Genomic DNA, 57,671 nt, shown 5'->3' with positions numbered 1-57,671 from the left:
TCCGGCTTCACCCATTTCTGTGCAAGTGCAGTGTTAATGATATCTGCTGTTACTTTGTAATGCTCCGCAATTCGGGCGATCATCGTGTCCGGATTTTCTCCCAGCTTCTCAGGTATGATCCCCCATTCATACATATTTCCCTTTGTTGCTAGGGGCAGCCCTTCACGATCAACAATGTCTCCACGTTCCGGGAAAAGCGTTCTCACCCGAACTTTGCTCCCTTTGACCATGTCGGTCAGAATCATGGATGGCTTCCAGTTGATTCGCCAGACTTTCGCTCCGTCCTCAAGCTCTTCACGTACCAGTTTCAATGTATGTGTCTCATTCACTTCCCCTAGGAAGGTCGTTAGTTGCAGGCTGTAGTCCACCTCATAGACATCCGGGTTTTGATTTTTATTTTCACTGCTGTCCGATGTCGTCGATTCGGTTACTTTCGGTTTCAATTCTGCCTTAACCGCAGAAACCTCCATACCCGAATAAATCGCGTTGTATTTTTCCACAAATTGCTCCCGGTTCATGCCAGACTCATTCAATGAAGCAGGCGTCATCAAGGGATACAGTTGATCGAATTCTTTCTTTTGTAAATGCGCTATGTATTGATCAACGGTTGCCTGGGGTTTCACTTCCTCTGTTTTGCTATTCTGCATGTATAAGTACATTCCGATTCCACCAGCAAATAAGATGGGAAGCAGTCCATAAATAATTTTACGTTTCGATTTCATGATCATATCACCTCTAATATACACTATAGATTTCCAGCCTCAATTAAACAATGGAACAAATCTGACGAATTTATCATTAAAAATAGCCGAAAGCTCACATAATATGTTTAAATAAGGAGAGTGAAATTACAGTAAAGGAGCCCGATGATGGAAATCAGCTATTTTTTACTCCCCAAAGCCGAAGTGGCCTATATCAAGTCTTCCGCTTCCATGAAAGATGCGATCGAGCAGCTTGAATTGCAGCATTATACCGCCATTCCCGTGATTGACCAGGATGGAAAATATGTTGCCACCCTGTCCGAAGGCGATTTGTTATGGAAAATGCGGAGCACCCCCGGACTGACATTTGAAACGATGGATCAGGTTCAGGTGCACGAGATCGACAACCGTGTATATAATGAATGTGTCTTTATTAAGGCCGAAATGGAGGATATGCTGACGCTGGCAGCAGATCAAAACTTTGTGCCTGTGGTGGATGTGGACCGTGTCTTCCTCGGTATTATCCGTCGCAAGGATATTATTGAGTATTATACGCGTAACATCTCTGACTAAGTTTGAATTGAATATATGCTTTTGCAGATCACAATGGCAAAAGACTAAAACAGAAATGACGAGTCCTTGGGGCAATATCACTAAGTTACTTAACTTAATGACATTGCACATTGGGCTCGTCATTTTTGTGTTTTCAGATCACATTGAAGTTCCGTTTTCATCTTTGCGAAAAAAACAAATAAACATATTGCGTAAATTTCGACAAATAACTACAATAATTATTATGATACGACAAAATTACCCATTGGAAATTAAATCGATGGCTCTATATTTACTGAGGTCCTATCTTTTTTTTCAGAATTTGTTCAGAATCGTTTAGTACAATGATCACATTCTTTTTATTTCGATAGGCGGCACTACTCAGAAAAATCAGGAAGAGGTATTCACTTGAACTACTTAAGTACACGCAACAAGATACTTGTCACGGCTACTGTGATTATGTCTTGTATTTACGTCTTTTGGCGTACATTCTTCACTATTCCTTTCGGACATGGTCCTCTCGCCGTGACCGCAGGTCTTGCCCTCCTCATTGTCGAACTTATAGGTATGTTCGAACTGGCGGTCCATTTTTACAATATGACCCGGCTCGAATATCCTACACTTCCTATTGTTGACGAAGCCCTATATCCGGATGTGGATGTATTTATCGCAACTTATAATGAACCCACATCGCTACTGTTCAAAACGATTAATGGCTGTCTGAACATGGATTATCCTGATCACTCCAAAGTACATATCCATCTGTGTGATGACTCTAACCGTCCCGAGATGCGGGAACTGGCGGCGCACCTAGGCATTAACTACCTTACGCGAACAGAGCATGTACACGCCAAGGCGGGTAACCTGAACAATGCCATGAAGCATACGTCCTCCCCGCTAATCGTCACCTTTGATGCCGACATGATTCCGAAGCATGATTTTCTGACGTCGTGCGTTCCCTACTTTCTGACCGGAGAAAAAATCGGTTTTGTGCAGACACCACAGAGCTTCTATAATCCAGATCAATTCCAGTACAATCTGTACTCCGAGAACCGGATACCGAATGAACAGGATTATTTCTATCGGGACGTACAAGTAGGACGCAACAAATCCAACTCCGTCATCTATGGGGGAACAAATACTGTACTCTCCAGACAGGCCCTGGAAGACGTGGGCGGTTTCTACACTGGCTCCATTACAGAGGATTTTGCTACCGGTATTGAGATGCAGAGCAAAGGGTATCGCTGCTTCGCCACCAACAAAGTATTGGCCTCCGGGCTTGCTCCCGGTGATCTGAAAAGTCTGATCAAACAGCGCCAGCGCTGGGCACGCGGTTGTATCCAGACAGGCAAAAAGATGAACCTTCTTTTCAAGAAAGGACTTAGCTTTGCCCAAAAGCTGAACTATATCTCTTCCATTACCTACTGGTACTCCGGGTTAAAACGGTTGCTGTACATCATGTCACCCATATTGTTTGCCGTGTTTGGCGTTCTGGTTGTGAAATGTACCATTCTGGAAATCCTTGTGTTCTGGTTGCCGATGTATCTGTTGACCAACACCTGTCTGCGAATGCTATCCGGCAATATTCGGACCACCAAATGGACCAATGTATATGAGACCATTTTGTTCCCATCCCTTCTGCCGGCCGTCATTCTGGAGACCATTGGCATCACGATGAACAAATTCGTCGTTACCCGCAAAGACGGAGCGCAAAATAATGATCGGAACTATCAAATTAAACAGATGGTTCCCCATCTGATTCTGGCGGTGCTGTCCATAATCGGAATCGTGAATTGCATTCATTGGACATTCAGTCAGGGCACGATTGGTTTCCTCGTTGTGCTGTACTGGTTATTGATTAATTTCTATAACATCATGATGTCGATCTTCTTCCTGGCTGGACGCAAAGTATTCCGAAACCACGAGCGCACAATGGCTGCAGTGGATTGCACGCTCACAACGGAGGGGGAGACCATCTCCTGCATCACTAACGATCTCTCGGAAGGCGGAATTTCCGTTATACTAGATACACCGAAGTACATTCCAAGTGATATCGAGATTGGCATTAAACTGGTGAATGATCGATATTCAAGCGAGTTTACAGGCAAGGTGGCGCATGTCGCTTCCATCGGAAAGCGCTGGAAATTTGCTTTTACCGTCAAGGAGATCACGGAACAAGAGCAGCGCCAGCTGCTGCATATTATCTATGATCGCGAGCCTACGCTGCCGCAGAAGCTGGACAAGGATATCAGTACATTTGAAGACATTCGTCTGAATTTTGTGCGTCGGGGTCAGAACGAATTCATGTCCAACCGGAAGCTGGCACGGATTGCGCTAAATCGCGAATTGCAAGCACCGGATCATGGAAACGTGACCTTGCTGGATTTCAACTATGAATTCGTTCTGGTGGAGATGGAAAATCATGATTTGGTCAATGAAATCCAACTTCCGCTTGGCGAAGATATCTCACTGGAATGCGTGTGGGTACAATCCCTGCGTGACAAACGAGGGGACCTTTACCGTGTGACCAATATTCGTGATATTGCTCGCAACCATCAGATGCCGACATTGGAAGCACTGCTGAAACAGTGGAATAAGGAACATATCCACCAGGGCAAAAAAGGCCCTACATCTCAAGGCAAAAACAATTTCTCACCAGACGAATTGAACGAGATGGCTTATTTATAGAGCGGAGGCAAGTGAAGCATGATCAAAAAGTGGAAACAACTGACCCTTGTTGCCAGTTTAACTGTGTTATGGAGCGTGTATCCGATTCAGGCTGTTCAGGCTGAGCAGCTCAAGGTAAGCAGGACTACACTCCATGAATGGAACAATGGAGCCAAGGTAGACGCAAGCATTGATAACAAAGGCAGTATTCAGATTAAGAGCTCAACGCTGGGACTCAAAAAAGGATACTATTCGGCCTACGTCTATGAGCTGCAGAATCGAGACTGGTCAGGCTATGGGGCCTTGACCTTCTCCATCCGCAATGAATCGGACCGAAAGCTGCCTCTTAATATCGTACTGACTCGATCGGATAAACTCTCCCTAACTGTATCTGATGATCGAAACGTCATCGTTGTTGAGAAATCAACCGGGCAGGCTGAGCTGGTTCACCCGGTATCAGGTCTGATTGAGTTGGAACCGGGATTTGTCGGACAGATCCGTATCCCCTTTTCCAGCCTTATGTTCCAGAACAAGGCCAGCACGGCAGGTCAGGCGAACCTGGGCAAAGTCATTGGCTGGGGCATTACAACTACAACTCCCGAAAACACCAAGCTGAACTTCCGCATCGGCAATATCAAACCTATATCCAGGAAGCAAGCGGTGGTGGAGAATGATCTGACCACCTTGCAATTGACTGGTGACGAGCGTGTGGTGAAGCCCGTAGCCGGGGAATCCATTGTCCAATACGGTGTTCAATCAACCTCAAAAGAAACGCCTGATATAAAATTCCAGCTCGACAGCCCTGTGCAGGGAGTATCTATCACACCGGATGGACTACTGACGCTCCATACCGATGTCGATGCTGAGCGAGCGACCATACGTGCACTAGTGAATGGCAAATGGAATCTGACAACCACCATCATGCTGGATCGCTCCACGGCCATGAATGTTCAGGAGAAAGACGGGACCCCGCGCTCTATTCCTGACCCATCTGAAGTTACCAAGGTGCTCAGCCCTGCGGACCCACTGATGAAAACATCGGTGGGATGGTTTATTCGACTCTTGTTAACAGCTGCCGGAATCCATGGACTCATTCTCTACTGGCTGTGGAGAAGACAACGGAAAAATTCTGGCTCCCTAAAGCGGCGTTCCCGGGAAGCTCGACAAGCAAGGCGTCCTTTTCGCATGTAAAATGACTTTGGCAGATCACCCGAATCTGAGATGCGGGTGTCTGTTTTACTTGAGCATGTTGTATCAATAGATACAACATGCTCCCTTATATGATCCTCAAGGAGGAAAGGCAGTGCTCTTTTCCAGTGTAATCTTTCTATTTTATTTCCTGCCGCTTGTGCTGGGGCTGTATTACATACTGAAATTCTCGGTAACGGCCAAAAACATGCTGCTGCTTGTTGCCAGTCTCTTCTTCTATGCATGGGGTGAACCGTGGTTTGTCCTCATCATGCTGGCTTCCATCTGTTTCAACTATATCTTCGCCCTGCTCGTGGACAAATTCAGGGAACGACGGAATGCCGCCTACACCATCATTACGTTGATGCTTATCGTCAATCTGGGTATGCTGTTTGTTTTTAAATATATGGCCTTCGCGCTGCGGATAGTGAACGAGAATACCGACATTGGCCTAAGTATCCCGAATATCGCGTTACCTTTAGGTATCTCCTTCTTTACCTTCCACGGAATCTCCTACGTGATCGATGTGTATCGCGGACATGGCGCTGTGCAGAAAAATCTCTTTTATGTCGCGCTGTATATCTCCTTCTTCCCTCAGCTCATTGCCGGACCAATCCTGCGCTATAACACAATTGCAGATCAGATGGTCAACCGTAAGGAAAGTTGGGACAAGTTCGCACTGGGCTGCTGCCGCTTCATTGTTGGTCTGGGTAAAAAGGTGCTGTTATCCAACAGCATGGCGATTGTTGCAGATCACATCTTCAGCATGGGCGGCACCTCGGATATTCCGGCGAGTCTGGCATGGCTTGGGGCCATCGCCTATACATTGCAGATTTATTTTGATTTCTCGGGGTACTCCGATATGGCAATTGGTCTCGCCCTCATGTTCGGTTTCAAATTCGAAGAGAACTTCAGATATCCATATATCTCCCGTTCCATCACCGAATTCTGGCGCCGCTGGCATATCTCGCTGGGCACCTGGTTCAAGGAATATGTCTATTTCCCGCTCGGAGGATCACGTGTCACCAACAAGGATAAAATGATTCGCAATCTGCTCATCGTCTGGGGACTGACGGGCGTATGGCATGGGGCGGAGTGGACATTTGTAGTCTGGGGATTGATAAACTTCGCATTCATTGCGCTGGAGAAAATTTCTAACTTTGATAAAGGAACTCGCTTCAACCCGCTGCGGCATCTCTATGCCATGTTTATTGTGGTCATCGGGTGGGTGATCTTCCGTTCACCGGATCTGCTGCAAGCCGGCAACTATCTGGGCAACATGTTCGGACTGTACGGCAATGGATTCTGGAGCGATACGACCTGGATGTTCTTGAAGGAATACGCGCTCTTCTTCATTCTGGGTATTCTGTTCTGTATGCCAATCGCCACCCGGATGAACAAACTGATGGTTGATGGCGCACGTTTCAGCAAACCACTGGAACTAGCTTATCCGCTCACGATCATCGTTTTATTCCTGATCTGTGTATCGTATCTGGTCAAAGGTACCTACAATCCGTTTATTTATTTTAATTTCTAATTCTGAGAGAAGGCACAAGCATGCACAACTTTTTTGCCAAAAAGAGAATCACGGCTTTCCTCTTCATTCTCGTGCTCGTGACGTTCTCTGTCCTGAATATCATTCAGTCCTTCGGGCCGATCCAAAAGACGCTGGCCTCAGCGGACTTCCATTATTCTGAAGCCAAAGAACTGATTCACGAACTGGATGACGACATTAATGAGCATGTCTTCGATAAATTCGGCTTCGTGGAAGCGTACGGATATATGCAGTCACTCATGTGGAAGAACGAGGAGAACAACTTCGAGGTTGTAAAAGACATGGAGGGCAAGCTGCACTATACCTACTTTGCTACAGGGCCGACGTATACCAAAGATTTATCGGATCGGGTGGCTGCGCTAGGAGCACATTTGGATCCCAAAACGAAGTTGACTTACGTCATGACACCAGACAAATACGTGCGAGGATATACGCAGTTTCCAGAAGGCATTCCGTACAATTATAACAACGAAACAGCCGATGGATTTTTGGCCAATCTCAAGCAGGATGGCATCGATACGGTGGATCTGCGTGAAGGTTTGTTGGAAAGCGGAATTCCGGCGAAGGATCTCTTTTTCACCACTGATCATCACTGGAAAATCAAGACCGCGTTCTGGGCCTTCGGTCAGCTCGTGAATCATATGGACGGCATGTACGAAAAACCGCTGGACCCGGATCATTATTACACGAACTTAAATAACTACAATGTAGTTCCGTATCAGGATATTTTTATTGGATCTCAGGGGCGAAAAGCCGGGAAATATTTCGCTGGTGACGATGACTTTGACCTGATCTATCCGAAGTTCAAAACGGACTATTCCTTCTACTTCAAGACAGACGAGACGGAAGCCACACTGAATGGCCGCTTCGAGGATACGCTGCTCACGACCTATCCACTGAATGTGCAAGGAGCTACCTATGATCTAACCGCTGACAAGTACTTTACGTACCTGTACGGGAATCAGGGAATCGTTCATGTGGTAAACAAAGACAAACCGAACGGACTCAAGGTGCTGTTCATCAAGGACTCTCTCGCAGTGCCGATGATCTCCTTCTTGTCGACCGTCGTGTCCGAAATATACCTGATTGATCCGAGGTATTATACGGGAGACATCATGGATTTCGCCAGCAAAACCGACCTGGATCACGTCTTTGTGTCGATATCACCGCAGGATCTCGTAGATGAGTTTTTCCCTTTCGGATCGAAAGATTAACTCGGTGAAGGATCATACTTTACCACTACAGTCGCAAAACAGCGACTTTATAGGGCATTATCAGAGGGCGTTCCTTTAAGGTACATGCTTGCTCATGGTAATGCCTTCTCTTTTCATTTCCCATCTCTTCCACGTCTCTAAACCCACCGTAAAATCATCATATTTTTGAGTTCAGCCGTACCTCTAACGGTTTATCTTACCTGACAATGATGTGTACATCGTAAGGAATCTGGTAACGTATAGCTCGGGGTTGAGATTATCTCGGACATGCTTCTCGGCTGCGTTTCTAACATAAGTTCTAAAAACCTGATTATTCATTAATGACAATGCCTCCGAAGTAGCTTCCTCGATATTTCCTCTGCTGTATATTTTTCCGGTTTGATTATGAATAACCAGCCTGCGGATTCCGTCTGAATCGGTGGACAACACAGGACAACGACATAACATTGCTTCCGCCACTGCATATCCAAATCCTTCAAGTATAGAGGTGGAACACAACAGTCCTCCGGAATCACCAATGATACTTAAGTAGTCAGCCATATGCTCATGTGGAATATTTGAATACAGAATTAATTTGGAGGCAATTCCTGTTTCAGCGACAAATTGATCAAATCGGGCTTTCTCTTCCGGGTCAGCTAAAGTGTCATCCTGAAAAATCCATAAATACATCTCTGGCTGGCTACTCAGCAACTGTATTCCGATCTGTAGGAATTCCTTCCAGTTTTTATTGACTTGAATTCGCCCAATCCACGCCAGAACAGGGTAATTCTTGGGTGGGTATGCTGTATATTCGAAATAAGGAAGACCAACAGGATTATCAAAGCAGTAATGCGGCATTGCAGGAAGGTACTCCCCTAGTAACTGTTGCAAATGTTCAGTCTCTGGATACAGCAGAGCATCTGTATACAGACTGATCCGGCCTGCATAGTTAGCAATAACTTCTCTAGCTTCCTCCAGTTCACCAAGACCTTGCAGTTCGTACACCATCAAACCCTTATAACCAAGATTTCTGATTTGCTCTGCCAGGTCAATATCCGAGTTTACTACAATCAAATCAAACTGTTGTGAAAATAGTAAATTGGAAATATCCTCGTTGCTGTGGATCAAATGAACGGGGAAATTACGGATATTCCTCCGTCCTTCACCATAGTGAGTGTACAGCATATGACACTCAATTCCCCTTGCGGTCAGAGCTGCGCAGCGGACCCGATTTAAGGTCTCCATTCCCCCGCTTGGATTAAAGAATGTAAATAATACTTTCATATTATCACTCTTTTTCCTCTGTATTTGTAATCATAATCCACTATAGAGCTCCAACAGTTCCACGCTCTTGAATAATTCATTCGTAATCGTTTTTTTTACGTTAGGCACACCCTTATGACGATAACCGATTAGAGTATGATCCTCAGTATAATAATTGCTTATAGCCAGATGATCATTTTTAATCAGGTTCTCCATCAAATACTGGATATCCGTATAGGATGTAAACGGTTCAGGACCATAGATCATAGCGTACGGTGTAGTTACGCTTAAGAGCATTCGGTATATAGCATGCTGAACAGATGCGCCAGGCATCCATATAAACTCGGTTATTGGATGTGAAATCTCTGCAAGTAAGGATGTAGGCTGACCGTCATGCGACAAGTCCATTACCCGAAAAATATAGTTACTAAAAGTCTGTTCATACATATCCTCCACAACTTTAATGTGGGAAAGTTCTGCTGTCTGTACTGGATATAGGATCGTTAAAACAGGGGCAATTTCTCTTCGGCAACGAGCCTGTAAACGGGCTAAGTGATAGGTATATCTCCATCTCCGATGATGCTCTGTTGTGTGCAGTTGTGCCGAAACACTGAAGGAAGAATTCACACGATACTTCATAAGTTCCACCGGAAGAAAGCGAATCTCACAGTGTTCCGCCAGGCGCAGCCAATATTCATAATCTTCAACAGGCTGCATCCGATATTCACCAACAATTTTGGCGAGTTCAGCTTTGTACATAAAAGAAACACCTATAATTGAAGAATCGAGCAGCTTTTCTTTGGACTGGCCTTGATATTGCCGAAGAGCAGCCAGTTGGTGCTCGTCACATAGAAGCTTCCCTTCGTTATCTATGCTTTGAAAAGAACTGTATACAATGCCTAGTGACTGCGGCCCCTTAATTAAGGATGCACGAAGAACATCCAGAAAGTGTGGATCATATATATTGTCGCTTGATACCCAAGTTAAATATTTGATGTCAGGATTACTCAAAAGTACATTAAATCCGGTATTAAGCGCGTGAGCTACACCTTGATTAATTGGATAAGAGATCACAGATACCCGAGAATCATTGGTGGTATTGAGTTTGACAATGGGCTCCATCTGCGGGTCACCGTCTATTACAATGACTAGTTGATAATCGGTGTATATCTGCTGTAAAACAGACTCCAGAGCTTGTCGCAAAAAGTCTGGTTTTTGCGTATACACAGGCATTACAATCCCTACATCTGGCAATTCCCCCACCCTTTCTCGACAAGTATGAAATTAGTTTATTACATTCCCTGCAGAATGCCTGTGTGTATGCCCTTAGCCCAAAGAGTAGAGCAAAAGAAAAACGGAGCTTGCTTTGGATAAAGCAGACTTCGCATAATAATAAAGGATGCCATATGGTAGCTCGGCATCCTTTATTATATGAGGATATACTTAATTTACATGCGGTAATAGCTCATTGATTATCACCAAACCAGATGTTCTCCGTACCGGTCCGTGTGTCCGTCCATACACTCACTAGACGGCCTGTTTGAGGGACAATCGCATTGCCAATGTAGTCCCCAATCAAGACATCGCCGGTGACATCAAAGGAAGTTGTCGTTATACGGGTGTTCGTAAAAGTCAATCCTCCATCTCTCGATGTAGCTAGATAAACATCAATGTTGAGGGGATCAACCTGATTCGTGTAATAGGTAACAAATATTGCACCATCCGTAGGGGACACAGTTATGACTGGAAAAAAGTTTTGAGATCCCACTGGGCTTCCCGTAATGGGTATTGGTGTCCCCCAATCCACACCAAAATTAGTGGAAGTAGCAAGAAAAATATCGGAATAACCTTCCCGAAAATCTTGCCATACAGCATAGACATTACCTTGCGTCGTCGGTGCATTAGAAATATCCGCTGCGAGGGAAGGATATGTCAGACATCTAAATTGGTATCCCGGTAATGGGTCTGGCGGAACCACAACGGAATCAACCATCGTTTCATTGGTAAAAGTGACTCCACCGTCCGGTGAAGTACGAATTTTAAGATCTGTATCACCAGGAGGTTGATTGATCCAACCCACGACGACAATCCCATTTAATGTAATGGCGATACCAGGGAATTCTTCAAATTCTTCTATCGAAGACAGCAGGACGGGACTGAAATAGGTATTACCGCTGTCTAGGGAACGATTGAAAAATATCGTATTTCCTGGTATGAATTGCGTGTTGTAATCATGTGTATACCCGGTATATACATTTCCAAAGAATGGACTTGATCCTGCCTTGTCAGTGACAACAACCACCTGGTCATCATTCACAAACTGCCCAAACCCTTGATTCACGATAACTGGCGCACCGAATGAAGAGGCATTGTCGACTGATGTATAGGAAACAATCGACCCGCTGAGACCGTCTGAATCGAAGGCATGGGCCAACACTACGAACGTGTTCGGAAAAATATAATCAATATGTGGTGCTTCGATGCCTGCAAATCCTGTGGGGAGCGGTAATAACGTTGTTGTCCAAGTAGCACCTGCATCAATAGATTTGTATAAACCTATATTCGGAGGACCTGATCGAAGATCTACGGCTACGACAACCATAACCGAAGGATTAAGCCAATTCACTGCGATGGTGGGCTCGAATTGAGCGCTTGTGCTTGGCGAAATTTGAATATTGACCATCTCAAAACCCTTTCGTAATAGAGACTGCAATACCTATGGGTTCAGCTGAGCTATGAAGGTAAGTTCGGATTGCAGCACTCTTTGATGAGGGATGACATTTCCTGAAGAATCGGTTCCGAATACTGTAATAACTGTGTCTGTCGGTGCATTTCCAGTTACAAGGAATTGGACTTCATAAGCTGAATTGCCTGCGATATTAAAACCAAGAATCTGACTAGTGTTCGCATTAATATTCAATGAGCCGGCATAGATTAAAGCTTTACTAAAAATTGTATTCCATACGTAAATGTGATAGACCACGTTTGAAGAAAAACTGAGGTTGTCATTGTCGATGTTAATGGTCACACTGGATGCTGGGGTAATTCCTGTGTTCGTTATTATACCTGTTGTAGTTGCCATGAGCTTCACTCCCTTTTTTGGTTTGCTATAACTATATGAATTGAGGCTTTATTGCGCTTGGACAAGGTCATCAGGATATTCGTGGAAATCAGGTTAGAGTGATACGAACGACCATAAAGGCCTTTAACCGGTCGTAGCACCCCTTCTTTGTGAGACAACTATGGAAATACTTCGCAAGTTTAATCAGCCCTTCTCAAAAATTCATCGAAAACTGGTTATCAAGTTTCCGTTTTACTCTGGTTGCCAATGCAAAAACACCTCCAAGATGATCTCCCTGTCTTACGACAAGGTTTCTTCTTGAAGGTGTTTTAATTTTTCTCACGTTATGAGGCCAGTTCCAAGCCAATGATTGACCTTATAATATTGCAAAACGTCCCGCGGGCTGCCTTGAAACGCTCTTTCCTTGCCATATAAATACGCCAGGTCCAAATTTGCAAAAGCCTCATCCTGCTGCTGCGTTTCATCCAGAACAATTGCCTGCTTCTACCGTTTTGATAATTTGTCTCTCCAGTTCAGGATGCTCGGTGTCAGATCCTTCACTCCGCAACCTCTTCCTCCAGTTCGAAATACCATTCCAGAAACTTATTAAAGCTCGTCCACTGCGGTGTACTTTCACCGCTCAGGAAACGTTCAATCGACTCACCCAGCTCCACCAGAACCACCTCACCCGTTTGGCGGTTGTAAAAGAAACCACCCTCGCCCTCAAAGCTGTCCAACGGTATGTAGACTTCTGGCAATCCAAGCGTAAGTTGAGCCACCGTCATGTCCTCCAAATATACGGTATTTTCCATAACCCAGCAGATCTGATAGATCTCCTGATGTCTGCTGTAAAAGGTCGGACCATCATCCGCATGCAAATAAAAATGTGCAAAATCAGATTCAAGATCAATACCCAGCTTACGTAAAGCTTCTTCATACTCTGCTGGTACATCTTCATGCCACCAGCCCTGATTGCGACAATAATCAATCACTTTATTGGATAACATATTAAGCCTCCTAATGAATCAAACATGATGAGTGTAAGCCCTCTGGCTGTAAGATGGCTTTTAACTTCATAACCTAACCTGTTATCCCGATAGACAACTTAATTGCAGAACGATATCGAGTGTGGTTGCCCGTCACCCATTCATGAAACAATTGGTGAGCGCTGCTGGCATCTGGAGCCAGGGAACCCGCGCGCGGATTTCGCATCAGTACCTCAAGTGTCTGTACCATATACACTAGATCCCTCTGGGTTTTACTATAAATACTGTATCAAAAGAACATGACGAATTGAAATGGAGACATTTCTATTTACCCATCCAAAAGCCCACGATGAGCAGAGCACTCCGCAGCCAGCCTCAATTTCCTTATTTTGGCACAACTTCCCCCTCATTCTTTCGTCTAATAATTGATTAACAACGAAGGAGATGACTATGCGAATAAGTTGCAGTCCTGGTTTCCCCGGAAGCATGATTGGTTCAATTGAACTCCAGCCGTCCAAGTTTAATACGGGCGTTTCCCATAACAGTGAGATTACTCATCATGTTGATCCTGACCTCATTGCTATTCCTTACATCGAAGACCCCGGATTCGGTTCAACCTTTGATGCGATGAAGATGATGAAGGGAACGTTCAAAGAAGAGTTTCACGTAAGCTATGATGTGGAATTTACGATTGATGTGGATAAAAAGGGGTACATCACCCAGTTTGAGCATACCTTTGCACTGGAGCGTTATCTTGATCTTGTGCGGACGCAGTCCTATAAAGTGATCAAGACGAATTGGAAAGGACGTTCCTTCCATGTCATGACTTACAGTTATATGGAGGAAGTGTGCAACCCGGATAATGTAATCTTCAAATGTAACCATGCAGAGGATGTTTTTGTCGTAGCAGAACTTGTTCCCTATTCTGTCGGTGGTGTTGTGGTGCAGCCCAACAATGTGTACCTTCACCTCCGTGCATTAATCTCGGCAAGAGATGATCTCTACCCGATCGACTATATGTGTGAACCTGATTTTGATCTAAGCATTGAAGCCTAAGTTCCACATCATTTAAATACAGCAAAGAGCACAAGGCGTTCCTGGCTTACTCCGGATCACCTGTGCTCTTTTTGAATATAGGTTCTGCTTACCGAAAAAATCAAATCTTAGGGGTGATTAAATGGATTTTCGAGAAGAAACGCCCGAAGCCAAAAGAGAACGTTTGAGACAAGAAGAATTAAAGGGAAACTCCATGGGTACGTTTGGTGATGGCATCAATCGTGCACAATTTGGAAGCTTATCCGATTTAGTTAGCGGTTTGGGATGGAAAGGCACCGGAATCCTCATTATTTTATTGATAGTAGGCTATGTAATTTATAAATTAGTGTTCTGAGAAGGATAGGAACATTTTCTCATGTATAAAAGTAAACATAGCCCATGAGCCGAAGGGTAAATGACATCTAACCTTCTGCTCATGGGCATCGCTGTTACTAATTTATTTATTTGACCTCGGCATTCAGCCGTTCAATAAGTTCAAGCAACTCCAGCGGTTCACCGACCGTGTGAGTCGGACGTTCTGTTTCATCCACCGGCTCATGGGGATAACGCGGCGTCCAGCTCTGAAAGATGCTGGTGATGCCAAGTGCGTTGGCTCCCTTCATATCACGGCTCAGGTTATTGCCAATCATCACTGTCCTGGAAAAATCCTCTTCGGACAAATCAAGCGCACCAATTGCTGCCTTGAACATCCGCGGGCTTGGCTTGCTGGCTTTAATATTCTCCGAAATAATCATTGCGCTAAAATAATCATGAAGTCCATGCTGCTTAAATACGTTCTTGAAGGATTGTGCATCGCCGTCAGCAACCAGAGCTAGCGTGTACCCTTGTTCATGAAGCTTTTGAATCGTGATATCCGCACCCGGAATCAGATCCGCAGTGAGAACAATTCCTTCTTCGTCCCGAATCTCGGTAGATTCATCAACGATGGTATCGCCGCTGTCAAAAAAGATAATTAGCTTTTTGTCGTCCATGTCCGTTATGACCGTCCTCTTCATTCAATTGGTGTAACGACTTGCCGGTTTCCGTTTGACCATATACAATGATGTTCCAAAATAAGGTATAGCGCTTAATCCAATGTTACAATGGAGACGAATAAAAAATCAATCATTTTTTCGTCGAGCTCGTGCGGATACCTGATTTAAGCTTAATCATCTCGACCGAAAAATTAAACAGGATCAATTGGGCGGCAGTTGTAGGTTCTGCTGCTTAACCGAAATGCTTTGCTTTTGCTGCCATCGCTTTATCCAACCTTACTCTTAATCCACTCATCCATTCCGGCTCATGCGCCCATTGTTCTGCTCCAGATCGAAGCACACGTACGTAACCGTACAGGTTGGCAAAGCGACGGCATGCAGGGAACATCGGCTCCATATCATAGGTGTCTCCAGCTTCTGCCCAATACCCTTGCATAAACGTTTGCATCTTCTGCTCCCATTGCTCCGGCTGGATTTCCTCCTGTAAACTATCGAGGCTCTGCTCCACATCCATTGCATACCAATGGTACATCGCATCATCGAAGTCAATGGCGTAACAGGACTGACTCTCCTCGTCATAGAAGACATTATCCAGTTCAAAGTCATAATGAATTAACCCGAAGGTCTGCTGTGTAACAGGCCAATGTGCAAAAGAATCCCGGAGAACTTCTACCTCATTGAGCGCCGCAGTCTCGCCAGGGAACTCCCCCAGCACGTCCTTCATCCAATCCAGTACATCCGTATAAGTCCAGCGTTTCGCCTGTTTAGGTGTGTATTCGCGGGATAAACGATGCAGCCTCCCCAATGCCTCACCCATGCTGTGCACGATCTGGTCATTTAAATCGATACTGCCCATCTGGTTACCGGGCACTCGTTTGAATACAGAGGCAAAATACATTCCCCAGGGCGTATGGGCCTCTACCAGCTCTTTTCCTTCACGGGATGGCATAGCTTCCATGGCTCCATATTGGTTCAGTTTAAGAAAGGACAGAAACTCCAGTTCCGCTGCAAGATTCGTTTGATTTTTCTCCTCTACCGGGGCAAAACGAAGCAACCGAACCTCTCCCTGATCTCTGAACGGATACACGGCATTGGAGGATATACGATAATACTGAAACATGTCCAGTGACTCCGGATCATAACTCCAGTTTTTCAAAATCATCTCGGCGAGATCGTTATTTCGGAATAAATATTTAAGTTTTAACATGGGCGTATCTCCTTATGGGTCGTTTAATATAGAACGCTTTTAGTGTTCCAATTCCTATTTTTGCGCGCAAAAAGCCGCAGGCTATGCCTGCGGCTTCAAAAAATTCCGGTTGCACGAGGTATACTTTCATAAGCAAATAAACCTCGTGAATACCAGGAAAAATGAGCAGTTATATCCCTATATGTCGGCAGACTTTGGATTTCGTCACATAAGCAAAAATACAAATGCTTCGTCATGCTTCCATTGCTCTGCCGGATCTATTCAGTTCGTATTCACCTTAATTGTTGTAGTCACGCTTTGCATTATCTTAGCCCGTCGTTTCATGACGATCACTCCTTCCGAAAAACAAGTTATTTCCATAATACTCCAATAATTGATTACAGGCAAAGGTTATCAGGATTGTGTAACAACCATGCGTTCTACAGTCTCCGTGTTCTCCTTGTACCACACCATAACGATATCTCCCTCTTTCAGATCAGACACCTGAATGGAAGAATCGGCGCTTTGGTTGTTACCAGGTGCCCCCATGCCCATTCCTTGTGAGATGTTCACATCATCACCAATGTTCAATTTCATTTCGATGCCAGTATCCTTCATGTCTGTACTCCCGCCTCTGGAGGCGTCTGGTTGTCTTCCATTTCCATTCGTGGAGCCTGTGGTTGAGTTGTCCTGCACCTCAAGTAATGCGATCGTGACTGTGCTTCCTTCAACGGAAGTAACTCTGCCCGTAAGGTCGGCATTCATCATTCCCCGCATCTCGTCCGGGCTGCCTGTTCTGCCATTCATTCCTTGGCCCCCGCCCCTCTGGGTTCCTCCGTCCATGCCCGGGCCACCGCCATTCATCATTCCGCCACCATTCATGCCTTGCGCAGAACCAGTATTCGTAATGTTCTGGGAACTGATGGCGTCGCAGGCGGAGAGCAGAACTGTGCAGGTAAACAACAGGAGCATAGCCGATGTGAGATAACCTTTTTTTTGCATACGGATCACCTCTTTCTCAGGGAAGAGCGTTCCCAGCCAAGTTTTCTATAAAATATGAAATTATACGCATCTTTGAATCCCATGTAAGACAACACAACCAGCAACGGATATACGGGGTAGATATACCTCGATTTAATCTCCCACAGAATATAGAATCCGATAAATCCGAGAATAATCAGAATTAAAGAGACCTCATCATACCTTTTTCCACGAATACTACCGATTAAGCGAATGACAATAAAGCAGTACATCAAGAAATTCATCACATAAACGAACCAGAGCACCCCCGTCCGGTAGACGGAATCTCCCTGGAACAAGTCTGTTACCGGATTGGTATAACTATAGGAGCCGGCAATTCCACCACCTCTTCCTCCCCCCATCCCCGAGGAGCTTTCATTACCGATGCCATATCGATCCATTTGGTAGGTTCCTTCGGTCCAGGTCCATATGATCTTTTTGTAATACATCTGGGCCAAATCACTTAAGCTGGCTTCTGACAGTTTCCGTTCAATCTCCTGCTTGTACAGCTCCGCGCTTTCAGCTTTATTATAATTAGCATCTCTCTGATAGATCTGGTAGCTCTCCATATTATCCCAGAAGCCGAATCTTTCGAGATTAATACCCATGTTCAGCCACATATAGACCGGAGCCGAATTTTCCCCAACAGGTCCACTTACAGCACCCGAAGAATTCAAGACCGCATTCTGAGTCCAACCTGGGACGTTAAACAACATAGCCAGCACAAAAATGGAGGCAATTCCTTTCTTGAAACCAATACTTCGCATATTCAGCAGAATGGTTAACATGGCAGCAATCAGCACAATCACGCCGACGCTTCGGAAGTAGTTTCCAACCGCGAGCAGAATGGCAGCGATAATGATTGTTTTCCAGGACTTTTCACGTATGAACCGAATCAAAAAATACAGACAAGACGTGAGAAATGCCGTGGCAATCACATCGTTATAGATCAGGTTGTTCAGGAACAGAGATGGCAGATACGTCGCCGCGAAGATCAGAACCCCGTAATCACGCTCCGTGGACTTGTTATTTAACTGTTTATAAATGAGATAAATCATTAATGTCGTTACGGTTGAAAACAAAATATTGAACAGCTTGATCACCAGATAATTATCCGGGAACAGGTACAGCAATGTTTTTAGATACAAGACGGTAGAAAAGTTGAACGGGAACATGTGCAAGTATCCGCCCGTTTCGAACGAGGAATAGTCCTGATTGTAGAGCATGTTCATGGCGAGCGAAAGCACCGTCTGTGAATCATCGGTAGGCACTCTTGGAAATACGAAGATGATTACGACTTGAATGGCCAAAGAACATAGCAGCACCACCGGAATAACAACCTTTGGGCTGGTTTTGTTCAGCTTCAGGCAAAGCCGGTATAGCAAGACACCGGATACAAGTAGCAATGTAATCACCGGGATAAAAATACTCCACTGCTGTGCGCCCAGAATCGGATTATCCCCGTACGAGGTGTAATTGTACTGCGCCCGTATGAACAGGGACGAAACGATAAACACACCGACAAAAATAAGCAGAATGAGATAAAGCGACTTATGGATCACCTTAGACATGCCAAAACTCCTTTTCCAGTACAGGATTCGGGAATAGTATAATGCCTCTACCTGAAAAAAGGCTGAATTCAGATTCGTGCGAATGAATACTCATTGGGAGATAATTTACAGCACAAAAAAAGACCGTTCCTTGGTTAAGGTGACGGTCCGTATGTCTATTTTTATAAAAGAGTATATGGGCTTTAAGCTAATCGTTGAAGATCACTTTTCGTCCTTAATAAACTCAATAATATCCTGGATCTCACAATCCAAAGCCTCGCATATTCGATTCAGCGTATCGAACTTCACGCCATCTGTTTCCTCATTATATAATTTGGCAATCCCATTTCTATGTAGTCCAGTTAGTCGGGATAAATCGGCAATGTTAATTCTTTTCTCTCCCATAATTCGAGATAAATGAACTTTAATCAAAACGTTTCCCTCCAAATAAACAACACACTATTATTAAATGCAAACTGTATGTTTTTAGAAAAAGTACATGGACCTCTAGCTAATCATTCAAGATTACTTCTCGTCAACAAACTTGATCAAATCCCCTGGCTGACATTCCAGTGCAACACAAATTCTCTCAAGGGTTTCGATCGTGATCGATTTAACTTCGAAACCGCTATCCGTTACCCATTGTCCAATGGTATTGGGACGAACTCCTGTTTTTTTAGCCAAAGCATACATAGACATACCTTTATCCTTCAGAACCTGTTCAAGAGTGAATTTGATCATCTGAAAACATCCCTTAATATAAAATATAGTAACCCTTGACGTTAATAACTTATTGAGTTATCATAACTCCATGAGTTATTAACTTCTCTATAGTTCAATCACAGAAAGTAGGAGAATACATGATAGAATCTCTGGAATCTTTGGCAGAACCGTTAATCCGAACGCGCTTAGAGTTATTATACAACAATTTGTCTCACACGCAGCCTGATTATACCCAACTATCTGAAGAATCTGATCATTATTTTCACACTATTCGCCAAGCTTTACCTGAACATCTGAATCAGACCATTTTTCTATATGAAGATGCTCAACTCTCCATGCAAACACTTCTGGAAAGAGAGATTTATTTACAAGGGTTTCGGGATGCCTTGTGACAGTGTTTGAAGCAATCATGCTGATGCTTACCTTCGGTACGCTCATCGTTGCCATTCTGTCCGATAAACGCAAATAGACCGCCCCCCCAACAAAGGTAGCGGTCTATTTGTCGTAATCCTGTTGTTTGAAGCCCACCGCCCTTAAAAGCGGCTATTGCTCGGAGAGTCGTGTTACCAGCACGGCTCTCTTTGCATTTTACGTCTAATCTGCCCTTATTATACCATACTCAAATCTTTGAAGTCACATATAAACCCTATTAATCATCGTACATTTCCTTATATTCATGCCAATATAAAACCTCAATACAATTAGACCAGTTCAGAATCGAACCCACAAAGTCCTGAATGTCCAATCCTCGCATTTCATACGTCTCTTCTGTGTTTACCGAACCCGTTGCATCCTCGATCAGAGTAACTTTAAATCCCTCATGTTCCGCAGTAATTGCCGTAAACAGGCAACAATATTCTGTGTTAAATCCAACAATAAACACATGTTCCACCTGATGTTCATGAAGCCGTTTCTTCAACTCCGGGTTGCTAAAAGCGTTAGGTTTAGAATCGTATGCCGCCCTGTGTCGACCACAATCTCCAGACTCGCAGCATTCTTGTGAAAGAGTGAAGACCCCTCGTGATCATAGTCTACATGTTTCAAGTAAATAACTGGTTCATTCCGCTGCTCAAAATCAGTGATAACCGCTTCAATTTTGCCTACCTGTTCTGTAAAATCCCTCAATGACGTAATCCCGTATTGCACATCCAATACAATCAGTGCTTTGTTCATATGCTCTCCCCGTGCTTTAGTTGATCGATAGGCGTTTTCCCCAATACACTACTTCTTTTGCTTCTTTTTCCAAGCCTTCTTCACATTTTCCTGCACCCGAAACTGAACGATCTGACGTATCAGTTCTTCTGGCAATGGTTGATCCAAGGGGAATTGCACCGATCCTTTGGCTCCTTTATATCGGGAAAGTTCTTCCTGGAACGCTTCAATCCCACTGGAACCCGGGTAAAATCCGATATGCTTGGAGTACGCTGCAAAATGAACCAAGTTCCCGTGCTCTGCATACGTTGGCATCTTGTAACTGATCTTCTCCACGGCATGGGGAGCGGTCTCGCGAATCAGCTGTCTTAATGCTTGTAATTTGACCTGTACATCCAAAGGAAATTGTGAGATATATTCATCTACCAGCACATCAAAAGAGGTACTCTCTGACATCTTGAACTCCTTCCACCACGTCCATTCGTGGTATGGGCATTTTTCACAGCGTCATGGCTCGACCATTTCGCATCAGATAATCTTCCTTGGCTTTGTAGTCTGGCATAATACTGCCAACACGACGCCAAAAAGAACGATCATGATTCATGTGGTGAATATGGCACAATTCATGGATGATGACATAATCAATGACTTCCAGCGGTGCCATCGCCAAGCGGTAGTTAAACGTAAGTTTTTTGTCCCAGCTGCAGCTTCCCCACTTGGTCGCCGATTCCACGATATCCACAGACTTCGGCTTCACCTTCAACTCCTGCTGGTAACGGCCGATGCGCTCACCGATCATTCTTTTACACTCGGCAAAATAAAACTTCTTCAGATTCGCACGCAAATCCTCTTCCGAATATCCCTCTACTTCAATTAACTCATGCAGCGCATGTTCTTTGCCAAAGAGCAGAAACTTCCCTTTGCCTTCCTCTTCATATTCTTTCGCTTGAGGACCGTCCAGCGCCTGCTGCATCAAGGCTGATTTCGTCAAAATCACTTCCCCATGCTGCTCCACAAGTTGTTGAATCATTTCTTCGCTGGTACCATTGGGAGCCTTGATTGTGACCATATAAGGCAAATCCATTGTGATGGAGACTTTCTTGCGTTTTCCATATTCAATATGACAGGTAATAGGATGATTATTTATTTCAATAGTTAGCATAACGTGCTCCACTTCTTCCGATATTTCAATGTCAAAATTCTGGTTTTATTCATTCAGATTGTAACCCATTCTGTAACTCCATGCATAATGTTCAGCGAATTAATAATTCTCTTATTGAATTTTTATTCATAAATATGTATTATTATCAAATCATAAAATAGGAGGACAGATATGACCCCTACATCGAATCCGGATTATAAAACCATTGAGGAACTATCGCTCAACCATTGGCAGCCCTTATCCACCTTGCTTTTTGACGGATGGGTACTGCGTTTTGCACAGGGATATACGAAGCGTGCCAACTCCATTCAACCTCTTCACTACTCGACCCAGGATGTGCATGAAAAGATCGAGCAATGCGAGCGAATCTACGCTTCCAATCAGTTAAGTACCATATTTAAGATTACACCGTTTATCCAGCCGGATCATCTCGACCAGCTTTTGCATGACAGGGGGTATGATGTTGTGGATCTGAGCCAGGTCCAGACTCGGAGTCTAGAAACCATTAAGGAGCCTGAGTACTCTGAAGTAAAAATAATCGAACAGTTAACCGGAGAGTGGTTGGAGCACTTTTGCAGATTGAATCAGGTGAATGATCTGCATCGGGGAACGATGGAACAAATGTTGACCAACATCCGTACGCGCACAGGTTTCATCTCGCTGTTCCTCGACGGACAAGTCGTTGCTTGTGGATTCAGTGTGGTGGAACGAGGCTATATTGGATTGTATGACATCATTACAGACGCTAACTTTCGGAATCGGGGATTGGCCGAGCAGATGATCCTTCATCTGTTGCATTGGGGAAAAGCAAATGGCGCTACGTCCAGTTATCTGCAAGTAGTTGCTTACAACGCACCCGCATTAAAACTGTATGCCAAGCTTGGATTCTCGGAGATCTATACCTACTGGTATAGAGTCAAGGAAGCCCAAGTCTGATGTATATTGGACTTGGGCTTCGAAAAATTTTAAAAAAGAGCTGGTTCTCTGCTCTGATTACGTTCCAATTGTTTGTCGATCCCCAGCCTGTCGATCTGAATCCAGTATTCTGCAATTCTCTCATTCTCCACTCGATATACCGCACTCGCCATTTCAATCACGGGCAGGTGGGTCGGCGCATATCCATCCACTTCTCCAACATGAGTACCCGCTTGTCTCCAGCGTACATATACCTTATCTCCCTGTGCAAGCAGCTCCTGAATCTGGAGTGAAAAATCCCCGTACGCCTCAATCATTTCCCTCACATGATCCGCATAGTCGGAAGGCGTTCTTATGACTGTCACTTCTTCTTCCGAGATTACCTGGTGAGCCAGTACCTGCTCGGCCATCAGTCTATTGGCGTAATCAAGATTGCGACCCGAGCGCACTTCTTCAAAAAAAGTTCTGACAATCTGTTCTGACGTCATCCGATCCACTCCATTTTTCGTTTTATCATGCATTGTACCAGAAGTCTCGACAATACTCACTCTCTCATAAAAATCAATTAACTAGCTTTTATACAGGATTCTTACTCTATTGTATATAGTCAGAATATACCATTACATATCTTGACAATAAGTCTATATGACCATAGACTAGCAAAAGACATTAGGGAATTAATAGGAGGTTTAGCTGATAAGAGGTTCGAAAATGGGTTTTAACCAGAAATGATAATCTTCGGTGTTTAGATTTTTTAGAAATTAGCCTTCGCAACAACTCAGAAAAACGAGAAAGCGGTGTACAATGAAACGTTTATTTTTGATTATGTTTACGCTCACCCTGTTATTGGCTGGATGCCAGAGCAATGACAAGGAGAGTAGCCCGTCCGAGAATAACCCCACAGAAATAGTAGAAGGCTCTAGCGTATTAAGTTTGAAGCAGAAGTACGGCTCTGAATCGGACAAAGCGATCATGCCGATGTACAACGTAGCTCAAGATGAAGAATTCAAGTTTAAGTTCAAAGCAGATTTAAGAAAAAGTAACTTATCAGCCAGTGACATTATTAGTGTACATACCGATATTAAGGCACTTGAAGCCAGCAAAGTTTATGCCATACCAGAAATCAATGCCAACAGTGTCTCCATTAAGCCTCTTGGATGGGGTGTTTTAAGCTCAGATAAGTTACGGACACAGGAGCAAAACACTTGGGGCGGCGCCCCCATTTATTACATTAGTATTAACTATGATCTGGATGCAGAAAAGCTCACGCTACTGGATCAACCAATGATCATTCCTTTCACAGTGAAATCCGAAATGCCTGTTCCTAATCTCAAATATGAAATCGACAAGGATAAACGCTTTAAACTTACTTGGGACAAGGTCGAAGGAGCAACTGAATACAAAATCTATAATCGTGCGGATCGAACGGTTATTTTTGAAACAAACAACGTTCCATTGCAAGGTGCAGAGAAAGCCTTCAATGGAAGTAACCCTTTGGTTTTGACGACCACAACGGAAACGTCTTTTAATGATTTCATGGAAGATGGAAAAGGCGGTCTTGGCACCATTAATGAGCAGATGACTTCCTATCAGAACCATGGAATGAAGGGTGAATATTACGTCACCGCAGTCAGCGGAGACAAGGAATCCAATTTCAGCAACGGTGTTGCCACTACTCCACTCTCTAACCAGTTGCCTATGGCTATAAAAGAACAACTGTATATGAAGAAATTGAAGAACATGAATGAACTGCCTAAAACAACAAGTATTGAGTACATTGATGGTTCGTTTTCCCAAGAAACGATTGTCTATGATACCACAAACGTAGAAATCTCAGAGTTCAATGAAACTAATATTCCTTTTCACATTAAAGGGACAGCCCTTAAAAGTTACGTACGGGTGGAAAATGTGACTCAGGAGGATCTGGATAAATTAAATAAACAAACGGTCGCAGAATCCAGTAACGGACTCGTAGAACCGAAGAACGACACACCTTACGTCCCTGCACCAGATGTGCCAACGATCATCAACAATCATGATGCACCTGCATCGGAGACTACAACGGAAACAGAAACAGAATCGATGATGGAAGAAACTCCATCTACGGAGTCCGCAACCGATTCTTCAACGTCAGAAGCCGAAACTGATTCTGCATCCACCGAGGCTACCGATGAAACTTCCGATAAAGCTTCTGATGAAATTTCGAGTGAATCTCCTGATCCAGCTTCCGAAATTGAAGAGGATAATCTGGTAGATGAGCAGAAATCCAATACACAGCAGAATGTAGAACAAGGTAATCAGGAAACCGTGCCTGAGCCTGCTACAGGCGATGCAATGATCAATGCAGATTCCGCATTGGAAGAAGTTTTGGCCAAAAACATGATTGCTGCGCAAGACAAGATCTCATTAAAAGCTTTTCCGGAAGCCCAAAATTTCACAACGCTCTCAGATACTGTACTGAAGGTCATGTATCAGAATCCATTGATTCTTGGCGCGGAAAGTTTCGAATACAACTACGGCACGTTGACGCTCCACATTTATTACAATGAATCGGCAGATGTCATCCAGAAGAAACAGAGCGAGATTATTGCCAAAGCAAACGAAGTGGTTGCTTCCATCATCAAGGATGGCATGAAGGATGATGAGAAACGGAAAGCCATCTACGATTATCTGAACGACAACGCGAAGTATGATGATGCAGCACTGGAAAATGCGGAACAGAACAACTTTAAAAATGTCGATGCACAGTTCAATGATTCGTTTACAACGTACGGTATACTTGTCAAAGGCGTTGGCGTATGTGCCAGCTATGCTTCTGTCTACAAACTGCTCTCCGATCTGTCTGGACTGGAAAGCATTGTCGTAACGGGAGCATCCAGCGGTGTTCCTCATGCGTGGAATAAGGTCAAAATCGGGAATGAATGGTTCCATGTGGACGCTACCAACAACCTGACCAATTCCGGTATCCCTTACTTCCTGTACAATTCAAATGATGAGACGGCTGCAAGTCAGAAAACGATAGCGGATAAGGATTACTGGCTTGATTCCGAACTCGCCCTGTTTAATGGCGAAAGTGATGCAAACGATTATTATGTACAGAACGATCTCGAAGTCGCTTCGATTAGTGAATACAAAACGAAGGCTGAGAGTGAACTGAAAAATGGAGAGAAACGGGTTATTCTCCGTTTTGCATCGCCCGTTAATTCAGATGAACTGATGACCGCTGCAGGTGAAGCTCTAGCTGCATTCGATGAAGCCCTTCTGGGTACGGCGCAATTGGCTACACTCGGCAGCTACGCCATTCTGGAACCTAACCCGGAACAGAAGTAATTCAGTAAGAAAAATTTCATAACAACAAAAAACTCCATTCGCCTTCATCGGGAATGGAGTTCTTTGCTTCATTTGCCTATGATCACTAGCCTATGTTTCATAGGTCTTTTTTTATATTATTACGGACTAACTGTACCGCCATTGGCATTCAATGTCTCACCGCTCACATAGCTGGATTCCTGGCTCGCCAGGAACACAAACGCAGGCGCCATCTCGGCAGGCTGTCCTGCACGACCAAGTGGAGTATTGGAGCCAAACTCAGCAAGCTTCTCTACGGGCTGTCCACCAACGACCTGAAGCGGTGTCCATACCGGGCCTGGAGCGACGACGTTCACACGGATGCCTTTGCTGCCGACCTGTTGGGCCAGCGCTTTGCTGAACGTGTTGATTGCTGCCTTTGTTGTCGCATAATCCAGAAGGATTGGAGATGGCTTGTATGCCTGAATAGAAGACGTGTTAATGATGGAGCTGCCTGGTTTCATGTGTTTCACAGCTGCTTTACAGAGCCAGAACATCGAATAGACATTGGTTTTGAATGTCGCATCGAATTGTTCTGTAGTCAGATCGGCGATCTGCTCAACAAACTGCTGTTTACCTGCCACATTGGCAAGAATATCGATCCCGCCAAGCTCTTTTACAGCAGATTCAATGAGTTCTTCACAGTATTTCTCATCCTTGAGGTCGCCTGGAATCGCAACAGCCTTGCGGCCTGCTTCTTCAATCAGCTTGACCACTTCCTTCGCGTCGGCTTCTTCCTCAGGAAGGTAAGCCAGAACGACATCCGCACCTTCACGGGCAAAAGCGATGGCTGCTGCCCGACCAATACCGCTGTCTGCTCCGGTAACAACAGCTTTTCGTCCGGTCAGTCGCCCGCTGCCCCTATAGCTTTTCTCACCCGCATCAGGTACGGGTGTCATTTCCCGCTGAAGCCCCGGTTCCTCCTGCTGCTGTTTCCAATCGGATGTTGCCTTCGGATATTGTGTTGTCGGATCTTGCATGGTGTGCTGGTCGTGATTAGCCATGTTCAATTCCTCCTCGGTCATTTACAGTGATCACTACGATCACAGAACAACCTTACGATCGCTGTTATCCCCAGATTTTTTTCTCTCCCTTATTAAGGGGAAAATCCGGGGATAAAGGCGAACACTCCGTTTCTCCAGGTTATTTCTGTGCTCTTCGTTATCATGTAAATTTAAATTTATTTATTATGTTGTTGTCATAAAAGTTGCACTCTTTCCTTTGTAACCGAGATGGGTGGAATTTAAACTGGCTCTGAACATTTCCATGGGGAACTTTCCGACTTTGAATCTCCAGTGACTGGAGGTTGTATAATAGAACCATGAGGTGATCCCGTGAACCAAAACAAAGATACTTATTCCATCGGTGAAGCTGCCAAAATGATCGGCTCGACTGTTAAAACGATTCGTTATTACGATGAAATCGAGCTGCTCCGGCCCTCTTTTCATACGGAAGGTGGTCACCGTCTCTATACTCCACAAGATGTGTGGCGGCTGGAGCTTATCACTACGCTTCGCTATTTGAATTTTGGCATATCGGATATTCGCAAACTGATGTCCGGTGAACTTGGCGTGTCACAGGCGCTGGATCTACAGATTGAAGCTCTGGAAACCCAGATCGGAACCATGAATTCCATGCTCTCCATTCTGCAACAGGCCAAACAGCATGAAGCGGAGGATACGCTCCATTCCGGACGGTCTCTTACCTATGTATCAAATCTGGTGGATTCGCTGACCGCCAATGCCCAAAAAAGGAAAAGATTCATCTCTGCCAAAATGGAAGAATCTCATCTGCTGGACGGCATTCCGCATGAATGGAGAGTTTCGTTTCTGCATTTTTTCGACAAATACTTGATGAAAGATACAAAGCTGTCTGCCCAACAAACCCTGGCATGGAAGGAAATCCAGGAAATCATCAACGATCCGGCCTACATCGCCGATCTGGCCCGTCTCGAACTTCCCTTCTTCACCATGGCGAATCATCCACAGATTGAGGCAGACGCCTGGGTGAAAAAAATGGAGACCCTCCGCATTCGTGCCACCGAAGCTCTGGAGAAAAATTGGCGGTTAGATAGCCCCGCAGTGCAGAGCATGGTGTGGGATTTTGTGATGATGTACGCCAGTATTGAACATGCTGATGATCCGGAAGCATTTTTTCGCAAACAGGCTCGGTATATGCTCGACTCGGTGACAGAGCGCATCCTTCGTTTTAATAAGCTCTGCAAGATCGTGAATCCTGAATGGAGCCAGATCGTAGATGGCATTCATCTGTTGCAGGAAGGCATGCGACTGCGCTTAAAACAAATGGAAGAAGACTGAAGTTAGTCTTCTTCCATTTGTACGTTCAACCTTTTTTCAATGAATAGGATGTATGTTCTCCCACTTCACTGTCCAACTGGAGCGGTTGTCCTTTCAGATAGTGGTTGAAGAAATCGATTGTTGTATCATTGACCAGCTGATGCGTCCCACGTGCATCTACCCCTTGTGACCATTCGAGAATAGGAGATATCAGATAGAGGTCCGAGAAGCCCAAATGTTTGGTCTGATTCAGCTCCATCCAGTAGTTTCCTCCTGCGGTCACCGGTTCATAACGGGTATATACTTCTTCGTAGTATTTCTCTGCTTCCGGGCGGGTCGTACCCATAGCTGCAATCTCATCGTCACTCATGACACTTGTGCCCGCAACAGTCGTGTCTGCACTCATCATCAGGAACGGTTTGCCAACGCCTGCTGTCGGTATACGTTTCTCACCAAACAATACGCCGTCCATGTTCATGCCTGCTTTGACACGAGGATCATCCATCAGCATCTGTACCGTTGTTGCCCCGCCAAACGAATGTCCAAACATGCCGATGTTATCCAGATCCATATGACCGTTAAAACGCCCGTTTGGATCAGTTGCCGCCAGCTTTTCCACTTCATCCAGCACAAATTGCGCATCCTTCACCCATGTCTCGTTGAGCTTGTCCATATAACTGAATTGCAGCTGATCGAAGCCTTCCTTGCCCTCGGATTCAAACTGCGCCACACGCCCATCCAGGAACACGGAGACCAGACTGCTGTACGTATGATTAATGCCCACAACAATATAACCTTGGCTGACCAGCTGCTCCACCTGGAACGTATTTTGATTTTCATAGCCATGCAGACCATGAGAGAAAAGGATGACCGGATACTTGGCCTCCACATCAGATAATGATGCCTCCTGAATGGCATGGGTTTTAACTTGACTCAGGCTTGAAAATAAAAGCTTTGGCAGCTTCAGCACATCATTAAAGGCTGTTGCATAGACCTTCGGATCATTCACATAAGGAGCCGTTGTTCCCTTGGTGTCTTTATCCGTCGGATACCAAATCTGCACCATCAGCTCTCTTTTGTCCCCGGCTGTACTCGTCAGCAGTTCCTCCCGGCTCTCATCCGTCCAGTCATAGGAAACCGTACCGATCCCGTAAGAACCTGTTGGTGTATCAAACGTAAATACCGGGAACAGAAGTGGAAGCCCGATGCTCACGACAGCATATACCAATACGAACAGGGATGTTCCGATGACTCGCACACGTCCGAATTTCCGCCCAACCATTGACTTCGACCTCTTAGCGATTAACACAATCAGTGGAACCAGTGTGAGCAGATACGCCGGAATCATGGGCCAACGCAGTCCCTCGACCAACCCATGAAACAGTAATAACGCACCCGATATGACCAAGCCTCCCCATACCATGTTCCGGGGTTTATTCCGTCCCCCAATCAACCACACCAGCATTACGACATTAAAAATAAGATAAATCCATTCTAGTGCCCTCATCTGTCCTTGCCCCTTCTCTGCCACAATTGAATTTTGAAGTTATATCGTGCAGCAGCTCTTCACTTTGCAATCATAAAACCTCCAGTAACAGGAGATTCAAGCATCAATTTTGAAAAACAAAAAAAGCACTCCCTGCATCACACTGGATCACCCGAAGGATTCCAATGTGTACAAGGAATGCACGTATGATGTTACGATATAAGCTGACTAGGAAAATTACAAACCTAACCAATACGAGTGCAGCAGCATCTTATCTTTGAGCTGAGGCTAGTGATCTTCGCCCGCATCTACCCGCTGTCTATTACCTATGCCAAATACGAAATATCCGATCACAACGATCGCCATAAACGTAGCCCCGACAATCAGCGGTAATCGCGTATCCGGGTTAAATGCCATACCTATAATAACAAGTGTCAGATATACGATGATGATATAGTTGCTGATCGGGAACCATTTGGACTTAAAGGTGTGGTCTCCCATCTCGTTGCCCCAACGCTTACGAAATCTGAATTGACTAAAAGCAAGTGCGAACCACGGAACCATTCCCGGAAGAACACTTGCACTGTAGATGTACAGGAAGAGCTTCGAATCCGGCATCAGGTAGTTCAGCACCACACCGATCAGCAGCAAAGAAATCGTGATTATAATACTGTTGCGGGGAACCCCGCCTTTGGACAGCTTCTTGAAAAAGGCCGGTGCCTGTCCATTCTCTGCAAGCGTATAGAGCATCCGTCCTGCACTATAAATCCCACTGTTACATCCTGACATCGCGGCAGTGAGTACAACAAAGTTGATAATGCCCGCAGCAGCTACAATGCCGACTTTGGCAAACGTCATTACAAACGGACTTCCCGTCTCTCCGACTTCATTCCAAGGATACAATGTCACAATAACAAAGATGGCCCCGACGTAAAAAATGAGAATACGCCACACGATGTTTTTGATCGCTTTACGCAGCGTGATCTTTGGATTCTCCGCTTCGCCTGCTGTAATTCCGACCATTTCGACGCCCTGGTAGGCCGCCGTTACGATACACAGGGCAAATAAAAATCCTTTTAGACCCCCTGGGAAGAATCCTCCGTGACTCACCAAATTCGACAGTCCAATCGGCTCACCACCATTACCCAGACCGAAGAAGATCAGCCCGGTTCCGATCACGATCATGAAAACTATCGCCGTTACCTTGATCAGTGCAAACCAGAATTCGAATTCGCCATAGTACTTTACCGCTGCCAGATTCGCTGCCGCAATTATAAGCACGCCAGCCAAGGCAGGCAGCCATTGTGGTATATCCGGGAACCAGTAACCCACATAAATTCCAATCGCCGTCACTTCAGCCATACCCACCGTAACCCAGAGGAACCAGTAGCTCCAGGCAGTCAGGAACCCGGCAAGCGGGCCAATATATTTATGAGCAAATGTGGCAAACGAACCCGTCACAGGCTCCTGTATCAGCATTTCCCCCATAATCCGCATGACAAAAAAGATAATGATCCCAGCCAGCAAATAGGCTAACAGCACCGAAGGACCTGCCCACTTGATCGTACTTGCCGATCCCATAAACAATCCAACGCCGATGGTGCCCCCAAGTGCAATCAGTTCAACGTGCCTGGGCTTTAGCCCTCTAGATAGTTGCTTTGATCCCAAACGACATTCCCCTTTTCGTGTGTACATCTTACGGTTGTAAGGTTACAATTCAACATTCGCATTAACGCAATGCAGAATTACTTCACCAAATTGTACGAGATGCGTCGAAAAAATACAACAAGGAATGTAAGGAAGCGGATTCATTATACACTAACTCATCAGTTCGTTGAATATCCTTTCCCAGCGACCACTATGCTCCTCCTCCACAAGTAAAGGAACAAACCCCAACCGGAGATAAATAGAAATGGCCGGGAGCCTGAAGTCATCGGTTTCAAGCAGGGCTGCTTGTTTGCCCTCTTCTCTCATCCGGTGCAAGGCAGCCAGGGCGATGGTATACCCCAGTCCCTTCCCTGAATGTCCCGGCAGAGCGCCGACCATATGCAAATATCCACAGTTGATATCGGCATCCTCTTTCTCCCAGGCTACAGCAGTGGCGACAGCAAGTCCCTCATAACAGAGAAACAGAATCTTCTCCGGCATAAATGGCGGCTGGAAACCAATCTTGTCTCCGAAGGCAATTTCCCTCGCAAAGGAAATGCGGATCACATGCTCCCATTCTGTAACATCTCCGGGGTGAAATGATCTGAGCTTGTAGCCTTCCGGTATGTCCAGCTGCGGCAGATCCGCCAACGTTTCCTTTTTCATGACCAGCTTGGAGCGTTCATCCCTCATCCTTCAGAGCCCGCCTTTCCTCTAAAATCCGGAAATGTCACGGTGTTCCCGCCCAACTTCACGGATTCCATGGAAAGGAAGAAAACCGAGCTCCAGGTCACGGCGTCATATACATCAACCAGCGGACTTCGATCTTCCTGAATGGCGGAGATGAACTCCTCCAGCACCAGAAAATCACCCCCGCCATGCTTCGTGCCGGCGGCCAGATGACCCCACTGCTTCCATTTCGGATGGTCGTATTCCGGCTGATAACGGGACATCTTCTCCCATATTTCCGAGCCATCCTCCCCATTCACCGGAGAGCGGTCCTGCATCCATACGAGGTCTTCCTCATATGGATGGCGCGCTGACAAATAAGCACCTTTGGTGCCCTGCAGCATATAATGCGTTTTATTATGGGGCCGGACGGAAACCCAATCCACACGCAGCGTAATTAGAACGCCCTTTTCGGTCTTCAGGGCGGCAACGGCTGAATCCCCTTGGCTCCAGTAGCCTTGACGGGCAGCCGGGTGATCCTTGCCAAATTGCTCACTGAAATAATTCTGCAGCGCTCTCGGTTCAGAGACTTGTGCCGAAATGCTTTTAAGCCGATCCCCTCCGGGTTTATTCAGTGCAATCCACTGTGCGGCAGGTCCAATCGAGTGCGTCGGATAATTGACTCCGTTGTAATTCTGGTGAAGCTGGCCCCGCCAGGTTAGCGAGCCGTTCGGATGATGAATCAGATGACGCAAATCATGAATATAGCCACCCTCCACATGGGTAATCTCACCGAATAGACCCTGCTGCGCCATATGATTAACCGTCAGGTTGGACCTGGAGAAGCAGTAGTTTTCCGACATCATATATTTCAATCCCGTGCGCTCTACCGTCTCGACCAATTCCCAGGCTTCCTCAAGGGACTGTACCGCGATGACCTCACTTAACACATGCTTGCCTGCGTTCAGCGCATCAATTGAATGCCGAGCATGCATATGCATCGGGCTGATCACGAATACTGCATCAATAGAAGCATCTTGCAGCATTTCCGAATAGTCGCTGTACGTCCTGATTCCTGGAAAAATCCCCTTCCACTGTTCCAGCACCAATTCATTCAAGTCACAAGTAGCCGTCAAATCAATACGGTCAGCCAGAGAATGCAAGGCATTCAAAAAGCTTGCCCCCCGGTTGCCACCGACAATCGCCAGCCTGACCCGCTTGCGGCTCATGGCGTCATCTCTTTCTTGCCAGACGATAACGTAAAGATCAGTTCTGTTGAATCATGGTCGCCTTTGGCATCAGGATGCGGCTCATAATCATACAACCCTTTGACAAACGTCCTCGCCAGTTCCTGATAGTTCGCGCCTTGCAGTTCAACCGTATGTATGCTCATCTGCTGGTCCTGAAGGTTGACGAGCACCACGGCAGGGATATCCGGCACAGCAGCGATTTGTACAAAATGCCACTGGTCTCGCTGGATGACAGACTGAACATGATTGTGTCCGTTAAAGTAAATGCCCTGACCCTGATGCTCCTTCAGGACAGACCATAGGTCGAGTTCCGGATCAAGAGACATCATCGGCTCTGTCGATCTGGCCGTTGTATCGTATACAGGATGATGGGCAAAGACGAGCAGCGTTTTCTGTCCATACTTGTTCATCTGTCCGCGCAGCCAATCCATCTGTTCTTCATCCATCATGCCGCCCCAGTGGTCGGGATTCTCGCGGGCAGTATCCAGCACCAGCAGGACCGCCTCTTCTTCTTCAATGGCCAGATAACGCTTCTGTCCGGTTGTAGCTTCAAGCTCGGCCTTGGAACAGGCATGAGTGTCATGGTTGCCCAGCGCGTACAGAAATCTCCGTTGCGGCAGCGCCTTTTGAACTTTGCTCATAATAAAATTGAATTCCAAAGGTTCACCGGCATGTGTCAGGTCACCAATAGATATATGATAGTCCGCCGAGAAGTCCAGAAATTCTGCCAAATACGCTGTATAAAAAGCATCCCTTGCCTCAATCATCTGGTCACCTGCCTCAACTAACAGAGCAGGATAATGCAAATCCCCCATTACAATCAATCTCATCCTCGATCTCTCCCTTATCCTTTGATGCCCGAATGCATAAAACTGCTGATGAACTGCCGCTGGAACACCAGAAAGCCAATCAGCATCGGCGCCGTCACGATCAGCGTAGCTGCACTGACATCCGTCCACTGCGCACCTGCTTCGGTTGATTTCGCAAACATGGCCAGCCCTACCGTCAGCAGACGATTCTCCGGGGAGTTCGTCACGATGAGCGGCCAGAGAAAGTCATTCCAATGAAAGCTGATGGAAACGATCGCAAACGAAAGGTAGACGGGCTTTGACAGCGGCATGTAAATCCGAAGCAAAATGCCGAGTGAGGAACAGCCCTCCACACGCGCAGCTTCCTCCAGCTCGTTGGGAAGCTGCTTGAAGGCTTGCCTTAGCAGAAAAACGCCGAAGGCAGAGGCGAAATAAGGCAGCATAACCCCGATCTTGGTATCCAGCAGTCCCAACTCGTTAATGATCTGATAATTGGAGAAAATGAGAACATCTGCCGGCACCATAATCTGCACAAGAAAGAGCATGAATAAAATATTTCGTCCCACAAACGCAACTCGTGCGAACGCATACGCTGCCAGTGTCAATGTGAAAATCTGAACCGCGAAGATCCCTGCGGTCACCAGCAACGTATTCCACATGTATTGTCCGAACGGTGCCCCTTTCCATACCCGACTAAAATTATCCAGCGTAAATTGCCAGGACCAGCCGGCACCAATGGAAGCCTCTCTGGGAAGAAAGGCATTGCGCACCATCCACATCAGCGGAATCAGCCACACGGCAGCAAACAACAGCATGATTGTATGCCAAACGACTTGTCCGGCGATCCGGCGGCGCCGTGCGGATTGGAACTTCCTGTCCAGCGACAGGTTGTCCTTCTTCTTCATCGTTTTGACGGACAAGGACAGGTCGGCTGTATTCTTCATGATTGTCCATCCCCTCCACATTTTACTGATAATGAATCTTGCGTTCCCATCCGGCAAACTGAAGACAGGATATAATCAGGAGCAGAACGATCATTACCACGGTCATGGCCGCTGCCATCCCCTGGTCATTGTAACTAAAGGTCGTCTCATAGATGTAATACAACAGCAGACTGCTGGCATGATCCGGCCCTCCCTTGGTCATCATCCACAGATGATCCACCCATTTGAACGCATTCGTGATCGCCACAACAGTGACAAACAGCGTCGTAGGCATCGTTAGTGGAATGGTGATTCGCAGCTGCTGCGTCCACGCACTGATTCCGTCTACCGAGGCGGACTCGTATAAATCTTTCGGGATTTGCTGCATACCAGCCAGATAAAAGATCATGAAGTATCCCGCTTCCTTCCAGACGGTCATTACGATCAGCGAGCCCAGCACCGTATCCGGATTGCCGAGCAGATTCACCTCACTGCCTGCGAACCAGGAAGCAAACCGGGCAAATAAACCAAACTGAGGCATATAAAGAAACAGCCAAATGCTCGCAGCGGCGATCATTGGAATCATATTCGGGTAGAAAAAAGCAACTCGGACCAAGCTTTTGCCACGGATTGCTTTATCTGCAAATAATGCCATGACAAAGGCCAGCGCCATAGACACAGGAACTGTACCGATAGCAAACCAAATATTATTTTTGAACACTTCAACAAAGATAGGATCATGCAGCAATGCCTTATAGTTGTCCATTCCGACAAATACGGGAGTGCGAACAGCCAAATTCTGCTCAAACAGACTGAGCCATGCCGATTTAAGCATCGGATAATAAGTGAACATGCCAAGAAACAGAAGAGATGGCAGTACAAGCGCCCACCCAAACCCGTTGCGCCTAAGCTTCTCGTTCCAGCGGGTATTCATGCCCTAACTCCCCCTTATACATTCTGCGCTTTGCTTTTCCATTCGCCGCTTATAAAGAGGTATGGGCGGGAGGCATATGAATGGCTTCCCGCCAGGCTCTCTTCATACTGAATACTTGAATGCAGCAGCTTTATTTGTTAAAAGGAGCGAGCACACGATCCGCCTCTTCTTGCGCGGCCTTCAATGCTCCGGCCGCATCAATTTTGCCAGCCAGCGCGGATTGAATCTGGTTCGTCAAAGCCGAAGACACCTTGCCATGGTTATGTGTGGATAATTCCCTGAACGCATACTGCAGCTGGTCGCGGGCAACGAGTGCCTGCGGAAAGCCATCGGTATAGGTCTTCATTGCTTCCGTATCATAGGCCGATTCTCGCACCCCAACATAACCGGATGACGAACTGAACAGTGCAGCCTGCTCAGGCGCAGTCATAAACTTGGCGAATTCCCAGGCTGCTGCCTGTTTCTCGGGAGTTGTATCCTTGAAAATATACAGGTTTCCCCCGCCCGTAGGTGATCCGTATTGCTTATTAGCGGGTGCGAAGGCTACACCGAAGTCGAATTTGGCATTGGTTTTCACATTCGTTAGATTGCCGCTGGTGTGCATCATCATAGCCGTTTTGCCTTCAATAAAGTCAGTTGGCGTAGCCGCCCAATCAATAACTCCCTCAGGCATTACCTTGAACTTACGGGACAAATCAAGCCAAAATTGCAGAGCCTCAACGTTCTCCGGCGTATTGAAATTGGCCTTCCTGCCATCGTTGCCCATAATGCTCTGCTTGGGATCGCTCGCATTCTGTCGGGCAAGCATCTGGAACATCCAGTAGGAATCGTCATTGCCCGGAATCTCCAGCCCCGTATGTCCATCACGATTCAGCTTCCCGGCATATTCCACCAACTCATCCCAATTGGTCGGCGGCTTATTCGGGTCAAGCCCGGCTGCCTTAAACATGTCTTTGTTGTAGTAAAGAATGATCGTGCTCCGCTGGAACGGTATGCTGTAGGTATGCCCATCCGCTTGGGTATCCTCCACGAAGGCCGGATAGAAGTCATCCTTGTTGTAATCCGTATCCTTGGCAATAAAATCATCGAGTGGAATAATCGCTTCCGTGTCCAGCATGCTATACAGCTCAGTGGACATCATTACAGCCACATCCGGTGGCTGGCTGGCTTGAACGCCTGCCTGAATTTTGATCGTATTATCTCCGTAGTTTCCGGTATAGACTGGCTTAACTTTAATATCAGGAAACTTCTCCATAAAAGAATTCGTCATTCCGTCTATAACCTTGGTGAGCGGACCACCGACGTTGACCGGATAATAAAACGAGATTTCAACCGGCTCCTTGGATGTCTCAACTGAAGCGTTGCCGGCTTCAGTTGTTGAAGTCGCTGTAGCTGTTCCCGCCTTTGAATCCGCTTCACTGGCCCCTCCCTGACCGCAGCCGGTCAACATGAACGTTAACCCAAGCGCAATCAGCATCATTCTACCCTGCTTTAGCATGTATTTTCTCCCCTCATATGTGCAGAGCCTTTACGGCTCTGTTTAAAATGCGTAATGTCTGAAATTCATGCTTACACGGTTCGAGCCTACATCAAGGATATGCAGGACCGCACCATCTGCCGTGGGAAGTACCGTGATGCCTTGCGCTTCATTGCTGCTTCCAAGATTCCGGTCAAAGGCCAGCGTGACAGCTCCGGTTTCCGGATCAATCCGGTAGACGGATTTTTGCGAATTGTTATCGGAAGAGGCGTACAGCGCACCGTTATACATCTCGGCACCTTGAATGCGATCAATAGTTTGACTAAGCGGTACCGTTTTGATGAGGCTCATGTCACTGAGACGAAATACATTCAGTACCGGCGCATTGTTCCATTGGGCTGTGTAGACTTGGCCGCGAGCGGCATCGACCGCTACCCAGGGCACTCCTCCGGGATGAAGGTTCAGCGGAAGTTCATAAGAGATTCCGGTGTATTGAAGGGTCGAGGCATTATAAACGGCAATGTAAGGATGCTCGTATTTCTTGCTGTCTTCGATCGGAGCATAGATCAACCCGTTGTAATACGAAATGTCGCCAATGTGATCACCGCCCTTTAGAGCTATGTCAGCGGGGATGGCAACTGCATTTCGCGCCTGCACCGTCTTGCCGTCCAGTGCCGTCTTGAGCAGACCAAGCTGGGAGTTAAAAATCCATGAGTTTCCGTCTGTTGTGACGCCTTGGCCGCGCTCAAAGGCATCGGTAAGCCAGAAAGTCTGCTTGGACACCTCATGCCAGGATTCGGCTGCCTGTTGAGCGGCTACTGCATAATCCGCAGCTTCAGCCGCGACGGGGACCGACCATGCACCAGATGTTAAAGAACCTGCAAGCAAGACTCCAGCACAGACCCAACCAGACACTTTGTTCAGTTTCATTAATGGACTCCTCCTGAATTGTGGGCCTGCTTCTATAGTGGCTCGTCCATTATAGAAGCAGTAACCTCCGTTTTAGCCAGCAGAACTCACTGCCCGCTTGGCTTAAACATATTGTAGCGTTCAGGCTAAGGACGTCTGTTGGACAAAATGCTGTTTTTATTGAACAAAACAATCATTTTAGAATAATCCGGTTTGCAGAGACCTCGTTCATATACTGTTTGGGCGTCGTTCCAGCGATTCGCTTGAACATTCTGGTGAAGTGGCCCTGGTCCGAGAAGCCGGCCCGGTCTGCAATTTCCTTCAAACCGTATTCTCCCTTGCTGATTAGCAGCTTGGAATATTCAATCCGCAAGCGAATCAGATAATGATGGGGTGTATGCCCCGTCTGCTGTTTGAACAGCCGAATATAATGGGACAGGCTGAGGGCAGCCCGGTCGGCCAGCTCCTGAATGGAGAGCTCCGCCTCCAGATTTTCTTTCATATATTCAATGGACTGATAGATTTCCTGATTGGTAGTCATTCTGGAGGGCGTACTCCCCGTGCATACCTGGGAATAGTGGTTCAGGAGATGCAAGGTGAGCATATTGGAGAGTGAATCACTGTATATTTTCCCTTGTCTGCCGCCATTCTGTAACTCTTCGAGCAGCCAGAGGCCTAGTTGCAGCAGCTTGGGGTCCTTGACATAATACTTTAGCTGCAACTGAATAAACCCTTCCTTCAGCAATCCTGATTCGCGCGCGATGTGCTCCAGATAAGAAGGGGGAATTTCAATTTGCAAAAAATATAGTGAAGCCTTTCCCCAGGAACAGAGAACGGGTTCTCCTGCAGGAAGGATATGAATGGTGTAGTAATTCTCATAATAAGCCGAACAATGGATACCAATCTGATGCTTCGTTCCGGTAAGCCCCCCGGCAGCATGCTGAGGACTGGGCCACCGTGCCACCTGCAGATGATCCCATCCAAGGGCTTGGCTTGTGAGTACAGGTTTGCTGTCGGCCGGATACACTCTTTCGATTGTTCTCATCCTATCACCCCTTTTCACCACGTTAGCAACCTACTATGCGGGATGTATAAACTGTGGGTAAAAGAGTTCACTATTTTGAATGTGAAGCGGCACTGTTACATTTGATTTGACGATCTGTCTTACAAAAACAGGCTGCCAACAAATGAATGTTAGCAGCCCTGAATTTTTCTTACTTTTATCCTGAAGGCAGATGAACCATCACCGTCGTACCTTCACCCACCTGACTATTGATTTCGACATTTCCCTGATGCAGTGTCACTATTTTCTTGACGATCGCAAGACCCAGGCCGTTACCGCTAATGCTGCGGTTTCGCGACAGGTCTGTTTTATAAAACCGATCAAACACATAATCCAGCTGCTCTTGCGCTATTCCTATGCCCGAGTCCGTTATCGTGAAGAGAATTTCATTCGTTAACTGGTCCGTGCGTATATGAATATACCCACCTGCAGGCGTAAACTTCATGCTGTTCCCCAGCAGATTCATCCAAACCTGGTTTAGCTGGTCCCGATCCGCTGTAACTTGAATCGTATCTGTAAGTTCCAGATGAACCTGAATATTTTTGGCGGACCACTGCGGCTCGCAGGTCACAATAATTTGCCGAATCTGCTCATCAAGATGATACGTGGTTGCTTCGAATGGATGATGATCCGAGTCCAGCGATGCAAGCTCCAGCAGATTGTCGCTAAGTCTGGATAGCCGTCCACTCTCCGTAATAATAATATCGAGGTAATAATTACGATCAGCCTCCGCAACCAGGCTACTGTTTTTCATCGCCATGGCAAAACCGGAAATGGATGTGAGCGGGGTTTGAATTTCATGAGATACACTGGAAACAAAATCCTGTCTCATCTGTTCCAGCTGTTTAAGCTCACTCGCCATTTCATTAAAACTGTGCGTCAAAGCTCCTATTTCATCGACACGTTTCGTTTGGATTTCCACATTAAAATCACCCTTCGCCAGCCGCTTGGTTGCCCGTGTCAATACCTGAATCGGTTTCACCAAGTACCTTGCAGCAATAAGAATACAGAGGCTTCCGATCAACAGTGCGAGTAATAATATCAGGAAGACCATCCGATTAATGATATTTTCGTTCTGCGGGGAATATTGCATAAACACGGCGTGTGACTCCCCCTGGAGTGGAAAAGGAATGCCGATAAAAGTCTGATCCACCTCAGCCGGAGATCGATAGACGTGGCCCTGCAGCACTATTTGAACCACCTCTGGTGCAATATGAACCGTATCCGTATTGTCCAGATCATAGTACGTTGCGTTGCCGGAAGCGTCATATAGATGAATGGGATAGGTGGATACCTTCACCATACTTTTGATGAAAGCATCCCTGTCCTCAGGTTGCGTTTGCTCATAGAGATGTATCATCTCCTCCCCTGCTGCAATCATATCGTTCTGTCCGATATGATTAACTTCTTTTTTGAACAGGAAGAGCCCCAGGAAGAAAGAGGTCAGCAGGCTGAAGATGATGACGACCAAAAACGTGCAAATAATCCGAACATATAAGGTTTTGATCATGTGATCACTAACCGGTAGCCCAAGCTGCGGGCCGTTTCAATCTGAAAATGGTGTGCATCGCCAGCGAATTTTTCCCTTAATCGCTTAATGTGAACATCAACCGTCCGGTCATCCCCTTCATAATCGCTCCCCCAGATCTTCGTAATTAACTGTTCCCGGGTAAAAATCTGCCCTGGCTGGTTCGCCAGCATGAACAGCAATTCGAATTCCTTTAAAGGCAGATTGAGCGTGTCCTCTCCCCGGATCACTTGAAAGCTGCGGCGATTTAGCACAATGCCACCTAGCTGTATGGTTTGGGAGGAGACAATCAGATACCTTTTCAGCAAGGCTTTGACTCTCATCACAAGCTCCAGCGGATCAAAGGGCTTCGTCAAATAATCATCCGTCCCAAGCTGGAAACCCTTCACTTTCTGAGCCGATTCCCCTTTCACCGTGACCATTAAGAGCGGCATGTTCAGATCCATGCGCCGTATCTCCCTGCATAGTTCCCAACCATCCAATCGTGGCATCATAATATCGAGAATGACCAGATCAATTGGGGATTTCTCAACAATCTCCAGTGCTTCCGCACCGTCTTTAGCCACTACGATCTCAAATCCCTCATTCCGCAAAAACAAGGTAATTAGCTCCCGAATATGCACATCGTCATCCACGACAAGGATTTGGGTCATATGAAATGCAGGCCTCCCATATCTTTCTTCTCCTCTTCCACACTGGGTGGAGGGTTCAACCAAAATGCCAGCCTAACAGATTCCAATGATAGAAAAATAAACACAAGGTTACTGCTGCTAAGGCTACGAACGTATAGTGCGCACGCTTCGGTAACGTCCAATAGCTGTTCTTCCATGCCAGGATGTTCATTGTTACAAGCGCCACACTCCATCCCACCAGAATAAGAGGCATGAACAAATAAAGACGCAAAGATAGTGGAATGTGGCTGAGTCGATCGATCAGATCCATGTTCATCACCAGAAATGCTCCGCCCAAGGTCACCAATGACCAAATAGACGTCATGACAGACAGCCGGACTGCCCATTTCTGCACCCTTGGCATCTCTTTGTTTTCGCGTCTGTGATAAATCGCTCCCACCAATACGGTGATGAACAGAATGGCCGAAATTCCTAGCAATGGGAGCCAGAACTTCGATTGATTCATCAATGGCGCAGGTTCCAGAGGCATTGGATTCAACATATCCAGAAACAGATACGTGACCTTGCCCTCTGCATCGGTGCGGAACCCCATCTGATGTGTGCCTCCGACCTCCTGGAATAAATTCACGCCAATCGGAGTGTATACTTGCTGATCTGCACCACTTCCAATAAAGAGCCGGTTATCCGAAACCTCAATATTGATCTGAGTCAGAAAACTGAAAAACGTATCGACCTTCGTCTGATTACGACGTGTAAATTGATAGGAACCTGCATATTTCTCCAGAGGCTCCCCCAATTCAACAGAGGTTGCAGCAGGCTGCTTAGCTGTCTGGGCAGGATAGTAACGATTAAAAAAGGCTTGCGCCAACCCTCCCGCTGCCGTTCCACCTTCCCCTCCACTATAGGAAACAAAAATACCCATTTGTTTGTCCGGTACAAGATAAAGATCTGTATTAAACAGCTCGTCGGCCCCTGCATGAGAGATCACACGCAATCCATTCATATTCAACTCGTAAAAGCCCAGATCCATGGCGGGTAAACGTTCGTCAAACTGGAATGCCGGGGAATGCATAAGCCTGGCGGTTTCCGGCTTGAGAATTTGCTTATCCTCATATCGCCCGTCCTGTAGATGAGCAATCATGAAATGAGTCATATCGTTCGCCGAGACACTACCTGATCCCGCAGGCCGGAAGCCTCCCTCAAACGTTGGCCGCTTAGTTACAAACTCGCCATTGGCTCGGGCGTATCCGAGCACCGCATAAGGCTCCAACGATGCTGGAACAGGCTCCTCTACCGTAGCATAATTCATGTTCAGCGGATCAAATATATTTTTTTGTATATAGTCATTATAGGCAATACCACTGACTTCTTCGACGATAAGACCCGCGAGTGAGGCACCATAATTGGAATACGCCAGCATCTCGCCTGGAGGCTTAACCCTTGCAGGCATGTGCTTCGCCATGGTTTCAGCAATAGAAACGGGGAGTTTCTCCGGATCGGTAGTGATCTGATAACCTACACCGCCTTCCTCGAAGCCTGCGGTATGGGTCATGAGATGGCGTAACGTAATCGGCTCCGCATAGGTTTTCGGTATTTTCACCGTTTTTAGATAGGTGTTGACGTCTGTATCGAGATCAAGCTTTCCCTCCTCGACCAATTGCATCACAGCGGTCCATGTGAACAACTTTGTTGTCGAAGCGATACGAAACAAGCTGGTCTGAGGATCAACGGGTTTATTTTCTTCGATGTTCGAATGTCCGTATCCTTTGGAGAGCAGAATCTTTCCATCCTTCACAATCGAAATGACTGCGCCCGGAATTTGTAAAGAGTTCATTTGTACATCCATAATTCCATCAATGAATGCTGCTAGTTGAGCTTTGTCATCCAGATTCGCAGCAGCTCTCTGATCCAATTTACCGGAATTCAATCCGGGAGCAGATACCGCAGCCGCTACGGGTGACATTGTCCCTAACCCCATTGCTCCTAATGTAATGCATAACAACACCAGTACCATCATTTTGCCAAAAATCTTCCTTATCGACGATGACATAATCAACCTCCACCACTCCGCATATTTTTTAAAAATGGTTCCTCTTGCTTTCTTTCGAGAGCATATCAAGAACGTATGAACGGAGCGTGAACCTTTTTGTCATTCTTTGCCAAATAGAAGTAACTTCAGTAAGATAGGGGAAGATTGAATTAGAAAAGGAGAATGGGAATGCCAGACTTGTTACTAGTCTTATTTTTGTTTAATTTATCTTTATTTCTTCTGCACGAAATGGATGCCATTAGACGATCCGAATGGAAATTGTTTATCGTGCTGAAAGACATGGAAGATGAGAAGGCCTATAAATTCTTCACATTCGTTCACCTGCCACTTTACACCGTCATCCTCGCCCTGCTTTTCAGCTCTTACCAGACGATTACGTTCTGGGTACTGGATATATTTTTCATCATTCATGCGGCACTGCACCTATTTTTCGAGAAGCACCCTCGTAATGAATTTAAGAATACATATTCCAGATCATTTATTTACCCCATGGGGATAATTGGGGCCGTTCATTTGTTAGCTTTATTAATGTAATAGCATCAGATTGTATATCAAGAAATAAGTAATCTTATGACCGTTTGCCAGGTACATCAAATAAAGTCGCTGTGTAAGCATATGCATTTATAGTAGACTGGGGAGAAAAGGTCCAATCATTGGGGAGGTCTGCTTATGCAAGAGCAACATGCAGCACGAGTCGAACTATTCGTTTCCAACAATCAGATCATCAAAAAATCATTCAAGTGGCAAAATGTGATGATGCACCGTCTGGCGGCCCTGCTATATGCAGCGGAAAATAAACAAGCCGATGGCGATGCCATCCGTCAAAGCCATGAATTGATCAAGCAAAACACGAATCTCTTTTCGGTCTTCCGGGGAAATTCAGCGATTAGCATCGCCACCATGCTCTCGCTTACGACAGAAGAGGAAACGAAACTGGCCGATACCCTTCTGATCTATGATCTGATGAAAAAGAACAAATTTCGCACATCTGATTATCTGGTCATTGCGGCCTATCAGATTGCGGCTCACGCGAAGCCGGACCAGTTCGAGCATAGGGTGGAACGAACCAAAATATTTTACGATCACATGAAAGCCCAGCACCGCTTTCTTACTGGACAGGACGATTATATTTTCGCTGCCATGCTGGCCCTTTCCGATCTTGACGTGGAATCCGGTGTAACTCGTATGGAGCACCTCTATACTGAACTCAAACCTGAGTTCTCGCCGGGGAATAGCGTGCAGGCATTAACGCAGGTGCTGGTCTTAGGAGATGACAATCCGGACGCGGGCGCTCGTGTACTCGCATTAAACGAAGCATTCCGCAGGCGGGATATACGAATGGACAAAATGTACACTCTACCCTCCCTGGGGATACTCTCCCTGCTGCCTGCTGACCGAGATACGCTAGTAGCACAAGTTGAGGAAACGTATGAATTGTTGCGTACACAGAAAGGCTTTGGTGCCTGGTCGATTAACAAACAGGAATTGCTGCTGCTCTCGTCTTCGCTGGTGGCAGTGCAATATGTGGAGGATCTGCGAAACGGCGTTCTGACCACGGCTGTCTCCACTAGCATCACCAACATTATTATCGCTCAACAGGCCGCCATGGCCGCTGCTGCAACATCGGCTGCCGTCGTTGCTTCGTCCTCATCGAGCTAGAGGTCCTGAAGTATTCATACCAAATAAAAAGGCCCTCTGGTACCCTCCAGAAGGCCTTCTTATTTTGAATACAGCGTTGCTGTTAGTTACTACTCCCCCACGATACCCGTGCCACGAAACTCCTCAATGAAGCTGTTCAGCCAATCCGAACCATAATCCAGCGCCCCCATATCACTCTCAATAAAAGCAACATCCAGACCCATAACCCAAAATCTGCGAGCGATAATGAATAAATCTACGGCCTTTTCATCTTGTGTAGAGAAGTATCGAATGGAACGATAGCCCTTCAAGAGCGCATTCCATAATACTTCTCTCTGCTCACCAGACTGTCTCTTCCGAGCCTTGACCTGTGCCAGGTCGTAAGAACGCCAGCCTTTAGCCGCCCACTCAAAGTCATAATGGATAAACTGACTGTCCTGTTGAAAAGCGTTATTGTTCCCATGCATATCGCCATGACACAGCCCTGTATCCAAACCTTGTTTAGTAGCGACGACGATGCGTTCTTTTAACTCTCTAGCAAACGTATGTAGAAATGATGATGCTTCATTTTTCTCACCAATGTAGTTAATGATTCGTTCAAGAGGCTCGTCAATTAGAAACTTCGTATCCAACTCATATCGTGGCAGCTCTGCAACCGCGTGATCCATAGCCTTATGCAATTCAGCCGCAGACTGACCAAATTTGTAACATGACTCTTCATCCTCAAGATTGTTCTCTGTCCCCTCGATGTAGCGAAACATTACGGCAATTCGTCTGCCTTCCGCCGCATCCAGTACGGTATATCCGCTGCGATCTTTCTTCTCGATGTACTCTCCAATATCGGTGTGTACAGATGAACCTAGAATGCCCTTTAATTGAGATAACAGGGATAGTTCGTAACGGACATCGTTTTCCGTAATTTCAGAACGGTAGACACGAAGAATATACATGCCAGTGGATGTACGTAACCGGTAGGTATCATTTAACCCCCTCAGCCAAAACAAACATTCTTCCCAAGTTCCGATTTCATACTGATCCCTCAATGCAAACTCCAGATATTTAGGGTTGAGCACTGAACGCAAAGCAGTCGGTTGATTAAACATATGTATGCTCCTTATGTTTGATATGATCTTTACTCTAATTACAGAATAAATAAATCTCTCATCTATCAACCTATAATATAGTATATTTTTCATTTATTTTCCAGAATGTATATTTTATTAAAAGAATAGTCCCTCTCCCCTAACATTCCATCCCTATTCAGCGGATTATACAGGGCTATTTGCCTTGGTTCGTATCCCCGGCTCCAGCCCACCTTTACGCTCAGGAAGAGCCCCTGCGCTCGACAATGTGGCACATTCACGAAAGGCAAAATGTTTGCATCCCAAGCATTTCTGATGATCCAGATGTAATAAAGCATAATCGATGGCCTCACCTGTATGCTCAAACATATGGTCAGGAGCTATTCGTTCAGCCAACCCCGTTCTTTTCAGCATCTCCATCGGCTGGGCCTGGATTCCAGAAAATAGAACTATTCCGTTTGATCGCTCAAAATGTTTCAATATACTGGCCAAATTGGATTCACCTGTGGTGTCGATAAAGGGGACTTTACTCATGCGCAGCAGTAAAATGCCTGGCCGCCGATGAATTGAATCCATGACCGATTTCTCAAACGTGTCCGCTGCTCCAAAAAATAATGGACCTTCAATCGTATACATGCTCATTTGAGGACAGTCATGACCGTCATGGACCATGTGAGCCATTACTTTTTCGTGCTTATGATCGGGATCAGGCAGCACTTTGGCAACCTTCAACATCTCACTCATACGCTTCACAAATAACAGAACAGCCAGAATCAATCCAACCTCTACAGCCGTTGTTAAACTTGTAAATACAGTTAACAAAAAGGTGATGAGTAACACGAGCGAATCGCTTGTTCTTGTTTTTAAAACATGTATGAACGATCTCCGTTCACTCATATTCCAGGCAACCATCATCAGGACTGGAGCCATACTGGCAAGTGGAATATGCGAAGCATACGGTGCGAATAGAACAAGTACCAACAGGACCACTACGCCATGAATAACCCCCGACAATGGTGATACAGCCCCGGATTTAATATTCGTAGCCGTACGCGCAATCGCCCCTGTTGCAGGAATACCCCCAAATAGTGGTGTCACCATATTAGCGATTCCCTGTCCAATCAGCTCCCGATTGCTGTTATGACGACTTCCAGTCATGCCATCGGCAACAACAGCAGACAGCAACGATTCGATTCCGCCTAACATGGCGATAACAAAGGCCGGTTGTAGCAAGTTCACGATTCGCTCCCAAGTGATCTCCGGCACATGAAACTGAGGCAAGGAGCTTGGTATGGCGCCAAAGGACGATCCGATCGTTGCAACCTGGCCCTCAAAAAAGAACGCTGCGACTACCGTCGATAGTACCAGCCCGACCAGTGATGCAGGCACCTTTGGTGCAAATCTCGGCACAAGCAGAATTACAGCCAGACAACTGCCTGCTGTCAGCAAGCTGTATATATTAACGGTTGAGATATGCATCCCGATCTCCTTCATGTTGGACCAAAAATCTTCATGTTTCTCAATCCCGCTCAGTCCCAGAAAGTTAGCAATCTGCCCACTGAAAATAATGACGGCGATACCAGCGGTAAAACCAATGGTCACTGGCCGAGGTATAAATTTGATTAACACACCGAGCTTCAACAGCCCCATTAGTACCAGCATTATTCCGGCCATAATCCCGGCAATCAATAAATTTTCATATCCGTACTGCATCACGATTGCGAAGAGAATCGGAATAAATGCGCCTGTCGGCCCGCCAATCTGGAACTTGGACCCACCCAGCAAGGAAATGAGAATCCCTGCAATAATTGTCGTGTACAAGCCATACTCCGGCTTAACTCCGGAAGCGATAGCAAATGCCATTCCCAGTGGAATTGCAATAATGCCCACAATCAACCCTGATAACAAATCCTTGCGAAAAGCGGATGCATTGTATCCTGCAAATCTCCCCATCCATTTCATCTATTTTAACCTTCTTTTCTTTATATATTTGAATATTTGAATATAATAAAAAGACTACTCCCAAGGATGGCCCCTGTCAATCGTAATGCTCACTTTTGCCAACCAGATCATAACGCAAAAAAACAAGAAGTTCCCTGCACTTGCCTCCCGGTTCCCCTTGTTTATTGTGTTTAAGTATCTTTTCGTATGTCTTCAAGCATCGAAATGGCGTCGACCAAATGATTATCAAAAATCTGCTTGGCGACTGTCAGCAGGTCCTTGATTAGAGGGTCACGAAGCGAGTAGATAACCGTGGTTCCTTCCTTGATTCCCTGGACAACGTTTTTACTGCGTAACACAGCCAACTGTTGTGAAACGGCCGAGCCTTCTGACCCGAGAATACTTTGCAACTCATTGACGTTTTTCGCTCCATCACTAAGCAACTCCAGAATTTGTATCCGCATCGGGTGCGCCAGTGCTTTGAAAAAATCAGCTTTGAACTGTTGAATGCTTTGATTCATACGTAATGCCCCTTTATTCAAACTTTTGAATGTATGAATATAATATCACACATAAGTCAACAGGAGCAGCAAGCCAACACGATGAGCAAGTGTCATTTCCCTGTCTTGACCTTGAAGTATACTTCAGACTTTTCATCCAAAAATGAATCATGTCTTTGTGCTTTATCCTATTCCTGAAGCCAAAGATACCGAGCGCAAAATCATTGATATTATTAAACATTAAATCGTTGTTTTTGATGTCCTTATATCCATTTTCGTTTATAGGAAATTAACTTATCGATTCAGTCGGAAATAAAGGCCTTTGTGGAGAGATGATCTCTCCGCAAAGGCCTTTTGTATGTACTACCCAAGTGTTGAATAACTGGATAATCGTTGGAATTTATCCTTGTTCAGCGAATGTGCGTCCTTTACAATAACTTTAGAAATTCCCGTATATCGATTTCTTCATTCAACAATATCCATATATGGTATAGCACTTCCTTAATTACGATATAAGCTCTTACTTGAGTTTATATAAAAAAATGATACAGGAGGCTATCTAATGTTCAGATTCATTTTACCGTCTTCCAAGCTAGTATTGATTTGCTGTCTACTGGTGCTTTCAACGGTGAGCATGCTGTTCAACAGTCCAAAGGCATTGTCACATGGCTACGTAGAAGGGCCGGCAAGCCGCGCTGCACTGTGTGCTTCGGGAGTCAATCAGGATTGCGGCAGTATCGTGTATGAGCCCCAAAGTCTTGAAGCGCCTAAGGGCTTCCCTGGTGCTGGACCTACGGACGGCCACATTGCAAGTGCTAACGGTGTGTTTCCTAAACTTGATGAGCAATCCGCTACGCGTTGGTCGAAAGTAAATATGTCCAGTGGCAGTAATACATTTACTTGGAAGCTCACGGCTAACCATTCAACAGCAAGCTGGAAATATTATATTACGAAAACAACCTGGAATCCGGAAGCACCTTTATCCCGTAATTCATTCGACCTGACACCGTTCTGTTCAGTTCCCTACGATGGCAGCCAACCTCCATTTAGCTACACCAACTCATGCAACGTACCTGAACGCAGTGGTTATCATGTGATTCTAGCTGTCTGGGAGGTCGCGGATACTCCCAACGCCTTCTATAATGTCATCGACGTAAACTTCTCCGGAACGAATCCGGTGGACAATGTAGCACCAACAGCTCCAGCTTCCCTTGTGGCAACTGCAACTGCAGCTACAAGTACATCCTTATCATGGAAGGCTTCAACAGATAATGTAGGTGTAACAGGGTATAAAATTTATAACGGGACTACCTTGGTAGCGAATGTATCCGGCACAACTACAAGCTATACGGTAACGGGTCTGACTGCAAATACGGCATATTCCTTTACCGTCAAAGCAGTCGACGCAGCAGGCAACGAATCTGCAGCCAGTAATAGTGTAAGCGTTACCACAACTGCACCTCCTGCTAACGATACTACCGCACCAACAGCTCCAGGCGGGCTGCATGTAATGGGAACACCGACCGCCTCCAGCATTCAGCTGATGTGGACGGCATCCACAGATAACGTCGGGGTGACAGGCTATAAAATTTACAACGGCTCTACTCTAGTTACAACGACATCCGGGACAGCAACGTCCTATACGGTAACCAATCTTGAAGCAAACACAACATACAACTTCTCGGTTTATGCTGTTGATGCCGCAGGCAACCAATCAGCTGCAAGCACGATCAGTGGTAAAACAGCAGCAGCTTCAACTGCACCTGCATGGGCAGCCAACACCCAGTACACAATGGGTACAATCGTCAGCTACAATGGCTTGACGTACAAGTGCCTCCTCACACACAAGTCTCAAGTGGATTGGATCCCTTCGGCAACACCAACCCTCTGGCAGTTGCAATAACCGGATTGATTGGAGGATTAGATATAAGGAATCCCATATAGATCCTGATTTATAACCACAGCCGGTCCATTTTCATGGGATCGGCTTTATTACATCATGCAAAATAAGACGCTTCCGGAAGGATTCCCGAAACGTCTTATTACTTTCTTTTTACGTTCCCATACCGAATTTATCAAGCCAATATGGGTAATTATGGTGTCATACAGCCTCATCGCTAATCTCATACGTCCATCTTCCATGAACGACTGAACGACTGACTTAACGCCGAAATGGCGATCACGTTATAATTTCATGAGCATTTCATACTGGCCAACATGATATTCAAAGCCTGATTTGACCAGGAAATCTTCCATCGGTTTTAGATGAGATTCCACATTGAGGACACTAATTCTAGGAGATTCTGTGCGTTGGACCATCTCTGTTAGGATGCTGCTTGCAAACCCTTTGCCCCGGTAATTTTGGCTTACTCCGAGCTGTGGAATATCACCTGTTTTTTTATCTATCATGCCATAGCCAACAATGCTGTGATCCTGACGTGCAACCACATAGATAAAAGCTTCCGGCACAGCGTAGATGGAATCAATTGAATTTTGCCAAGAGGGCTCCACATCCCAAAATCCCTTGAACTGCTCCAGATCGATGCCCTCCACACATTCCACCGTGCAGGTCGTTTGCGGTATGAATTTATCTTTTTGCAACTGAAAACATGAAAATTCCCTTTGAATTTTAAAGTTTTGTTTTTGATAGAGCTGAACTGCGGATTCGTTGGTTTGGATGACTTCCAGCAAATATTGCTCTACATTTTTTTCTTTAAGCTGCTTTTGAATATTCAAGAGCAGTTCACTAGTTATGCCCTGACGTCTGCATTCTTTTACAACACCTGTCCCAAGGTCATATGCAGTTTCCTTTCCATTCCAGTTTCGAAGTCCATTGATAACAAATCCGACCATTCTCTCATCTTTAAAAGCCCCCATCGATATTTCGGGATGATACCCCCTTCGTTGGAGCATTTGTTGAAACTTCCAAAAAGGCAAATCCATTTTCACCTGGTAATCGGAAAACGCATCCACAAACGCTTCGTGAAGTGTTTCCATGCTTATCTTGTCCAACAATTTATAACTGTACATTAGGGCACTCTCTCCTTTGAAAAGATAAAAGCAATAACATATTAGGGATCATGATCTCACCCTTATTTAAATATTCTACTAAATAATGTTAACCCTATACAGTAAGATCCGCACTATAAACGTCATAGAATAAGAACAACCGAGCAAAAATCAGGAATAAGGTCATGATTTCGCTCGGTTTATTTGGGAAATGTTCAAATGGTTTACTTCATAAAATATTCATGAGTAAAATTTCTTTTAACTAAAATAGACCGCTCCCTGGTCAAGGAATACGGTCTATTGAGTTAATATTCTATGAGGATACCGATTTTGTTAAACCTATTTTGGTGATAACCGTATCGTACGGGTCCAATTCCATGGTCTGTTTTCCATACTCCGTATCGATCGTCGTTTTTTGAATTTGGTCACTATTGTTGATCACGACCAATATTTTGCTTTCTGGATAATACGCACACTCGGTATACATGTTATCCGGGATATACTTTGTTTCACCGCACTCATTGCCGGCAAAGCGAATCAGATTCAGCAGCAATCTGGTATTTTCCCAACTGAATTCGTATGCTGGAAGATAGATTCCTTTTCCTCTACCGAAAGAATGAGTGGACAACGTAATGTTGCCATCCGTTTCGTGCAGTACATCCGCCGATCCATCGGTAAGAGCAATGTTTTTCTTAGGCGTTATGCTGGCCCCTTCAGGCACCAAACCATGCTCATCACAAGCCTCATACATCCATTTTCCATGAACCACCCTGGCGCCTGTATCCTCATCCACCCCAAGAACATGTGCCATTCTGAAAAAGCTGTCGTACCCTTCTACCGCCGATGGCTGGTTAATGCCAATAAAGGTACCGCCCTCATACACCCATTTGGTCAGCAGGTCTACACACATGGGGTCATTCCAATACGCTCCGCCGCTCCAGGCTGAACCGGCAGAACCGGCATTAATCACGACACCGATATTTTGCAGTACTCCCTGACGGATGTCTTCAAAGTCAATGAACTGCACTTCAACCGGTAAACCGGACAAAGCTTCATTAACATGAATCAAATCATGCATATACGTTTCATGGAAATGGCCGGACAATGTCCATGATCTTAATTTGCCCCAACTATGCAGAATGGCTACCTTCGTCTTAATCTGATAGGGCTTGCCCTCAAGATGCAGTCCTTTCATTTCCCTGAATTCGCTCGCAATCTTCTCAATGTAATCGACAAAATCAGGGTAAGGCTCAACCAGATGCAGATATCCACCTAATCCAATCCGGTCCATCGGCTCCCGAAGCAAGGCCCGCCGAATATGGATCCAATATTTCTTGGCATCCAGCGTGGGGTTGCCCCCTTCTTTAAAGGTAGGAGATCCGCCTAAGCCCACCGGAAACAAGTATGGATGCAGCCTTATCTCATGGGTATCGACCTTGACGCCCGAACACATCCTTGCCTCATAACCGGAGAATACACATTTAATCATTCCGTCGAATCCAAACTCCTGAAAGCGGTCATTGTAAGGCTCCATACCAACCCAGCTATCATCATAGAAGACATACGCCAGCTTGCCGTGATGATGCACAATATCAATTAACTTCTTCCCAAATCCGATGACAAAATCATTGATAAATGCCATCCAGTCCAGCTTACGCTGCTGCGCCGGAATATGACTCACCCGATATTTGCCGCCATTTACAAAATCCTCGGCCGAGAGTGAATATCCAACTTTTTTGGCAAACAGATCAAGCGCTCTTGAGCTTACCGTAAAATCATATGAACCCCAATCCGAGAAGAGATGGCGATTACGCTCGTCGCTGCCCCAGATCCAGGCGAAATTATAAAATAATGAAGTGAACCGGACCACCGTTGTTTCCTGATGCTGCTGACACCAATCCTCCATCCAGTTCAGCAGATAGGTCTGCGTTTCCGGATAGATCGGATCAATTTGCATCAAATGCTCTTTGTCCCAATGGTTCGTCGTGTGATTGTACATCGAAATCTCTTCCCAGATCCGGTAAGCCATAAAGCTTACCGTGTATTTATGCCAGGGGACGATACCGGTAATGACTACATGGCCGGATTCCCTTTCATAATTCCACTGCCCTCTTGGCACTTCCTCCCCGGTTGTCCGGTCAAACACCTGCCAGTACTTATACGCCTCTTTGGAATCATTCACCCTGAATTGTTCAGCAAAAAAATCCTCCATCAGATAAAAGGATACATAATCTTGTACAGCTACCTTCGGATTCGTAATGAGAAAACACTGCTGCAGCTTATCTTGATTGCGGGATGCCCATTCGTTATGATCCCGGATAATGCAGATGGTCGAATAAATGCCGTACCCCGCGTTAATAATCTCATCGGATAATTGTGTGCCGTCACTGTCACGAATGACATCGGCTCCCCACCGTTCGGCAAGTTCCAAAGTCAGTGCCTCATAACCGGATTCCCCGGGTAGGGTAAAGGAGCCTTTAATTGGTTTGGACAAGTTGGTTCCCTCCCTATTTCAACATGTCGGATAGGAAAGCGAGCGCCAGTCCCTGGCCCCAGCCCTGAATCCAGTCTTTTGGAATATTGCGATAGCCATCCCGATCCTTCATCACTGCTGTACCGCCCGATACACCCAGCACTCGTCCGTCTTCGCTAATATGATTCAAGATGCCTTCTAATGCCTTTTGCACGTATTTGGTATGCAGCGGGTTGCCGTTATTGATCATGGCCGCTGCAATACCAGCGGAAGCCGACACCTCTTCATAAGAATCCAAGTCGTCCAATACCGTGCGCCACAAGCCATTCTCCGTCTGAACGAGCTTCAAAGCAGCCAATTGATCCCGCAGCGAACACTCCACGTCCATGCATTGCGGATATAAATACCAATCCTTCAACTGAGGTTTCACCTGAGACAAGGTATAAGCTCCCCAAGCGTTTGCTCGGCCCCAATATAATCCGGACATGTGGTCCTTGTTAACGTTATTGTAGCCGTGGTACCAGAAACCGCTGCTCGGATCTTGCAGATATTTGATATGCCAGTAATATTGATTCAGGGCATCCTGGATCATTTCCTGATCCTTTAATTTACTTCCTACACGGAGCAGAAAAAATGCTGCCATAAACAAGGTATCCGCCCATGCTTGCTCGGGAAAATCATTGGAAATGGACACAGTATGCTGAAGCACGTTATCTCCGAATCGAAGTGCATGATTTTGAAGATAATCGATCTTGCTCATTACAATATCCCAATATTTCTGATTCCCTGTTTCTTCATATAAAGTAATCAACATATGGCCCATCGCACAGGTATTTACGGTCCAGTCCGGCAAGCCCAGCTCAATGTATTCATCTGCCCATTGGACAAGCCTGTCCAAATATTCTTTGTTCCCTGTCACTTGATAAGCTCTGGATACACCATAATAAGCCACACCGCAAGGCCAATCCCATGTCAAATCCATTGCCAGTGTTTTTTGGGTAACGTTATCAATGACTCTTAACATTTCTTCTTTGTCATATTTCACTTGAAGCATTGGTGATTCCCCTCTCATAGCGCACACGCCCCCAAATGCGCTTGAGAGCTGTCCGTCCTTGATTTGAAAACGCTTTACTTATTCCATTGTACGCAGTAAAATAGTGTCAATCTAAGCATATTCGCAACAAAACTGCGCAATTTCAATCATTTATGAATGGGAGTTATCGAATATGCCCAGGAAAAAGCTGCCTATCATTGAATACCGTCACTACAGCTTGCCAATTCACTTTCCTATTCTGCTGTTAAGCGGTGATCGTTGGAAGATCTCCGATATCAAAAGTGAACATCTTCATTTTCACAACCATTTGGAGATTGGCATTTGCCATTCGGATAGCGGCATGATGGAGATCAACGGTGAGTCGGTACCTTTTAAAGCCGGTGATGTGACTTTTATCCCCAGATATCTTCCTCATACAACGTATAGTTCACCTAAAGAAGCCAGCTTATGGTCTTATCTCTTTTTCTCACCAGAGGATCTCTTTCAGCATTCGTTTAAGAGCAGTGTAAGCAGTGCCTACAGTAACGTTGAGCCCAATTTGTGGGCAATTCAGGGAATGAACTGCATTTTAAACAGGGAGGAACATCCGAGGGTTTATACCCTTGCGACCTCCGTCGTAGAGGAATTGAAACAGAAAAACCCTTTCTATCAGGAAAGTGCCTATGGTTTGTTGTTATCCCTTTATATCGAGCTCCTGCGAATCCATTCACGGAATGAACCCTTGGCAGATCAAGAAACACAGCCTAATCTAAAAGGTGATCTTGTCATTTCTCCGGTTCTGGAGTATATCACCAAAAACTATATGTCACCCATAACCATTGATTTTCTGGCTGATCTGTGCCACCTTAGCACCACTCATTTTCGAAGAAAATTCCATGATATTATGGGAACCGCACCTCTGGATTTTCTAAACAGCACCCGAATTGAAGAAGCCTGCAAACAATTAAAAAGTACGGATGCTTCCATTCTTTCGATTTCCGAACAAGTCGGTTTTCAGTCCATTTCCAGCTTTAATCGCTGCTTCTCCAAGCTTATGGGGAAATCGCCAAAGGAATGGCGCAAAGGCGCGCAGTCCGAAGTTCAATCCGCGAAAGCGTCCATATTGGAGTTTACGGGGTGGATGTAGCAAGAGTATGAATAGTAATAGGGCTATCCAAAATCTTGATGATGCAAGATTTAAGGATAACCCTATGGAGTCTCATTTATTTATCTCAAAAAACGACGGCGCAAAGCATGTCACAGCGTCTCCGTAATGAGCGTGAAGCCTTCAATCACGACGTCTTCGTCGACTTCAATCATGATGCAGCGTTTACCTTGGAAATTTACCTGTTTTACGTATCTTAAATCCTGCGGGCTAACCGAAATCGTAGCAACTTTAGTTTCAATCTTAATGGACTTGGACGTAAACTTCGGCATCACACTGGTCGCTTTCATTTCATAATTCTTGTTGTCGACGATGGTTTCAAATGCACGTTCAACCTTCTCCGACGTCAGATCCTCTACACCGCTTGCAGTCAGTACACGTTCCAGATCTTTATAATCCAGCTTCGGAGGTTCTTCCTCATGTGACTCTTCGTTAATTTCGATGACTCGGTTGATCTCCTCGTACACATGTGCAATTGTGGCTGAGTCAAGCTGTTCACCGGCCACTTCCTTCACAATATCTTCGAAGATCGCCCGTTCTTCCAGCGCTGTCACAGACCTTTCTCCATTCAATACATTTTCAACAAAATGCGGATCCGGGAAATTGGATTTCCCTGTACAATACAGAATTCGATTCACATCGGAGTAGTTGTCCGTCACGCTCGGGTACAGGAACCCCTGCTCCGGTGTGCTTAATTTGACAACCGGATCTACAATAACGTTGTACTTAAATTCTCTCTCTACGTAATCAAACAAGAGCGTTTTCCGCTGCTTCTCCGTGGAATTCACACTGCACAGAATGAATGGATGTGCGAAAACTTCATTTTTCTCACTCTCTTCCGCTTGATCGTTCCGTGCCTTGGTTGGCAAGTAATACTGTCCACGAACGAACGTGATCACCATAT

The 57,671-nt window shown here is 45.7% G+C and carries 55 protein-coding genes (2 of these 55 cut by a window edge); 16 read left to right on the top strand and 39 right to left on the bottom strand.

Annotated features, from left to right (window positions below):
• Window positions 1-722 carry the beginning of a penicillin-binding protein PBP4(5) gene (pbp4, locus tag P5G61_RS27670; protein WP_301249458.1) on the bottom strand. The gene continues 1,360 nt to the left of window position 1, outside the view, so only the first 722 of its 2,082 coding nucleotides appear in the window; it begins with the start codon at window positions 720-722; the stop codon falls past the left edge of the window.
• Window positions 723-869: 147 nt separating this feature from the next.
• Between pbp4 and P5G61_RS27665 the strand changes: the two genes are divergently transcribed.
• The 5 genes from P5G61_RS27665 to P5G61_RS27645 all read left to right on the top strand — a co-directional run bounded on the left by P5G61_RS27665 (window position 870) and on the right by P5G61_RS27645 (window position 7,877).
• Entirely contained in the window at window positions 870-1,274 is a 405-nt protein-coding gene (locus P5G61_RS27665; RefSeq protein WP_024631266.1) for a CBS domain-containing protein, read from the top strand.
• A gap of 387 nt (window positions 1,275-1,661) precedes the next feature.
• Window positions 1,662-3,941, top strand: coding sequence for a glycosyltransferase (locus tag P5G61_RS27660; protein WP_301249455.1), 2,280 nt, complete (start codon window positions 1,662-1,664; stop codon window positions 3,939-3,941).
• Window positions 3,942-3,959: 18 nt separating this feature from the next.
• The gene (locus P5G61_RS27655) at window positions 3,960-5,111 is read left to right on the top strand and encodes a hypothetical protein (RefSeq protein ID WP_301249454.1); all 1,152 of its coding nucleotides are present in this window, start codon (window positions 3,960-3,962) and stop codon (window positions 5,109-5,111) included.
• A gap of 112 nt (window positions 5,112-5,223) precedes the next feature.
• Window positions 5,224-6,645: an MBOAT family O-acyltransferase gene (locus P5G61_RS27650; RefSeq protein WP_301249453.1), complete on the top strand. Its 1,422-nt coding sequence runs from the start codon at window positions 5,224-5,226 to the stop codon at window positions 6,643-6,645.
• Window positions 6,646-6,665: 20 nt separating this feature from the next.
• Window positions 6,666-7,877, top strand: coding sequence for an alginate O-acetyltransferase AlgX-related protein (locus P5G61_RS27645; protein WP_301249452.1), 1,212 nt, complete (start codon window positions 6,666-6,668; stop codon window positions 7,875-7,877).
• A 183-nt stretch (window positions 7,878-8,060) separates the two neighbouring features.
• On the opposite strand, the gene P5G61_RS27640 is transcribed toward P5G61_RS27645, so the two are convergent.
• From P5G61_RS27640 to P5G61_RS27615, 6 genes are all read right to left on the bottom strand, one after another.
• Complete coding sequence (locus P5G61_RS27640; RefSeq protein WP_301249451.1) at window positions 8,061-9,140, bottom strand: glycosyltransferase family 4 protein; 1,080 nt, start codon at window positions 9,138-9,140, stop codon at window positions 8,061-8,063.
• A gap of 30 nt (window positions 9,141-9,170) precedes the next feature.
• The gene (locus P5G61_RS27635) at window positions 9,171-10,352 is read right to left on the bottom strand and encodes a glycosyltransferase family 2 protein (RefSeq protein WP_301249449.1); all 1,182 of its coding nucleotides are present in this window, start codon (window positions 10,350-10,352) and stop codon (window positions 9,171-9,173) included.
• Between the two features lie 232 nt (window positions 10,353-10,584).
• On the bottom strand, window positions 10,585-11,802 hold the full coding sequence (locus P5G61_RS27630; RefSeq protein WP_301249448.1) for a sialidase family protein: 1,218 nt from the start codon (window positions 11,800-11,802) through the stop codon (window positions 10,585-10,587).
• Between the two features lie 33 nt (window positions 11,803-11,835).
• Complete coding sequence (locus P5G61_RS27625; RefSeq protein WP_301249447.1) at window positions 11,836-12,201, bottom strand: hypothetical protein; 366 nt, start codon at window positions 12,199-12,201, stop codon at window positions 11,836-11,838.
• Window positions 12,202-12,737: 536 nt separating this feature from the next.
• The gene (locus P5G61_RS27620; RefSeq protein ID WP_301249446.1) at window positions 12,738-13,187 is read right to left on the bottom strand and encodes an SMI1/KNR4 family protein; all 450 of its coding nucleotides are present in this window, start codon (window positions 13,185-13,187) and stop codon (window positions 12,738-12,740) included.
• Window positions 13,188-13,260: 73 nt separating this feature from the next.
• The gene (locus P5G61_RS27615; RefSeq protein ID WP_301249445.1) at window positions 13,261-13,416 is read right to left on the bottom strand and encodes a hypothetical protein; all 156 of its coding nucleotides are present in this window, start codon (window positions 13,414-13,416) and stop codon (window positions 13,261-13,263) included.
• 200 nt (window positions 13,417-13,616) lie between these two features.
• Here P5G61_RS27615 and P5G61_RS27610 point away from each other — a divergent pair, with 200 nt between their 5' ends.
• Together P5G61_RS27610 and P5G61_RS27605 are read left to right on the top strand one after the other, a co-directional pair.
• Window positions 13,617-14,222, top strand: a complete 606-nt coding sequence (locus tag P5G61_RS27610; protein ID WP_301249444.1) for a hypothetical protein — start codon at window positions 13,617-13,619, stop codon at window positions 14,220-14,222.
• Between the two features lie 121 nt (window positions 14,223-14,343).
• Entirely contained in the window at window positions 14,344-14,556 is a 213-nt protein-coding gene (locus P5G61_RS27605) for a DUF6366 family protein (protein ID WP_301249443.1), read from the top strand.
• 106 nt (window positions 14,557-14,662) lie between these two features.
• Here the strand turns inward: P5G61_RS27605 and P5G61_RS27600 are convergent, their stop codons facing one another.
• From P5G61_RS27600 to P5G61_RS27575, 6 genes are all read right to left on the bottom strand, one after another.
• The gene (locus P5G61_RS27600) at window positions 14,663-15,193 is read right to left on the bottom strand and encodes an HAD family hydrolase (RefSeq protein WP_301249442.1); all 531 of its coding nucleotides are present in this window, start codon (window positions 15,191-15,193) and stop codon (window positions 14,663-14,665) included.
• A 235-nt stretch (window positions 15,194-15,428) separates the two neighbouring features.
• Window positions 15,429-16,403, bottom strand: coding sequence for a phosphotransferase enzyme family protein (locus P5G61_RS27595; RefSeq protein WP_301249441.1), 975 nt, complete (start codon window positions 16,401-16,403; stop codon window positions 15,429-15,431).
• A 393-nt stretch (window positions 16,404-16,796) separates the two neighbouring features.
• Window positions 16,797-17,384, bottom strand: coding sequence for a hypothetical protein (locus P5G61_RS27590; RefSeq protein WP_301249440.1), 588 nt, complete (start codon window positions 17,382-17,384; stop codon window positions 16,797-16,799).
• 5 nt (window positions 17,385-17,389) lie between these two features.
• Window positions 17,390-18,973, bottom strand: coding sequence for a glycosyltransferase family 39 protein (locus P5G61_RS27585; RefSeq protein WP_301249439.1), 1,584 nt, complete (start codon window positions 18,971-18,973; stop codon window positions 17,390-17,392).
• A gap of 201 nt (window positions 18,974-19,174) precedes the next feature.
• Window positions 19,175-19,384, bottom strand: coding sequence for a helix-turn-helix domain-containing protein (locus tag P5G61_RS27580; protein WP_036668302.1), 210 nt, complete (start codon window positions 19,382-19,384; stop codon window positions 19,175-19,177).
• A gap of 93 nt (window positions 19,385-19,477) precedes the next feature.
• The gene (locus P5G61_RS27575) at window positions 19,478-19,693 is read right to left on the bottom strand and encodes a helix-turn-helix domain-containing protein (protein WP_301249438.1); all 216 of its coding nucleotides are present in this window, start codon (window positions 19,691-19,693) and stop codon (window positions 19,478-19,480) included.
• A gap of 119 nt (window positions 19,694-19,812) precedes the next feature.
• On the opposite strand from P5G61_RS27575, the gene P5G61_RS27570 reads away from it, so the two are divergent.
• Together P5G61_RS27570 and P5G61_RS31995 are read left to right on the top strand one after the other, a co-directional pair.
• Window positions 19,813-20,067 carry a hypothetical protein gene (locus tag P5G61_RS27570; protein ID WP_301249437.1) on the top strand — a complete coding sequence of 85 codons (255 nt, stop codon included), beginning with the start codon at window positions 19,813-19,815 and terminating at the stop codon, window positions 20,065-20,067.
• Window positions 20,068-20,084: 17 nt separating this feature from the next.
• The gene (locus tag P5G61_RS31995; RefSeq protein ID WP_363325772.1) at window positions 20,085-20,144 is read left to right on the top strand and encodes a putative holin-like toxin; all 60 of its coding nucleotides are present in this window, start codon (window positions 20,085-20,087) and stop codon (window positions 20,142-20,144) included.
• 180 nt (window positions 20,145-20,324) lie between these two features.
• Here P5G61_RS31995 and P5G61_RS31990 read toward each other — a convergent pair whose 3' ends face one another.
• From P5G61_RS31990 to P5G61_RS27555, 4 genes are read right to left on the bottom strand one after another with little or no spacing between them, the layout of a single operon-like run.
• Complete coding sequence (locus tag P5G61_RS31990) at window positions 20,325-20,594, bottom strand: cysteine hydrolase family protein (RefSeq protein WP_363325770.1); 270 nt, start codon at window positions 20,592-20,594, stop codon at window positions 20,325-20,327.
• On the bottom strand, window positions 20,591-20,848 hold the full coding sequence (locus tag P5G61_RS31985) for a cysteine hydrolase family protein (protein ID WP_363325769.1): 258 nt from the start codon (window positions 20,846-20,848) through the stop codon (window positions 20,591-20,593). The genes P5G61_RS31990 and P5G61_RS31985 overlap by 4 nt, the downstream gene beginning before the upstream one ends.
• Before the next feature lie 48 nt (window positions 20,849-20,896).
• Window positions 20,897-21,283, bottom strand: a complete 387-nt coding sequence (locus P5G61_RS27560) for an iron chaperone (RefSeq protein ID WP_301249436.1) — start codon at window positions 21,281-21,283, stop codon at window positions 20,897-20,899.
• Between the two features lie 43 nt (window positions 21,284-21,326).
• Entirely contained in the window at window positions 21,327-21,989 is a 663-nt protein-coding gene (locus tag P5G61_RS27555; protein WP_079350435.1) for a M48 family metallopeptidase, read from the bottom strand.
• Between the two features lie 171 nt (window positions 21,990-22,160).
• Here P5G61_RS27555 and P5G61_RS27550 point away from each other — a divergent pair, with 171 nt between their 5' ends.
• Entirely contained in the window at window positions 22,161-22,925 is a 765-nt protein-coding gene (locus P5G61_RS27550; RefSeq protein WP_301249435.1) for a GNAT family N-acetyltransferase, read from the top strand.
• A 29-nt stretch (window positions 22,926-22,954) separates the two neighbouring features.
• Here P5G61_RS27550 and P5G61_RS27545 read toward each other — a convergent pair whose 3' ends face one another.
• Complete coding sequence (locus P5G61_RS27545) at window positions 22,955-23,392, bottom strand: ester cyclase (protein ID WP_301249480.1); 438 nt, start codon at window positions 23,390-23,392, stop codon at window positions 22,955-22,957.
• Between the two features lie 316 nt (window positions 23,393-23,708).
• Here P5G61_RS27545 and P5G61_RS27540 point away from each other — a divergent pair, with 316 nt between their 5' ends.
• On the top strand, window positions 23,709-26,234 hold the full coding sequence (locus P5G61_RS27540) for a transglutaminase domain-containing protein (protein WP_301249434.1): 2,526 nt from the start codon (window positions 23,709-23,711) through the stop codon (window positions 26,232-26,234).
• A 119-nt stretch (window positions 26,235-26,353) separates the two neighbouring features.
• On the opposite strand, the gene P5G61_RS27535 is transcribed toward P5G61_RS27540, so the two are convergent.
• Complete coding sequence (locus P5G61_RS27535; protein WP_301249433.1) at window positions 26,354-27,256, bottom strand: SDR family oxidoreductase; 903 nt, start codon at window positions 27,254-27,256, stop codon at window positions 26,354-26,356.
• A 330-nt stretch (window positions 27,257-27,586) separates the two neighbouring features.
• Between P5G61_RS27535 and P5G61_RS27530 the strand changes: the two genes are divergently transcribed.
• The gene (locus P5G61_RS27530; RefSeq protein ID WP_301249432.1) at window positions 27,587-28,570 is read left to right on the top strand and encodes a MerR family transcriptional regulator; all 984 of its coding nucleotides are present in this window, start codon (window positions 27,587-27,589) and stop codon (window positions 28,568-28,570) included.
• A gap of 25 nt (window positions 28,571-28,595) precedes the next feature.
• On the opposite strand, the gene P5G61_RS27525 is transcribed toward P5G61_RS27530, so the two are convergent.
• The 13 genes from P5G61_RS27525 to P5G61_RS27465 all read right to left on the bottom strand — a co-directional run bounded on the left by P5G61_RS27525 (window position 28,596) and on the right by P5G61_RS27465 (window position 43,926).
• Window positions 28,596-30,056 carry an alpha/beta hydrolase family protein gene (locus tag P5G61_RS27525; protein WP_301249431.1) on the bottom strand — a complete coding sequence of 487 codons (1,461 nt, stop codon included), beginning with the start codon at window positions 30,054-30,056 and terminating at the stop codon, window positions 28,596-28,598.
• Window positions 30,057-30,323: 267 nt separating this feature from the next.
• Window positions 30,324-31,703: an amino acid permease gene (locus tag P5G61_RS27520; RefSeq protein ID WP_301249430.1), complete on the bottom strand. Its 1,380-nt coding sequence runs from the start codon at window positions 31,701-31,703 to the stop codon at window positions 30,324-30,326.
• Window positions 31,704-31,853: 150 nt separating this feature from the next.
• Window positions 31,854-32,375 carry a GNAT family N-acetyltransferase gene (locus P5G61_RS27515; RefSeq protein ID WP_024631297.1) on the bottom strand — a complete coding sequence of 174 codons (522 nt, stop codon included), beginning with the start codon at window positions 32,373-32,375 and terminating at the stop codon, window positions 31,854-31,856.
• Window positions 32,372-33,580, bottom strand: a complete 1,209-nt coding sequence (locus tag P5G61_RS27510) for a Gfo/Idh/MocA family oxidoreductase (RefSeq protein ID WP_301249429.1) — start codon at window positions 33,578-33,580, stop codon at window positions 32,372-32,374. The genes P5G61_RS27515 and P5G61_RS27510 overlap by 4 nt, the downstream gene beginning before the upstream one ends.
• On the bottom strand, window positions 33,577-34,431 hold the full coding sequence (locus tag P5G61_RS27505) for a metallophosphoesterase family protein (RefSeq protein WP_301249428.1): 855 nt from the start codon (window positions 34,429-34,431) through the stop codon (window positions 33,577-33,579). The genes P5G61_RS27510 and P5G61_RS27505 overlap by 4 nt, the downstream gene beginning before the upstream one ends.
• A gap of 14 nt (window positions 34,432-34,445) precedes the next feature.
• A complete protein-coding gene (locus tag P5G61_RS27500) occupies window positions 34,446-35,225 on the bottom strand; it encodes a carbohydrate ABC transporter permease (RefSeq protein WP_301249479.1) in 780 nt (259 codons plus the stop codon).
• A 151-nt stretch (window positions 35,226-35,376) separates the two neighbouring features.
• The gene (locus P5G61_RS27495) at window positions 35,377-36,267 is read right to left on the bottom strand and encodes a carbohydrate ABC transporter permease (protein WP_285079913.1); all 891 of its coding nucleotides are present in this window, start codon (window positions 36,265-36,267) and stop codon (window positions 35,377-35,379) included.
• A 130-nt stretch (window positions 36,268-36,397) separates the two neighbouring features.
• Window positions 36,398-37,765, bottom strand: a complete 1,368-nt coding sequence (locus P5G61_RS27490; protein WP_301249426.1) for an ABC transporter substrate-binding protein — start codon at window positions 37,763-37,765, stop codon at window positions 36,398-36,400.
• 42 nt (window positions 37,766-37,807) lie between these two features.
• Window positions 37,808-38,674 (bottom strand): DUF6923 family protein, encoded by an 867-nt coding sequence (locus P5G61_RS27485; RefSeq protein WP_301249425.1) that lies wholly within the window; start codon window positions 38,672-38,674, stop codon window positions 37,808-37,810.
• Between the two features lie 172 nt (window positions 38,675-38,846).
• Window positions 38,847-39,698 carry a helix-turn-helix domain-containing protein gene (locus tag P5G61_RS27480; protein WP_024631304.1) on the bottom strand — a complete coding sequence of 284 codons (852 nt, stop codon included), beginning with the start codon at window positions 39,696-39,698 and terminating at the stop codon, window positions 38,847-38,849.
• 175 nt (window positions 39,699-39,873) lie between these two features.
• The gene (locus P5G61_RS27475; RefSeq protein WP_301249424.1) at window positions 39,874-41,226 is read right to left on the bottom strand and encodes a sensor histidine kinase; all 1,353 of its coding nucleotides are present in this window, start codon (window positions 41,224-41,226) and stop codon (window positions 39,874-39,876) included.
• Window positions 41,223-41,897: a response regulator transcription factor gene (locus tag P5G61_RS27470; RefSeq protein WP_301249422.1), complete on the bottom strand. Its 675-nt coding sequence runs from the start codon at window positions 41,895-41,897 to the stop codon at window positions 41,223-41,225. Before P5G61_RS27470 ends, P5G61_RS27475 begins: the two co-directional genes overlap by 4 nt.
• Window positions 41,898-41,952: 55 nt before the next feature.
• A complete protein-coding gene (locus P5G61_RS27465; protein ID WP_301249421.1) occupies window positions 41,953-43,926 on the bottom strand; it encodes a serine hydrolase domain-containing protein in 1,974 nt (657 codons plus the stop codon).
• Window positions 43,927-44,088: 162 nt separating this feature from the next.
• On the opposite strand from P5G61_RS27465, the gene P5G61_RS31980 reads away from it, so the two are divergent.
• Window positions 44,089-44,460, top strand: a complete 372-nt coding sequence (locus tag P5G61_RS31980; RefSeq protein WP_363325768.1) for a DUF6713 family protein — start codon at window positions 44,089-44,091, stop codon at window positions 44,458-44,460.
• A gap of 135 nt (window positions 44,461-44,595) precedes the next feature.
• A complete protein-coding gene (locus P5G61_RS27455; protein ID WP_301249420.1) occupies window positions 44,596-45,585 on the top strand; it encodes a DUF4003 family protein in 990 nt (329 codons plus the stop codon).
• Between the two features lie 89 nt (window positions 45,586-45,674).
• On the opposite strand, the gene P5G61_RS27450 is transcribed toward P5G61_RS27455, so the two are convergent.
• The 3 genes from P5G61_RS27450 to P5G61_RS27440 all read right to left on the bottom strand — a co-directional run bounded on the left by P5G61_RS27450 (window position 45,675) and on the right by P5G61_RS27440 (window position 49,108).
• On the bottom strand, window positions 45,675-46,667 hold the full coding sequence (locus tag P5G61_RS27450) for a phosphotransferase (protein ID WP_301249419.1): 993 nt from the start codon (window positions 46,665-46,667) through the stop codon (window positions 45,675-45,677).
• Window positions 46,668-46,832: 165 nt separating this feature from the next.
• Complete coding sequence (locus P5G61_RS27445; protein ID WP_301249418.1) at window positions 46,833-48,608, bottom strand: SulP family inorganic anion transporter; 1,776 nt, start codon at window positions 48,606-48,608, stop codon at window positions 46,833-46,835.
• A 170-nt stretch (window positions 48,609-48,778) separates the two neighbouring features.
• Window positions 48,779-49,108, bottom strand: a complete 330-nt coding sequence (locus P5G61_RS27440) for an ArsR/SmtB family transcription factor (protein ID WP_024631312.1) — start codon at window positions 49,106-49,108, stop codon at window positions 48,779-48,781.
• A 541-nt stretch (window positions 49,109-49,649) separates the two neighbouring features.
• Between P5G61_RS27440 and P5G61_RS27435 the strand changes: the two genes are divergently transcribed.
• Window positions 49,650-50,990 (top strand): lytic polysaccharide monooxygenase, encoded by a 1,341-nt coding sequence (locus tag P5G61_RS27435; RefSeq protein ID WP_301249417.1) that lies wholly within the window; start codon window positions 49,650-49,652, stop codon window positions 50,988-50,990.
• Window positions 50,991-51,271: 281 nt separating this feature from the next.
• Here the strand turns inward: P5G61_RS27435 and P5G61_RS27430 are convergent, their stop codons facing one another.
• From P5G61_RS27430 to P5G61_RS27420, 3 genes are all read right to left on the bottom strand, one after another.
• The gene (locus P5G61_RS27430) at window positions 51,272-52,060 is read right to left on the bottom strand and encodes a GNAT family N-acetyltransferase (RefSeq protein ID WP_301249415.1); all 789 of its coding nucleotides are present in this window, start codon (window positions 52,058-52,060) and stop codon (window positions 51,272-51,274) included.
• A 349-nt stretch (window positions 52,061-52,409) separates the two neighbouring features.
• Window positions 52,410-54,590: a 1,3-beta-galactosyl-N-acetylhexosamine phosphorylase gene (gene gnpA, locus P5G61_RS27425; RefSeq protein ID WP_301249414.1), complete on the bottom strand. Its 2,181-nt coding sequence runs from the start codon at window positions 54,588-54,590 to the stop codon at window positions 52,410-52,412.
• 13 nt (window positions 54,591-54,603) lie between these two features.
• The gene (locus tag P5G61_RS27420) at window positions 54,604-55,623 is read right to left on the bottom strand and encodes a glycoside hydrolase family 88/105 protein (RefSeq protein WP_301249413.1); all 1,020 of its coding nucleotides are present in this window, start codon (window positions 55,621-55,623) and stop codon (window positions 54,604-54,606) included.
• 172 nt (window positions 55,624-55,795) lie between these two features.
• On the opposite strand from P5G61_RS27420, the gene P5G61_RS27415 reads away from it, so the two are divergent.
• Entirely contained in the window at window positions 55,796-56,749 is a 954-nt protein-coding gene (locus P5G61_RS27415) for a helix-turn-helix domain-containing protein (RefSeq protein WP_301249411.1), read from the top strand.
• A 110-nt stretch (window positions 56,750-56,859) separates the two neighbouring features.
• On the opposite strand, the gene P5G61_RS27410 is transcribed toward P5G61_RS27415, so the two are convergent.
• On the bottom strand, window positions 56,860-57,671 hold the 3' portion of the coding sequence (locus tag P5G61_RS27410) for a DUF4317 domain-containing protein (RefSeq protein ID WP_301249410.1). 361 nt of this gene lie beyond the right edge of the window; 812 of the gene's 1,173 nt are visible here — the last part of the coding sequence; its start codon lies beyond the right edge, outside the window; the stop codon is at window positions 56,860-56,862.

This window comes from Paenibacillus vandeheii, from assembly GCF_030433635.1.
Taxonomy (GTDB): domain Bacteria; phylum Bacillota; class Bacilli; order Paenibacillales; family Paenibacillaceae; genus Paenibacillus; species Paenibacillus vandeheii.
Note: the sequence above shows the minus strand (reverse complement) of the source record. Positions and strands in the feature narration are given on the sequence as shown.

What these genes read in the sequence shown, in the direction of transcription:
- P5G61_RS27665 (WP_024631266.1), top strand. Translation starts at nt 870, where the DNA reads ATGGAAATCAGCTATTTTTTACTCCCCAAAGCCGAAGTGGCCTATATC.
- P5G61_RS27655 (WP_301249454.1), top strand. Translation starts at nt 3,960, where the DNA reads ATGATCAAAAAGTGGAAACAACTGACCCTTGTTGCCAGTTTAACTGTG.
- P5G61_RS27645 (WP_301249452.1), top strand. Translation starts at nt 6,666, where the DNA reads ATGCACAACTTTTTTGCCAAAAAGAGAATCACGGCTTTCCTCTTCATT.
- P5G61_RS27640 (WP_301249451.1), bottom strand. Translation starts at nt 9,140, where the DNA reads ATGAAAGTATTATTTACATTCTTTAATCCAAGCGGGGGAATGGAGACC.
- P5G61_RS27635 (WP_301249449.1), bottom strand. Translation starts at nt 10,352, where the DNA reads ATGCCTGTGTATACGCAAAAACCAGACTTTTTGCGACAAGCTCTGGAG.
- P5G61_RS27630 (WP_301249448.1), bottom strand. Translation starts at nt 11,802, where the DNA reads ATGGTCAATATTCAAATTTCGCCAAGCACAAGCGCTCAATTCGAGCCC.
- P5G61_RS27625 (WP_301249447.1), bottom strand. Translation starts at nt 12,201, where the DNA reads ATGGCAACTACAACAGGTATAATAACGAACACAGGAATTACCCCAGCA.
- P5G61_RS27620 (WP_301249446.1), bottom strand. Translation starts at nt 13,187, where the DNA reads ATGTTATCCAATAAAGTGATTGATTATTGTCGCAATCAGGGCTGGTGG.
- P5G61_RS27615 (WP_301249445.1), bottom strand. Translation starts at nt 13,416, where the DNA reads ATGGTACAGACACTTGAGGTACTGATGCGAAATCCGCGCGCGGGTTCC.
- P5G61_RS27610 (WP_301249444.1), top strand. Translation starts at nt 13,617, where the DNA reads ATGCGAATAAGTTGCAGTCCTGGTTTCCCCGGAAGCATGATTGGTTCA.
- P5G61_RS27605 (WP_301249443.1), top strand. Translation starts at nt 14,344, where the DNA reads ATGGATTTTCGAGAAGAAACGCCCGAAGCCAAAAGAGAACGTTTGAGA.
- P5G61_RS27600 (WP_301249442.1), bottom strand. Translation starts at nt 15,193, where the DNA reads ATGGACGACAAAAAGCTAATTATCTTTTTTGACAGCGGCGATACCATC.
- P5G61_RS27595 (WP_301249441.1), bottom strand. Translation starts at nt 16,403, where the DNA reads ATGTTAAAACTTAAATATTTATTCCGAAATAACGATCTCGCCGAGATG.
- P5G61_RS27590 (WP_301249440.1), bottom strand. Translation starts at nt 17,384, where the DNA reads ATGCAAAAAAAAGGTTATCTCACATCGGCTATGCTCCTGTTGTTTACC.
- P5G61_RS27585 (WP_301249439.1), bottom strand. Translation starts at nt 18,973, where the DNA reads ATGTCTAAGGTGATCCATAAGTCGCTTTATCTCATTCTGCTTATTTTT.
- P5G61_RS27575 (WP_301249438.1), bottom strand. Translation starts at nt 19,693, where the DNA reads ATGATCAAATTCACTCTTGAACAGGTTCTGAAGGATAAAGGTATGTCT.
- P5G61_RS27570 (WP_301249437.1), top strand. Translation starts at nt 19,813, where the DNA reads ATGATAGAATCTCTGGAATCTTTGGCAGAACCGTTAATCCGAACGCGC.
- P5G61_RS31985 (WP_363325769.1), bottom strand. Translation starts at nt 20,848, where the DNA reads ATGAACAAAGCACTGATTGTATTGGATGTGCAATACGGGATTACGTCA.
- P5G61_RS27560 (WP_301249436.1), bottom strand. Translation starts at nt 21,283, where the DNA reads ATGTCAGAGAGTACCTCTTTTGATGTGCTGGTAGATGAATATATCTCA.
- P5G61_RS27555 (WP_079350435.1), bottom strand. Translation starts at nt 21,989, where the DNA reads ATGCTAACTATTGAAATAAATAATCATCCTATTACCTGTCATATTGAA.
- P5G61_RS27550 (WP_301249435.1), top strand. Translation starts at nt 22,161, where the DNA reads ATGACCCCTACATCGAATCCGGATTATAAAACCATTGAGGAACTATCG.
- P5G61_RS27545 (WP_301249480.1), bottom strand. Translation starts at nt 23,392, where the DNA reads ATGACGTCAGAACAGATTGTCAGAACTTTTTTTGAAGAAGTGCGCTCG.
- P5G61_RS27540 (WP_301249434.1), top strand. Translation starts at nt 23,709, where the DNA reads ATGAAACGTTTATTTTTGATTATGTTTACGCTCACCCTGTTATTGGCT.
- P5G61_RS27535 (WP_301249433.1), bottom strand. Translation starts at nt 27,256, where the DNA reads ATGGCTAATCACGACCAGCACACCATGCAAGATCCGACAACACAATAT.
- P5G61_RS27525 (WP_301249431.1), bottom strand. Translation starts at nt 30,056, where the DNA reads ATGAGGGCACTAGAATGGATTTATCTTATTTTTAATGTCGTAATGCTG.
- P5G61_RS27515 (WP_024631297.1), bottom strand. Translation starts at nt 32,375, where the DNA reads ATGAGGGATGAACGCTCCAAGCTGGTCATGAAAAAGGAAACGTTGGCG.
- P5G61_RS27510 (WP_301249429.1), bottom strand. Translation starts at nt 33,580, where the DNA reads ATGAGCCGCAAGCGGGTCAGGCTGGCGATTGTCGGTGGCAACCGGGGG.
- P5G61_RS27505 (WP_301249428.1), bottom strand. Translation starts at nt 34,431, where the DNA reads ATGAGATTGATTGTAATGGGGGATTTGCATTATCCTGCTCTGTTAGTT.
- P5G61_RS27500 (WP_301249479.1), bottom strand. Translation starts at nt 35,225, where the DNA reads ATGCTGTTGTTTGCTGCCGTGTGGCTGATTCCGCTGATGTGGATGGTG.
- P5G61_RS27495 (WP_285079913.1), bottom strand. Translation starts at nt 36,267, where the DNA reads ATGAATACCCGCTGGAACGAGAAGCTTAGGCGCAACGGGTTTGGGTGG.
- P5G61_RS27490 (WP_301249426.1), bottom strand. Translation starts at nt 37,765, where the DNA reads ATGCTAAAGCAGGGTAGAATGATGCTGATTGCGCTTGGGTTAACGTTC.
- P5G61_RS27485 (WP_301249425.1), bottom strand. Translation starts at nt 38,674, where the DNA reads ATGAAACTGAACAAAGTGTCTGGTTGGGTCTGTGCTGGAGTCTTGCTT.
- P5G61_RS27480 (WP_024631304.1), bottom strand. Translation starts at nt 39,698, where the DNA reads ATGAGAACAATCGAAAGAGTGTATCCGGCCGACAGCAAACCTGTACTC.
- P5G61_RS27475 (WP_301249424.1), bottom strand. Translation starts at nt 41,226, where the DNA reads ATGATCAAAACCTTATATGTTCGGATTATTTGCACGTTTTTGGTCGTC.
- P5G61_RS27470 (WP_301249422.1), bottom strand. Translation starts at nt 41,897, where the DNA reads ATGACCCAAATCCTTGTCGTGGATGACGATGTGCATATTCGGGAGCTA.
- P5G61_RS27465 (WP_301249421.1), bottom strand. Translation starts at nt 43,926, where the DNA reads ATGTCATCGTCGATAAGGAAGATTTTTGGCAAAATGATGGTACTGGTG.
- P5G61_RS31980 (WP_363325768.1), top strand. Translation starts at nt 44,089, where the DNA reads ATGGGAATGCCAGACTTGTTACTAGTCTTATTTTTGTTTAATTTATCT.
- P5G61_RS27455 (WP_301249420.1), top strand. Translation starts at nt 44,596, where the DNA reads ATGCAAGAGCAACATGCAGCACGAGTCGAACTATTCGTTTCCAACAAT.
- P5G61_RS27450 (WP_301249419.1), bottom strand. Translation starts at nt 46,667, where the DNA reads ATGTTTAATCAACCGACTGCTTTGCGTTCAGTGCTCAACCCTAAATAT.
- P5G61_RS27445 (WP_301249418.1), bottom strand. Translation starts at nt 48,608, where the DNA reads ATGAAATGGATGGGGAGATTTGCAGGATACAATGCATCCGCTTTTCGC.
- P5G61_RS27440 (WP_024631312.1), bottom strand. Translation starts at nt 49,108, where the DNA reads ATGAATCAAAGCATTCAACAGTTCAAAGCTGATTTTTTCAAAGCACTG.
- P5G61_RS27435 (WP_301249417.1), top strand. Translation starts at nt 49,650, where the DNA reads ATGTTCAGATTCATTTTACCGTCTTCCAAGCTAGTATTGATTTGCTGT.
- P5G61_RS27420 (WP_301249413.1), bottom strand. Translation starts at nt 55,623, where the DNA reads ATGCTTCAAGTGAAATATGACAAAGAAGAAATGTTAAGAGTCATTGAT.
- P5G61_RS27415 (WP_301249411.1), top strand. Translation starts at nt 55,796, where the DNA reads ATGCCCAGGAAAAAGCTGCCTATCATTGAATACCGTCACTACAGCTTG.